The following is a 55,671-nucleotide window of genomic DNA, read 5'->3' as shown; positions in this document are numbered from 1 at the left end:
CTAGAAACAACCATTGGAGGCATTATTGACACTCAATATGGAGGTGTAATTGGCACGTTAGAAATAACGGGTAAATTAACAAATAACATTAAGGTATCTGTAGAGCTTATTTATTTTAACTCATCAGATCCCAACGATGCTTTGTTCTATAGTAACGATTTTGACCAACTGTCATTTAATGCTCATTGGTACTTCTAAGTCTTCATTTAACAAATAAAATATAAGTGTAATATTTTAACAAGGACGTTTTCGTAATGGGTGAATTAAACAATATCTCCAATTTAAAATTGAAAAATACAGTTATCCCTGGAGATAAGTTTAAAGGTGTGATTTTTGACTTATATGGCACTCTAATAGAATTTAATACTAGGCCATTGCTAAGGGAGTTTTCAAAAATTCTTGGTGTGAAAACTTTTTCAGTTAAGCTTAAGGCAACATTAATCGAACACTTTGAAAGTGATGATAAGGCTTTGGAAGGTTTTATCGAAGCGTTAATTGGACGTAAGTCAACGCCAGAGGAGTACTTCAAATGTCGAATTGCTTTAGAGAGCCATTTATCAACAGCAAAGCTCGCTAGAGGAGCTAGATTATTACTCAGCAATCTGAAAGCTCGAAATATTAAAATTGCATTATTATCGAATGTAGCCCAGATCTTTAAAAAACCATTTTTTGAATTAGGGTTAGCTAAGTACTTTGACGTAATTAACTTTTCTAGTGATATTGGTACTAAAAAGCCAACGGCTACTGCTTATATCAAAGTGACTTCTGAACTTGGCCTGCTTCCTTCTGATTGTCTATTTATTGGTGATGACGTTAAGAATGACTACGATGCGCCAAAATCTTTAGGTATGAACGCTATCAACATTGGTGATGGGCGTCGTGATGTATACGTGAATTGTCTCAGTGAGTTAGTTTGGCTTACCGCATCAGGTACTCCGCTTTTGAAGATTGGTGCTGAATACACGATAGATGACCAAAACTTCATGGTTACTGACATAGAACTATTGTCAGAAGAAGAATTAGGACGCTACAACATTGTCGCAAGAGTGCATGGGCTTGACGCTAATAATGTAAAAAAACAGTGGTACGTTAAAAGATATATAGATCCAGCAAGCGCTTACATCGAAGAAACTGCCCATCGAATAATGTGCACAATAGGAGCATCAGCACCGCGAGCTTACCTATTAGAAGGTGAGGAACCGCTACTTTTTAGTTCTCCAGCGAAAGGGGCGCTCTGGAAAGATGGTGACTATGATATTGAGGTCGCTGAACAAGTAGGTACACAAGCAGCCGCGGCATACATTCTTTCCAATGCGGATTGGCGACCAAGAAACACCTACATTCAAAAGTCTACCTCTAAAGTCACATCCATCGACTTGGAACATTGCCTATTTGACAGAGTATTAGGCATTAATCTCGAAGGCTTTGATGGGACAACAAAAGAGAATATAGATAACTTAGGCCTTTCAACATGGGCTCATACTAAAACCAGAGTTCTTTCATACTCGGCTATTCGAAGAGCTATTAAGTGTTTTACACAAACCGACAATCGAAATACATCAGAATTCAAACAGTTTCTTAAAGGTTGGGATAAAACCTTTAAGCAAGCGATAAGTAATCGACGATTAATTACAGAGATCTTACAAACAAAGATGAATTCTCAACAATTAGTGATAGGCACAAAATCACACCGCAGAGCATTCGCAAATGTCGACTTACATGACCTTCTAGAGCGTATTGAGTTGGGCCATCGCGTCATGCGACTTAAGGAAACTTGGGACAAATAATGATGAATTACCTAACAAACAACAAATTTGAAAATATTGAAACTGATAAGGAAATCAACATGAACATTGAAAAGACAGAAGAACTTAATATTGATCTATACAACTTCGAAGAATCTTTCCCAAATAAGGAATTATTGCAAGGTGAAGGCGTTCTTACGAAAGGCCAAATGCGTTACTTCAATCCTCACTCAGAGTATATTTTAGACCGTTATCAAGACCTTGAAGGTTGGTATCGTCGTAGGCTTGAGGCTGGTGTTATGAGCCATTTCTTAAAAGTAGTCGGTGACCCAGATGTAGAAGCAACTGTCCGTGATCTTGCTGGCCGAGAGTTTACAGGTATTAACTTATCAACAGTAGATTACATGGGGTTATCAAACCACCCAAAGCTAAAGCAAGCGGCAATTGAAACGCTAACAAATAAGCGACTTCACAGTATCAATACTGGCCCTTTGTTAGGTAACTCTCTGGAGTCGGGTGCTCTTCAGAAAGAGATAGCTCAACACTTAGGTCACGAATATAGCATTTTATTCCCAACGGGTTGGGCAGCATCATTTAGCGGAGTCGCAGGTATTGCAAGAAAAGACGACGTAGTGTTGATCGATGAATACGCGCATCAAAGTTTAAAGCAGGGGGCTTATGCATCATGTGATAATGTCGTTAAATTCAAACACCTTTCTAATATGGAAGTAAGGTCAAAACTTGAAGCGATTCGTTCAAGCAACCCTACGCAAGGTGTATTGGTTGTTACCGAAGGCCTTTATTCAATGGATGGTGATGCGCCAGATATTAAAGAACTTCTCGATATCTGTAAAAAATATAATGCTGCACTGCTAGTGGATATTTGTCATGACTTAGGTTGTACTGGCAAAGACGGTAAAGGCACACTTGGTGATCAAGGAGTACTAGGCGACCCTGATCTGATAGTGGTTGGTGCATTCTCGAAAACACTGTCTACTAACGGTGGGTATTTAACGACGTCAAACCTTGGAGTGATCTTCTCTACATGTTCATTCGCGGGTCCATACACTTATTCTACTTCGTTATCACCTACACAAATTGCGATTGCTCGCGAAGGCCTTAAACTAGTAGCAGGTGAAGAGGGGGAAGAACGTCGTGCTAAATTAATGTCGAATATCAATGTTGCACGTCAAAGAGCGAAGATGCATAACATCGATGTGTATGGCACTCCTTCTCCAATCGTTTCGCTTCATGTGGGTTCAGAGAATATTGCACGTCTAGCGTGTGCGAAAGCGTTCCGTATGGGGGTAGTTACTACTATCTTAGAATACCCTGTTGTAGCGCGAGGGAAAGCTCGCTTTCGTATGTCAATGAGCCCAGAGCATGAACACGAAACATTAATTAAAGCAGTAGACATCATCGCAGAAAGTATTGTCTGGGCAAAGAAATACCATGCAACACTAGGGGGGGGGCAAATGGAGAAATGTGACTCTCACAAAAAAGAAGAGTTAACGTCGATCATTGGTCAACAGTAAAATAACTTTTAAACTGAGTTCCGGGGGGGGCAAATAATCTGAGTTGATAATAAGCCCTACTATTGACTCATTATTATTGAAAACGACCTCAACCTTCGTAAGGATTCAAATCTTTGAATGGTTGACCAAGCTCGATTTCTCAGTTTGAAACTACCAATGGCCACAACCAATTTCTTAATGGGGGCGTGATCGGACTCAATGCCATTATTGGGTTCTGTCGTAAAGTCTTGGTTAATTACAGTGTGCCGAACTCCAGATACGATTATGCAGCGAGCCATATCCAATAATCTGCCCTCGTTTAATCATCGTCCATGTTTCTTGCCCTGCCATCGTAACTAAAGCACCAGCTTCGGATTTCCAACCAAATGTCTGAACCATCTTCTGTTTTATTGGACGGCGACTTTGCTCAACAATATTATTGAGATACTTAATATCAACAACATCGCCGTTCTTATCAACAGCACGATAGTAATACCACCATTCCCCTTTAATTTTGACGTAGGTTTCATCCATTCACCATGAACCAGATACTGCTCGTTTTTTCTGCCTAGCCTTCATTTCAATTTGCGGAGCAAATCGAATAACCCAACGATTGTATGTCGAATGGTCAGCTTTTATTCCTCGTTCAGTAAATATTTCTTCAATATCACGGTAGCTTAATTTGTAAGAAACGTAATAACGAACCGTTTGCAGGATCACATCTTTTGGGTATTGAAAACCAGAAAAATTCATAGATAAGAATACAAAATGATAAACATTGAGTTTTGAGAGCTAATTTTTAGAAAAGTTGCAATCTAGATGCGATAGACCTCCCCCCCTGCCTGTTCATCTAATTCTTAGAAATATTAGTGTAATATGAATTTTTTTCAATAACCCTAAATCTAGAGAAATAACCAGACATACTGAGCTCATACGTTTTATATGTATGAGCTTTTTACTATTACACCCTCTCACCAAACGGCAAGAAATCATTACTATCGTAAGACATCAGATCTAACAAGCGAGTATTAATAAATAGAGTTTCTCGACCTATCACTTTAGATTCCAAAATCCCCAATGACTCTAATAATTTGAGGTTTGTGCTCGCTGCTTGTCGGGAGCGGTATATCTCTCTTTCAAGTAAATCCTTAGCTCTGAGATAAGGCTTTTCAAAAAGAAGCTCAACCAATTCATGTGAGTAAGCTTTCGAGGCACTATCTTTAATATAGAGTGAAGTTTGCTTTTGCAGTTCAACAATGGCATTTACCTTATCAATTGTCCATTCAGCTGTCACTTTAACGGCATCAAGCATAAAACAAATCCAAGACTCCCAATCCCCCTCTTCTGTGACTTTTAACAGCAATCGATAGTAATCCTCTTTGTTCTGCACGATGTAGCGACTTAAATAAAGAATAGGCTGTGAAAGTAGGTCATTTTCAATCAGAAATAAGATATTGAGTATTCGTCCAGTTCTTCCATTACCATCTAAAAATGGATGAATAGCTTCAAATTGATAATGAGCAACCGCCAAGGCAATAAGCGGATCAACATCGTGTTCATGAATATAAGATTCCCAATTAGAAAGCTTATTTCTTAGATTAACCTCTCCAACAGGAGGCGTATAAATTACCTGTCCAGTACGTCGGTTTTTAAGGTTTGTCCCAGTAACTTTACGAACATCCACTTGTTTATCAATAAGTTCACTACATATAGCGATTGCTGTATTGGTATTTAAAGGCCTAGCCTTTTTGCCAGAAATGGCTTCAAAACCAAGAAATAATGCCTTTTTGTATCGTAATGCTTCTTTGGTTGCTGAGTCGGCGTTTGATGTGTCCGAATCATGTTGAAATAAAGCATCTGTTGTCGTGACAATATTTTCAATTTCAGAACTCGATTTTGATTCCAATATTGGGATCAAATTAACCAATAAATTTTGATTAGTAAGAAGCCTAGCCACCTGATTTAAAGCGGCTAATGATCTTGCTGCAGGAGTCACCTTTTTTAGCACTTCAATGGTTTCTATATCATCTATAGGGAGTGCCGGAATATCGTAGGGTACTTCTGGATTAAACATTAAATCACCTTAAATTTGAAGTTTGGCGAACTACTGGTTATATTTCTGCTAAAATTTTAACCTATAGTGTGTATAGGTTACGTTAAGTAACCCGTTCTGAATGATAGGTTAAAAAATCACTGATATTTTAACATATCAGTATTTATAGGTTAATTCAATGAATCAACATTAGAGTATAGGTTAAAATTATCACTTATTTACAACCTATCTTATTATTGTATCTTAACGTTAATAAGAACATAAAACAATCGCAATTCCATCATTTATGTGTGTACACTTTAAATATTAATGGATATACTTATTTTTATTCCAGTAGGGAGAAAAGTAATGGATACCAACCAAACCACTAAAATATTTCAAGAGCTTAAAGATGGGGCTGACAACTATATTAAGCGTCGTAACCTTCGCCTGTTAGCCAATCACAAAAAAGAATTGCGTAACTTCACCCGAGCTGAGTCGATCGCTTATTTGGGTGTCGATGGTAAAACGATTGATAAATACGTAGTCCAAATGGACGTCGACCCACGTAGACACGAAGATACTCAATGGTCACTTAACATTGAAGAGATCTACCAAATGCGTGATCACTTCCCTGAAAATCTCAGAAAAGAGCTAAAATTCACTCGAACTGAAAACCAAACAACGCAAGTGGTTGTTATCCAAAATCAAAAAGGCGGCGTAGGTAAAACGGTATCATCGGCAACCGTCGCTTCTGGTCTTGCGACTGAATTTCACCAAGAATTACGAATTGGTTTGATTGACATGGATGGCCAAGCAACTCTCTCTATGTATTACGCCCCTGAAGCTGAGCAAGAAGGTTACTTGTCTGTTGGTGATTTAATGATGCGTAATTTTGATTTAGATGAGGGTGAGACGTTTGAAGAAGCAGCATCTGATGCCTTTCTTCCTACGACGATCCCAAACCTTCGTATTTTACCCGCATCACAATCTGATCGCGCTATTGAAGGTTGGTTTCATGAGAAAGTATTCAACAACCAATTGGCCAAGCCCTATTCTGTTTTAGATGAAGTGATTGAAGCGGTGAAAGATGAGTTTGATATCATCATTATCGATACCCCGCCATCATTGAGCTACGGCACATACAATTCGTATTTTGCAGCAACAAGCGTCGTTTTCCCCTTATCCATTACTGAAAATGACATCGATGCGACGTGTTCTTATTTTAGTTATATTCCACAAGTATGGGCATTGTTGGCAAACGCTGATCACCCTGGTTACGATTTCATGAAGATCTTAATTACCAACCATCGTGAAAGCTCAACCACAACCGAGTTAATGAATAACTTATACGAGCAATTTGCTCCTTACTTATATTCGAAAGAATTCAAGCACAGTGAAGCGATCCGTCAAGCTTCTTCCCTACTCTCTACCGTATTTGATATGTCAAAAAGCGAATACCCAAAAAGCAAATCTACCTTCCAAAGTGCACAGCAAAATGCCTTTGAGGTGACAAGTCAAATAATGCGCGATGTGATGTCAGTATGGAATAAGCAGGAGAAACAAAATGGCTAAGAAAAGAGGCAATCAAAGCCCACTAGGTAATACGGTTGGCGCACAACAAGCACAACAGAACGCGGCAAAATCAAATCTAGAATCACTAACCAAACAACTTTCTTCTGAGTTAGAAAAAGCCGGTGAAAACACCACTGCATTTCTAGCTTCGCATTTTGGACTAGAGTCGGTAAGCCAATCAATTGAATGGACATTGGCATCAGGTGCTAAAGCATTATTTAATGAAGTGACCTTGTCACACGCTCAAGTGAAAGAAGATACCGTTGTTAGCTTTCATGTGAATGGTCGAGATCAATCTCTTTTAACCAAAGAATCGTTAGAGGATTTAAACTCACTTGAATTTCAACAGTTCTACCCTGCCGTTGGTCGCCAAGTTGATGGGAAGATAGATGTGCTTGATGGCTCTCGTCGTCGTGCATGGTTTTTACTTCAAGAGGGGCACATTAAAGAGTTTCGAATTCTTGTCACCAATGACGAACTTTCGATGGCAGATGCAAAAGCGTTAGCCAAGCAACTGCAGACGGCAAAAGAGCATAATCAACGTGAAATTGGTCTTCAATGTAAAGCGTTAATGGACAGCGGGGAATATACCCAAGAAGACATTGCTAAAATGGTTGGTATTAGTCGCCCTGCAGTAAGTAAGGCCTTAAAGGCCGCATCTATCGATGCGCGTATTATTGCCCTGTTTCCAGTAGTCAATGAGCTTTCTCATGCTGACTATTCTGTTCTTGGTAAAATCATGAGCGCTTTCTCTGAAGACGGTAAATTATTATCTATTTTTATAGAAAAAATAGAGGAGAAAGTTGTCAATGTTCAGCCTGAACATTGCCATGATGAAGCGAAAGATGTATTAATTTCAGCCATCAAATCAGAGCTAAAAGTAGCTGAAGCAAAGAAAGAAAAAGCAGAGGTTGCAGTAACAAAATTGGCAGAATTTGATGCTAAAGGGATGTTCGCACGTAAGAAGGTGAAGGGGCGGAATTTCTCATATGAGTTTGGACGATTGTCGAAAGAGGTCCAGGCTGAATTAGATCGTGTGATTGGGGAAGTGTTGGATAAAAGCTAACTCTCATTAAGCCGTTCTATTGTTGTCAATGTTCAGCCTGAACATTGACATGATGAAATGAAAAGTTTTTTAATTTTAGACATCAAATTAGAACTAAAAGTAGCTGAAGAGAAGAAAGAAAAAGCAGAGATTAAAGTAACAAAATGAGCAGAGTTTGATGATGAAAGGGCTCGATTTTTTATATGATTTTGGAAGATTGTCGAAAGCGGCCAGACTGAATTAGATCGTATTATTTGGGAAGTATTGGATGAAAACTAACTCTATAAGCCGTTCTTTTGTTGTCAATGTTCAGCTTGAACATTGACAAAATAGAAAGGTTACATCGAGTAAATGTATTCCCCTTTTTCGGTTACAGTGACTTATTTGCTGAACATCCAATGTGACAACATAAAAATGCCTCATGATATTTAGGTATCATGGGGCATTTTTACGATTAATTACAGCGTTCTTTGATGATTGTATTTACATTGCCTTGTGATTTTTCAATACGTTCAGCTCGTTTACATTCCCATGATGAAACAGGGTATTGTTTGTCCCATGCATTCATAAGTTGTCTTTGTGATTTACTCATCTTATAGCGAGGGTATGCGCTTTCCATATACATATAGGTACGAGCGATACGGCCACGTGCATTTTTGGGTGGTTCAGCTTTCTTATTATCAATTTTCATTTCGCATGAACCAAAATCTGAATGTTCGTTTGGCAGCATTGCGAAATTATAATTACTTCTCATTGCATTAACAGAACCAATTGCAGGGTAAAGGTTGTACATATCAGATTGCATTAATCGGTATTCGTCGTTTGTTTTTTCTGCACAACGACGACCCTTAAACTCCTTTCCTTTGCTTGTTACACATGCTTTGTTACCTTCTCGCCACTCTGAAAAAGTTCGTCCAAAGTTTTCAGCTGGGACAATGTGTTCCCATTCAACGCGTTTTGATCGTTTTACATGCTTATCTGATTCAAACCCTGACGGTAGAGTAATGTTTTTCTTTGCATCGAATTTAGCATCACAATAGATAGTGGTTCTATGATCGAAATAAACACTTTTTTCTAATGTTTTTTTGGTTTTATTGAAAGAGCTAATTGTTGTGTTTCCATCGGCTAATGCATGGAAAGAGATAAGTAGTGTTGATGATAAAAGAAGGGTTTTATTCATAGTGTCTTCTCGTCTGTGAATTTTAAAGTGTCTAATGTGGCTAACCTAAGAGTTAAAATAAACATAACAGCAAGAGCAGTAAACACAGCCATTCTGATTTATGGGGCGATTTAACAGTCTTTCCGTCGCAAGCTCCTCCTATCGATAACGTGAGGTCGTATTTAAGCAAGCTTAAACGACCGCTACGTTCCTGTCAGACAATACCTATCGCAAAATCAACAGAAAGAGCGAAATCAAAATCAGGGGCTTTCACTTCTTTTTCTAAAGTGCTTGTAATCGCAGCTAGTCGTCTCATTAGTCATTCTTTTCCTATGTGTGTCTTTTCATATTCGTATCACTACTTCCTGTAAATCGTTTCTCACCACAACCTATTGGTCAAGGGTATATAAACGCTACGCGCCCTTGCCCAATAGAACGATGGTAAGAAATCGAACCGTCAGGCGATTCGAAGATGAAATTCACTAAAACATAGGAAAATAGCCATGACTCATTCAACTACTAGCCACTCAACAATCACTAAAGAAACAGAAGCAACAAACGTATCCTCGTTTGAACTGTCAGGCTCAAACAAAAATGAATCTCCTCAGAGCGAAGGTCAACGTATTTGTCCTGTTTTATTAACAAACGAATATTAATTTATTATTTCATATTGCCGATGGTTGGCGGTATGAAGGGATCCATTATCAGGAATGAAAATTATGTTTACTGAAAATGAAAAAATAGTTATTGCGCAAGCGGCTGAGATTATTGAAACGAAGATCCGTACTACTTCGGCGTTAACCTCTCCTGATTTAGCGATTGAGCTGTGTACTAATCGATTGGTGCATAAAGAGCATGAAGTGTTCGCTATTTTGTTATTAGATAATCAGCACCGGTTAATTGAATTTGTAGAGCATAGCTTTGGTACGATTTCTAGCGCGTCAGTGTATCCGCGTGAAGTCGTTAAGTTAGCATTGCATTATAATGCGGCGGCCGTGATGTTTGCACACAATCACCCTTCTGGCATTGCAGAGCCAAGCCAAGCCGATCGAAAAATAACCGCCCGATTAATGGATGCATTAGCATTAATCGACGTTAATGTTCTCGACCATTTTGTTATTGGGTGCGGTGAAAGTGTCGCTTTCTCTAAAAGAGGATGGATTTAATTTTATTTCAGTCGTCAGGAGTGACGACTGAATATCATTGAGCTGCAAAGCAACCTATTTATGTGATTATAGAGAGTGAATGATGAGTGAAAGAAAAGTGCGTTATATCAGTGCCATCCCTGTTACCGTAGAAGCGTTTCGCAACCGTCCGTGTTCGTTACCAATAACTAATCCTAATTATGTTCCACCTACACCGGAAGAAGTGAGGGCATTGCGGGAAATTCTTGGTTTTTCACAGAGTCGAGTTGGGGCGTTAATAGGACGAACTTATAATAAGAAAGGGTGTGCTTCTGTTAGTCATTGGGAAGCGAATATTGAAAGTAAAGATTACCAACCAATGAGTTACAGTGCGTGGAAGCTTATGTTATTAGCGGCAGAAGTCATTTTTCTAGATGAAATAATTGAGGCTTCAGAGCAATATAGATTAATATGACAATTAAGGGAGAGAGGCATATGAAAATTGATGATCACGCTGAGTATGAAGAGCTGAATAAAATATCAGATTATTTACCCGAGTATTATCCAGAAAATCAAACCTGCGAAAGAGTACAGGGCTATTTTATTGGACCTAAGTTAAGAGATGATTTTGATAGCACACCCAATGAAGACCGCCATTCATTGGAGTTAGAGCACTGGTTTGGGCGCCCATACATTGATATTGAAGAGTTTACCTTTGAAACCTATCAAGATCACGTGACGCGAATGGGTAAGTTTGGGATCGAACTCGAAATTGAGTCGGAAACTGAGTTCTATGAGAGTCAGCAGCAGAGTAAAGAAAGTTGGTTTACAGCATGGCCAACAGGTAAACGTTTTGAGTCCCGTTGTCTTACTGGAGGCGCATGGGATCGCTCTAGTACTCTAGGAATGTTTGCGACTCTTGATGAAGCGATTGCTCGATGCAAACAAGACATTATTTTATTTGGCTAGGTTAAATTAAGAGGTGATCGAGATGTCACGCGCATTACTGGACGAAACGGTGCTTAAATTTATAGATGCGAAGTTATCCATCGAGGGTCGTATCACCTCAACAGAGGTGATACGCGCATTTGGTTTAGGTCGTCAAAAAATTAGCTCTCTATTTACTCAGTATCGAGGGTTGTGTCCTAACAATATGCACCATGATGTGAGTTTGAGATGCTACGTACGTGGTGATAAATTCAAAGCAAAGTTACTTACTAACAAAACGCCGGAAGATTACCTACAGGCTGTTGAAGTCATATTCGGCGAGCAGGAAGGCTAAAAATGAGTGAGACTGTCGAAAAAATCAAATGGTTTCGTGCCACAATAAAAGACGTCCGCGAGAATTTTAAGCAGCCTTTGAGCCATCCATGTTTAATTGCACAATTGGACGTTTGTGAGAAATTCATGGCTGAAAATAATGATAAGTCGATTTGGGGATCATATGGACGGGGCTCAGTTCGGCATTTCACGAATGATTTACGTAGGACGTTGATTGAGGGGGAATGGAGGGATGGTAGTGATTTTTCTGACTCACCTCTTTTCTTTGGTTGGTCAATAAAACAAATAGAAAAAACAATGATTGATGATGCGAGCTCTATTCCTGAGTTGGTGATGGGAGCATATGATCATTATCAATGCCACAAGCAGCTTTTCGAATTCTATTAAAGGGAGAATATGAGTGATTGCAAAGGTAAGTAGTTGTACCGATTGATATAAATTACTCTCTTTTAATAAGCTTATTTTTACCAATATTTTTCTGTAGATGGCAGTCATTCTTTTTATTGCCTAATTTATATACTCTAATATAATAAAAGGGCAACACATCGCGCGTTGCAGTCTTTGGACGAGGTGTCACTCATAATTTGAGTGGCATACAAGCCCTCAGACTATGATTGATAACTCAGTTTATCAATCCACCAATCATAAAGGTGACATTATGCTCACTACTTCAATTGTTCCTGTAAAGGAGCGCTTTGCATTTTTACCATCAATCACAAAAGATTTTTTAAGTTTTGAGGCAACGTTGTTTAGTTTCGCTGAGATGTTTTCTGAAAATTATCAAGGCGCTTATTGGCAATTTATATCTTTGAGTAATGGCGGGAAGTTTTTATATCCTGAACTTGAGGGCTCTGTAAGAGCGATAAATACTTATAGTCATGCTGATGTAACGTTTTCCTCTGAAGCTTATGGTCTTTGTCTTACGCTTATGGCATTAAGCCAGCGTAATGCGATTGCTCATCGTAATGGCGATGAAGAAGAAAATGAACGCTTGTACACGCTTTATCACCAAGTACGAGATTATGCGTTAGAGCATAAAGACGCCGAGTTTATTTTGACGTTTATTGACTAACGCAAAACACCACTATTTTTCCATTTCAACAACGACATTAGCGTTTTAAAGCGCGTTCCACATTTGCCAATTTAATTGGCAGATGCCCGTTAAATTGGTTCTTTCCATTGTGATTAATTTAACGAAAGGTACGTCTTATGACTACGCACACCAAAAATAAACCGGATTTTTACCAACAAATTACTAATCAAATCATTGAAGCGCTTGAGTCTGGAGTTAAACCTTGGGTTTGCCCTTGGGATAAAACAGAGCAATCGGGTATGCCCTCTAATGCAAGTACGGGAGCACTTTATAATGGCATGAATATTATGCTGCTATGGATGAGTGCAACCATGCAAAGCTTTTCTTCTTCGTCTTGGATGACCTTCAAGCAAGCAAAAGAAAAAGGCGGGCAAGTTCGCAAAGGGGAAAAAGGAACTCATATCTTTTTTTACAATATGATTGAAAAAACAGATAAGGGAACTGATGAAGTTGAACGTTATGCAATGTTAAAAACATACAGTGTATTTAATATTGACCAAATAGACGGGCTACCTGAGTCAATGTATTGTCCTGTTGTGGCAATTGATGATGAGGTGCCAGTTCGCTCATTGGAGTACGTTGAATACTTCCTCAATGCAACTGGCGCAAGTATCGTTTATAACGGACAACGCGCATTCTATCGCCCATCCACGGATGAGATAGTGATACCTGATTTACATCGGTTCTCGACCACAGAAGATGCTTATGCGACGACATTGCATGAATTGACTCACTGGACGGGGCATAAAAGCCGATTAGAGCGTAAAAATTGCAATGCATTTGGCTCGAAAGACTATGCGTTTGAAGAGTTAGTCGCTGAATTGGGAAGTGTTTTTCTCATGGCGGATTTAGGAATTGTGGGTGAGGTTCAACACGAATCTTATATCGCTAATTGGTTGACGGCATTGAAAGATGACAAACGTTATATTTTCAAAGCAGCAAGTCAAGCCAGTAAAGCACATCAATTTTTACGAAATTTAGTTGACCATCATAATGCGGATAAAGCCGCATGATATGGTTACTATCACCAAGTTTACTATCCCAAGGAATATCCTTTGGGGTGTTTCTTTTCATTGTTTTAGGAGAAACACAAAATGACAATACTTTCTATTTCAGAAGATATTCAAGAAGAGGTTCATTGCTCTCATTGTGGTACAGATGATGGTGTTATTTATAAAAATCATGATGCTGGTACTGAAAGCTTTGATTGTAATTACTGTGGCTTATCTGTTGAATATCCAATGTGATAACATAAAAATGCCCCATGATACTTAGGTATCATGGGGCGTATTTACGATTAATTACAGCCCCTTTAATTATTGTATTTATATGCCTTGTAATTTTCGGTGAGCTCTGCTTGTTTACATAGCTTAGAGGCTTTACCTTTTTTATGAAAGTACACCTACACCTTTTTGAACAATAATTACTCCTGACTATAGGTTTTTTTTTAAAGACCACTATAGAAGAAATTACCATTCAATAGATAAGGAGAACTTTTTTATGATGAAAGATATGTATTACTTGAGCTATGTGCTTTTTAATATCACTCAAACGATTGAAATCATGTTTAGTCTAGTGAGCTAGACATAATTCGTGTTTAGTTGATGTTGAAGAATATTTTTGCAACAAACCCGATATAGAATGAATACAGTAAATCAGACAATAAAAAAGCTAAGTATGTTGGTACACTTAGCTTCCAATTTAAAATCGTCAACCTATCTTAGGTACAAAAACCTAATTACTATAAAACTCTCTTCTTTTATCTAAATCAACAAATTCGGTATTAGGGAAGGGCGTCTTGGATGACTCACCAATACCATCAAAGAGAACAACTACATCCGTTGTATTCTTTGGTGACTTAATTATCCAACCATTCGGATCTATTCCTTTCTTGGGAGTACAATCATCAAATTTACTAAAACATTCTTTAGTATAAAAAATTCTGATACGTGGCCCATCGACAATCACTTGCATCGAGCCGTAATTTCTATCAAAATTTTGATAATAGTTATCCATCAGTTTCATTTTAGCTTCCGCCTCTTTAGGGATATCCGCTGAAATTCGATGATAGGAAATGTATCCGCTGTTAGAACCTGGATTTCCTTTTGCCCAATCGCCCTCGATATGAGCTGGCGCATCCATTCTACCCCCCGTTGACATCGCTCCCGGATAAGAGCCAATTGACCCCATAGCAAAGTTCACCATTCCACCAGAAAGCGTTGTAACGATTATCTCTCCTGTACCATGTCGACCAGAAGTCGTACCGTTGGTATACCCAACTTTAACTGTATATGGCTCGGGGGTACAACCTAAGATAGAGAGCATCAATGGCACTAAAAAAATTAATTTACTCTTATTCATTACTAAATACCTTACGCTGTAATTGTTCATTGTCATTATAGGTGACTGAGTTGACTATTTTTTCATAGAAAGAATCATACCCTGCATTAACCAAAGCATCATGAGGAAGGTGAATATAACCACCTAATAACTCGTTTTCACTCTTTTGCCAATCAGAGACTGATATACCACCAAGTGGTTTGCCTTTTAACTCATCCCATAACGATTTTGCCATATTGTCACTATTCTCATAATCAGGATAAAGAGGGAATTGATCGTGCTCCCATAAAATACCGTGTACTTCACCTTGTTGTTTCATTCGCTCAAGTGCCAACCCTGACAAGGCATTACTGATAGGTACAAAGTGATAATACAATAACTGCCCATCAACCAGTTTAACTTCACCATGAAGTTTATAGGTATTCTGAGTGTGTTTGGCCCATTCTTGATTTTCTTTCTCTAGCATTCGATTTGTAAAATCGGTGGCTTCATGCGCACTGGATATTTTCTGTAAGTCCGTCTTATATTTATCATAAAATGACGTGGTGTTAATTTGATGTCTATTATACGTTGAATCCACAGGACGATTTAATCGCTCAGGCAAATCAGTACGCCCGTATTGCTCTTTTGATGGATAACCGCCCCCAATATCGGTATGACAACCAGGGAACACCTCTTGATAGAAAGTACCATCAGCAAACGCGTTCATTCCCTCGCCGCCATCTAATGCCGTTAATGGGAAGTTCTTACGGTACTCATGTTTTGCACAAATCTGGAAAACTGTTTTCGCCGATTTTTGGTTGAGTCCCAAGATAAAGTTACCTTCATCCTCATTCCCTGCCCAATAAAATGAACCGACCGTATCAAATAATCCCGCAAAACGAACGGATATACGGCGCGTCATATCAATAAAATAAAAGTCGTTGTTATCTTTATTAAACGCTTCATGAGATTCGTTGCCAAATAAATTAGGATAGATATCGACAGGGTTATGGCCTTTTTCTTTATTTAAATAATCAGGTACTCCCTCAAGTGCCGCATTAATAAAGTGACGAGCTAGGGCCGCACCACGGCTGAACCCAAATACGTCAAATTCAATGTGATTGATTTTAGAATATAATCCGTCTTGTTCTAACCCTTTTAGAATTGAAGCTAATCGTCCAAGCAGCGACTGCCACTTCCTAAACGCCCCTGTATCATCAAACACCCCAGCAACTTGCCCCATCATCGTTTCGTCTTCACCCGCATCGATAATAGGGTTTCTCCCACCAGACATATCAATGCCATCCACGGTACCGACCCCTGAAACATAGATTTTATACGACTCGGCTTCTTTTTCAGGGTAGGCATCAAATAACCTCGCCACATTGGTGCGTGATTTATTACCCCATTTTTCTTTATAGGCATCGTTTGGATTGTTTTGACCTGTACCATCAAAGAATACCCCAATACGTAACGTGCGCTCAGGCTCGACCTTGCATACATTCACTATGGGTGTTCGTTGAGGAACAGCACGGTCGTCTAAAGCAGCAATCACCCCATACCTTAACTCTCTCGGTACTTGAGTGGTGTACGCATTGGCAAAACTAATGGCTTGACCGACGGGTTGAATTTGTTTTGGTGGTAAGGTCTCTCGCGGTTGAGTTGTGGTTTGTTGACGTTCAACTTGATTGACTAACAGTGTATCACCGATTTTCAATGAGGTAGGGTCTTGCTCATACATCGGATTTAAGTTCAATAATGCTTTGGCCGCCAGTCCATACTGAGCCGTTATCTCCCCCCAAGTTTCACGTTGACCTGTTTCAGGGTTAACCTTAACGGTATGCTCAGAGGTAGACGAGGCTTCAGCCTCTGTCGCTTCAATAACAAGCGAGTCGCCAACTTGAATATCGTCTTCTTTTCCTTTGTATTGAGGATTCAATTCAACCAATTGACCCAGTGTTAATCCTTGTTGGTTCGCTATACCAGATAAAGTATCACCCGCTTGAATGACATAAGTCGTTTGATTATCGCTTTGCTTCTCACGAACAAGTTTGTCCTCGCTTTTTGCTTGAACAATCGTATCCACATCAAGCAAACAGGCGTGCTCATCAAGCCATTCTGCGGTTAGCTCTTCGAATTGTTGCGTGGTCATTTTTTGCGGCAGGTAAAGAAGATGTTGACGAGCAACAACAGAGTTATCTATTTTCCAAGGTAAGAGAATAAAGCCATATTGATGCGCTGAGAGTAACTCATCCGTTAAATGATGCTCGGTAGATTGAGTCACCTGAAATGCCCACTTGCCATCGCCCATTAACTTGTATTCATGAATTAATGTATCGTCAATAAAGTGGTATAAATACCCTTCAGTAGGCCAACCAAGGCGCTCTCCGACCTGAACTGCAGGCTTTACTGGAATAAATGACTCAGTAGCATGAGCAGCATCTTGCTTAACAGGTTTTACGTTATCGAAAACCATAGCACTGCCACTTGAAATAAAGAACTCTCGGCTAAGTGTTTTTGACTCATTAACATCTACACTAGCCGTTAGCAGGGTAAAGCCTTTCTCAGTTTGAGCTTTACTCCACGTAGAGATAGTGGCTTCTTCTTTAGTTTTGCCTAAAGAGAATACACCCACTTGATACGTGTTCAGTTCATCTTGAGCGCAAGCTATTTCAATGGAATATTCAAACGCTGCGGCTTTAGCTTGTTTCTCTTTTACTGGCTCATAATGCGGAACGTCTACTTTAGTGGCTTTAGCTAATTCTTCATTCCATGGAAAATACGCATTTACAAACTTTGGTGTTGCTTCATCTACAGGCTCAACAAACTTCTCTAATTTCTCATCCCACACTTTCATTGCCTACCTAAATTCAGCTACTTAAATCATTTTTATCATGATAAATGAAAACCAAAATGTGTTTTTACTGATCCTATAGGCAAAATAACCAAACTTAATACCTTGAGCTGAATATCACGCTTTATATTTAACTTTCTTCGAATTTTACTTTATTAAAAAACACCTATTTTCTTGAACAACTTTAATTTGGAAACATCTCTGAAAAATTAAAAGCATTGATAGAATAAATCGTTTTTCATTTTACTCTGTAGGTAATGGTAGGAGCATAAAATGGAAAAAATAATGAAGTGCCCAAACTGCGGGCAAAGTAAGGAATGGTTCTATAACGAACGACTTTCAATTTGGTTTTGTATTTGTGGTTCTGTAATTTTTTCTGCTTGAGATTTGAGTTTATGCCGACGAATATAGCCACTCAACGTACTTGCAGATACTTCTAGTGACTTGGCTATTGATGCTTGGCTTAATCCCATCGATAGATATTCAGTAATTTTCTCTTTTTGTTTATCGAGTTTTAAATTCTTTGCTGGGCCTTTTGGTCTGCCACCAATAATCCCTAACTTACGTTTTAGAAAGATAAAAGCTTGTTCATCGGCTCTTTTTTGTATTATATAAAGCAAAAAAAAACAGTTTATAACCACTAAGCGAAGGCTATAAACTGCAAAAGATGATGGTCGTAGGTATTACGACATTTGAAAATATAAAGTAAGTAATATTTATTATCTTGATTTTTTAAAAGGTTTTAGGAATAAATCACAATTACGTTGCTAATTTTAAAAGTTATAGAGATAAAACCATGTGATAAGTTATTATTCTTAAATTGACCTACAAGATTATTATTTTGGTTTTTTCTTATTGTATTTATGGCTAGATAATCAATGAATTTCACAGTACCTATAGCGATTGTTGCATTAATATTAGTCGGCTTACTTTTTGGTTTTACCATTCAAATATCAAGTTCTATTCTTAATGTCATTAGTTCCGTTGGGTCTGCGATTGGCGGGATGGGAGCAGCGATTGCAGCTTGGTTTTCATATCGAGCAATTGCTGAGTGGAAGCATGAGTTTAAGTATAAAATTAAATATGAATATATTAATGAAATGGAATCAATTTTTTATAAAGTTTGGGGTGATTTTAGTCAAATTATTTTAACAGAATCAGTGAGTTCTACTGATTCTGAAAATCCGCTAATTAGTAATTTTGACCAGTATAGAGAAAGGTATGAGTACTGTTATTCACAACTTTCTCCATTAATGAAAGATAAAGAGATATTAGAGAATGTGAGTTATATTCGCATTACTTTTAATCTAATAAGTCACTATCATATTATTAGAAACTCTAATTGGGTTATGAAAAGTAAAGCTGTCTGGAACAATATGGACAGCGCTATGGAACATGTGAAACTGGTTGAATCAACTCTTGGTTTACGTAAAACCTACTATGATAATTTTCAAAGGCTAAAGAGAAGTTTGTAATAAAAAAGCCATGCTTCAATGAAAAGCATGGCTTGGTGTTACCGAGTTTTATTGCGTGTTCACAATAGCAATATTGTCAGTATAAAATATCCTCTTATCGGTGTTTTTTGAGTTTGATTCAAAAATTACAATTCCCCCTTGTCTCGGTCAGGTTTTCCGTCTTTATCAAAAAAACGAACGTTACAGCTAGGAAAACCGGTACATCCCCACCAAAACGTATCTTTCTTTTTAGCGGGCTTTCTTGCCAGTGGCTTTGAGCACTGCTTACAAAATTCAGTATCACTGACCGCTCCAAATTTTTCCGCATTCGTTGGACCTGCTTTCTTTTTTAGGGTTGGATTAAGATCTGGTTTGCCTTTGTTATCTTGAAAAGCGGTTTTACAATCAGGGTAACGATTACAGGCATGAAATACCCCGTTCTTTCCTTTGCGTTTAGTAATGCTTCCTTTTTGGCATGTTGGACAAATAATTCGCTCAGCTGCCGTGATGGCCACACCGTTATCTTTTACAAATTGAATTTGAGTCTCCAGGTAAGCATCGATGTAACCAACAAAGGTTTTTGTATCGAGCTCGCCTTTTTTAATGCTGGCTTGATAATTCGCCCACAGTGCTGACGTATCGGGGGTGATGATCTCATCGGGCAGTAAAGCACAGAACTCTTGCCCTGCAGTTGTGGTTTTATATACTTTTTCTTTATACCCTTTTTCGGCGACGACACTCACAAGGTGCGTGTTGCTCTGTATTTTAGTTAAGTGAGACGCTCTAGTGGCTTCAGTACCAATCGAGCCATGCTCTGATTTGTTGCCTTTGTCTTTTTCTTCCAGGGCTTTTTTAAGTTGTGGATCACTCACGTACTTGGCTGCACTGCTCATGGCGGCCAATAGTGTCGATTCGGTAAAGTATTTCAATGGTTTGGTCTTTTTCTTATCGATAGTGACCAAATCACAAGTGCCTTCACTGCCTTCTTGCAAGCTCGCTAAATCAAGACTGTTCTCGTTAGCTTTATCGTTATACTCTCCTTTATAAAGCACCTCCCATCCTTGTTTATCAAGGGTGGTTTGTGTCGCCACAAATATCTGTTGGCCACAATGAATGGTGGCTTTGACTTTATCTCGACTCGATGGCGGATAAAAAAGCGCAATGAACGACGTGGCTACAAGACGGTACACATTGCTTTCTTTTTCAGAAAGCGTACACGTATTGCCGTTTTTCTCTGTAGGGATGATGGCGTGATGCGCCGTAATATTTCCATTATTAAACGCACTGTGCGTTGTGTTTAGGTCGGCGTCTGAAAGTAACGATAACAAACTGGGTTCGGTTTGGGTTATTGCCTCAATAATGTCCTCCGATTTTTGTAAATGGGTATCAGAGAGGTAGCGACAATCCGAGCGCGGGTAAGTCAGTAGCTTATGGGTTTCATACAGTTTTTGTACGATATCTAGGGTTTCTGTTGCGGTATATCCCCATTTTTTTGCACAGGTTTGTTGCAAGGTCGATAGGTTAAAAGGCAGTGGAGCCGCCTTTGATTCTTTTTTACTTTCTATTGTATGAAGGTGTGAGGGCTTCCCATCACAGAGCTCTTTAATTAAGGCTGCATCGAGCTCTGAAATAAGGCGTTTTTTTTCATCCAATTCACTGGTGTCTGAATTGGGCATTAACCTGGCATGAAGTGTGTGGCCAGCAATCGAAAATTGACCATTGAGTAAGTAGTAAAAAGACTCACTGTGATTCAAGTTAGCAAGGGTACGTTGATTGATTAAGCCATAGAGCGCACTTTGAACTCGACCTACGTTTAAAACGTTCTCAAACCCTTTCTCACGTGCTTTTAGAGTGTAAGCTCGTGTTAGGTTGTAACCAAACAGTTGATCGCCAATTGAGCGGGCAAGGGCGCTTTGAGTGAGGTATTTAAACTCACTGTTAGGGCGAAGGGCGTTCAAGGCGTCTTTAACGGGTTGCTCATTTAGATCTGAAATAAGTACCCGTGATACGGACTTGGTGTTATTGACGTGCGTTAATATTTCATCAATTAATAAATTGCCTTCTTCATCGGGATCCCCCGCATGAACAATTGAATCGGCGTCTTTTATCAGTTTTTTGATCACGTTGAATTGAGTTTGTGTTTTTTTAATGACTTTCATTTTCGGTGGGTAAGTGGCTTTAATTGGTAAATCGTCCAATGTCCACTTCTTGTATTTTGGATCGTAGTCTTCTGGATCAAACAGTTTGAGCATGTGACCATAGCACCAAGTGACGATGTCACTTCCTGTTTGATAGTAACCGGCTTTCTTGTCGGTTTTTGGGTTACCGTTTAAGCCAATACAAATGGCCTCAGCCAAACTTGGTTTTTCAGCGATAAATACGCGCATAAAGAGTCCTTATTTATAATTAGAAAAAGGCACTTAACTCGATGAGTGAAGTGCCTTAATTAAGCAGGGGGCTTGTTAGGTAATGACGAGAGTTTTCATTTCATCAAGAGTGAATATATGAAAGGTTTTTCTGTGCTCATCGGTTAGGGTAATTCGAGAGCCATTCATGTTGACATAAGCAATGTTGTTAAAGCGGTTAGTTAAGGCTATTTTGGTTTTTATGTCAGGCACAACATAGATGACTTTTGACCAGTACTTATTTTTTTTAGCTAACAAATGACTTTTTAGTATTTCTTGATATCGAGGTTTTGTTTTTAGCGTTCGTTCGGTTTCTATCGCAATTGTGTGTCCGTTGGGTGCGATAATTAATGCGTCGGGGCGGTGGGGCACAGGGTATTTTTTTCTAAAAAGGTAGCGGTCGGCATTTTGCCAATGGTTCCATCCATTACGCTCTAAATAAATACGTACTTCTTGATTCATTAAGTGATGAACCATGGTCCATGTTTTTATTTTTGAGGGTTCAAAATGTTGAAAGTCTTCTGTATCGTTTAAATTAACGGTTTCGGTCATCCCTTCGATGGTTATTCCCCACACTTTGATTTTGATGTCTCTGAATCCGTATTCAAACTTTTCGATAAAACCATACCTTTTAATTTTTTGTAATAAGCGATCTAATGGCTGACGTTTTTTATAATTCAATAGCAGCATTAAGTTAGTGATGTCGCTGTAGGTTTCTTGTTTTAAGAACGCTAAGACTAGTGCTTGTTTTTCTGCGCTTCTTTCTCCTCTTTTTTTAGGATCTGTAATTATCATACCTTCTCCTTTTCTAACTGACTTTTTCTGAGCTTATGAAAATCAATGCAGGTTTTATTGAGGGTTATGAGGTGCTTGGTTAGGTTATCCAATAATCCCGTTTGATAAGCCCGTTTTTGTTGGTTATTCAATTCTCCTGTAAATAACGCTTTATTGAGTTCAATAATGAAGTCATCAATGGCTAAGAATATTTTTACAAGCATGGTGTTCTGAGGGCACACTTTTTCTTGATTGATCGTTAATGGGTATTGGTTGTTGGGTTCAAACACTCGAAGCTCAATGGGATCAATGTCTTTTTTAAATTGTGAAATATCGTTTTTTATTGTTAGGCGAGAGGCTCGAAGATCATCTCCAATTTTCTCTATGACTTTTTTCGCAAAAGCCGTCTGCAAGCTGTTGTCGTTTTTGGTGGAGAACGCGTACACAGAAAACAAACTACTGAAAATAAATTGCCCATCTACCGGTTTTCTTTTTGATGCTGGTACTAATAAGTCGTGTTGCCACAGTAAGGCGAGTTTTTTATTATGAAATTTCATTGGGTTATTCCTTCATTGTCATTTGTTCAAATAATTCGTTGGCTTGCCTTTCTAATTCTTCTTCGGATAATTGAGGTAGCTCCTCTTTGTCTGTAGGAGATCCAAAATCAAAATCAGCTTCATTCTCTTCTGAAAATAGATCGTCTTTGGGCGCTGAGTTCAAAGGGGGGTTGTCAATGAATGAGGTATTCGGTGTGGTGTTAATTTCAAAGTCTTCATCTTCATTGGTATCTAATGGAGTTTTGATATCAACGCTCTGTTGCTCGTTGACTGAGTGGTATTTCAATGTTTCTTTTTTGACTTTGATGGGCGAAATTAAAGAGGGTCTCGGTGGCTCACTTGGGGTGAAAATATAACTGACGCCATTAGGCAAGCTCTGCAACATATTGGTGTCTACAAAGTAGCGCTCAGCAAGACGAACGCTGCGATCGGTTGATACATTTTCTGTGAGTACTCGACTGCTTTCTATTTGCCTGGTTTCATCATCCACTAAAATGGTGCCTGACATTTTAGATACCCACTCGGCGGTTTCGGGATCTTGCAGTTTATACACCAGTTTAAATTTAGTGTTCTCTACCACTGCACCGACAACGGCTTCACCGTTTAAGTCGGCGGGGCAGTCTTTTAAGTCGGCCACCGATTGATGGGCCATGATAATGTGAACGCCTTTATCACGGGCGGCGCCTAATCCTTCAAGTGCGGCCTTTGATAAATGGTATTTCAATTCATCTAAGAAAATGGCGATGGGTCTGGGTTTGCTTTTAACTCGATCTCTTTCTTCGGCCAATTGAAACAACCGAATTAAGATCATGCGCTGTGCGATGATGATTTTACTGTTACGCAGCGAGCCAATGATGTAACAACACCCTCCGTGATCAAAAATGTCTTTTAGGTTTAATCCTCCAATGGCATTGATGGATTGAACTAAAGCAAGCTCTTCCATTTTTCCATAAAAGGCTTTGATGTTGTCTGAAATAGATTGAACGTACTCACTGTTAAATAACCCTTCAATGGATCTCATTTCTTCATCATTGGCAAGGCGTGGCGTTTCACGAGCCGCTTTTCTATCATCGATACGATAGAAGTCCGCGATGTCGCCTTTTTCAGCCAAACTTAATCCAGCCACGAGCAGCTCTTCAATTTGATCTTCGTTGATGTCCGCAAATAAATCGAGTTGATATTCTTTGCGATTGAGATCGATTAAGTAAAAGGGTTTTCCTGCTTGCTCGCAGGCATAGCGAAATAAATGTGGCGCCCATTCATCGTTTTTTGGATCCAAAACAAAGACGCCTTCATCCGCCATGATGCTCTGATAAAGTAACATTCCAGAGGCAACCCCTTTACCCGCGCCCGTCGTTCCTAAAATATCGGCGTGTTGTTTTTGCCAATCCGCCATAGGGATGTATTGAGGTTGTTGATGTCTGTCTAATCCGACAAACATTCCCTTGCTTAAGTCAATGTGGTCCAGTGGATCGTATTCCATCGTTTCGGGTAAAAACTGGCGAATGTTTCTCACGTCCGTTCGCTCTTCTCGAACAAGGGCTGATTTTTTTGTTAAGTCCGTTTTGATTTTATTTTTTAATGGTGAAAGTTGACGGCGAACGACGATGTGCAGTGTTATTCCGATGAATAAACTTGGCCACAATAAATAGGCTCGCCATGAATAGTTCACAGTAATTACGTGATCGAGTTGAGCACTTTGGATCCAAATGAGAACCCAGGGGATCGTGATATTTGATAGCGTACCAAAGAGAACGAACAAAATGGACAATGCGATGATAGCGCGACGGGTGATCGTCTCTTCTCGCTCCGTTTTTGGTTTGTCAAAGTAGATCGTAGGCAAACCAATTCCCGCTAAAAGCGAGAGCAACCATCCCCACGAATCGGTGAATGAGTAGAGAGCCGATCCTGTGAGAATTGCGATTTTAAAGAGTGCGAATTCGATGGACTCGAACATGGTGAGTAAACCTCTAAATATTGTGATCCTCGGTGTTAGCGCTCGGTGTCAAGGCTCGATGTCTTGGTAACACCGAGCGCGGACACCGAAAGCAGACACCGAGTGGAAGAAAAATAAAAAGCGAGAAGGGATACTCGCTCGCGAGTAAGAGATACAGAAAAAACGTGTTTTTTCAGTCTTTTAAGGTCAAGGTCAACAGAAATCTCCCCTCTGTCCTGAACGTCCGACAGGGAGCAAGTCAAGAGCGCGCAAACCGTATCGCTACGCGAGACCAAGCCCCTTTTGAAGGTGATTTCTGCTCCTTTTGGCCGTGTCGTTCCTAACTTGCTCAAAATTAGCCTAATCATCTACCAAAACGGGCTTGGTCTCGTGTTACTCAACGGTTGTGCGGGGCAAGCCCCCAAAATAAAACGCCTCTGGGGAGGCTCGTGCTTTACGCTTGGGCTACACGTTTATTTCGGCTCCCCCGTCTAACTTGGTTTCGCGGGGCTCAACGCGGCGTTAGATGCTTCGCACTGAAAAAAAGAGTACCAATTTCGCTACGCTCTTCCCCCCACGATGGGGGACGCTTTCAGCGATTGACTCTTTTTTTAAGCAGGACAAACTAAAACTTCTCTCGTGCGTGGCACGTCGTCGTTAAGTTTGAAAAACAGTTCACTTTCTCGCTTGGGCTCGTTGTGTTTCACTTGAGCATTCGAGCCATTTAGCAATCCTTAAGGATTGAAATGTCGCTCTTATTTTTTAGAGAAAGACGAGAGGGTGACGAGAAAAAAACAGAGAAGAAAAAGCGAGGAAAGGACGTGATTGAAAAGACAGAAAGAGCGATTTAAAAAAGCAAAGGCCTTGCTATGTCGAATAGAGGGTTTCCAGTGAAATGCGTTTTTTCATGGCTTCCATTTTCGTTTTATTGGCCGCCGTTTCTGGATACTCAAGCAAGCTTGAATAGAGTTGAAGGATTAACATCTCGATGTCTCTGTTGTTATCATTGACGATTGAATCGAGTAAAGCCTCATTGGATAAACGAGAAATGAATTCGTCTTTATCACAAAACAAAGAAAGATTATCATAACCAATCCCTTCGATAATTTTACTTATTTCGCAGCCGCTTAATTTATCAATCTGACTCATCGTTATGACTCCTTTCTCAGAAAGTCGGATAATTCTAATCCATTTTCAATGGCTTTTTTTATGACGTTTGGTGTGTCACCTTTGCCATTCCATTGTTTCATTTCACCGTCTTTTTCGTAGTGATAAGTGAGAGGTAGTCGTGGTTTTTCGGTGGCTCCTTTTTCGGGTTTCTTGTTGGCTTTGGATTTGCCTGTCATGAGTTTTGAGAGAGCCGTAAAGTCGATGCCTTTCTCAATGATGTGTTGTTTGAATAGCTCAAGCTCTTGCTGTTTTAGTGCGTCCTCTTCGGCTTTTTTTTGGAGTGTGGCTTTAATTTCATCGTTCAATAGAGTGATGTTATTAAGTACGCTTTCACGTTGCTTTAGTGTGGCTTGGTTAAGTGCTTTACGAAGCGTTCGTGTGTTTAAGAGTGTTTTTAATACTGGAGTCATAGGAGATCCTTTGATGTTAAGAGTTAGTTTTTAAGGGTTGGTTGTTGAGCTGGATGAGATTCTTTTCTAAATGCTTTGTGATTTTCGAGTCACTTCACGTTCGGTACATGTTCAATTTGTTGTTTCAACGTACAGTGGAGGCAGTTGATTTGATGAGGGTTTGAAATGAGAAATGAACGAGCTTACGTTCCGTTTTCTTGTGTTTTCAACGACAATAAAATGTCACATACCGTGTATGAATTAACGAGCAATGATCTCCCGTATCGTTATGTTTATTTGGTGTGTGTCGTTAAAGATAATGGGGAGCGACTACACGTTCTTAATGGGTTTTTTATTAACACGAATATTAATAGAAATGATGAAAGGTATTTATCAATATTGGTCCAAGGTTATTCACATCTTGAGGGGGTTGATAGTGCATTGTTGGATCGTGTTTCATTTTTATCTTTGAAGATAAAAATTGAAGGGGCTCAATATATCAACGAAGAAGAGGGACGTTGTTTGATGAAGTACCAATATCAGGCGTTAGTTAATAAGGGGATGACTTCATTTAAAGGCTCAGTACACAGGTTTGTGTAGAAAAAATTATATTTTCCTTTTTAAGCTAGAGTATTTCTCTTTTTATAACTATATGTTAATCATCGGTTATTATAAAAAGGATAGAGAAGTGAGCGTAGATATCCATATTATTTATGACATCTTGGTGTCATGGAAGAACCCGAAACGTATTCTGATTTAACGAATGATTATAAACTTAAAACGAGAGAGTGGTATTCCCCTCAGTCTTGGGAAGTCTCCTTGAGTCAGCTAAATCAACGACTCGCAGAGGTTGGTGCGCCAGCGTTAAGTGCGCTTGTTGTGTCTCAAACAACAAATGAACCGGGGCCTCGTTTTTGGGCGAGTGCACCTAATGTACCGGCAAAACATAACAATCCACTTAAAAGTCACTTTTTGTGGCAAGAGATCCTTAAACAAGTACTTATTTATCCATGGCCAACTGAACTTCCCACGAATGATAAGTGATCGGGCTTTAGTTTATTTCGTGCTCCATGGTTTGAGGATTAAACGTAAAAACGGGAATGAATTTTCCGTTTTTAATTTCCGTGATTTCGGTTATTCGTCTGCCGTAGTCGGCATGACGACTGGCGTGGATCAGGACATTTACAGAGCCCATGATTTGTTTTTCTGCCAACTCAAAACTAATCAGGCCTTGGCTTGCAATGAGATACTGTAAGCGCGATACCGCATCAATTGTGTTGTTGGCGTGAATGGTGGTCACACAACCTGAGTGGCCCGTATTGATGGCTTGCAGAAAGGCATCGGCGGCCGCCGCTTTTCTTATTTCACCGACCCATATTCTGTCGGGCCTCATACGAAGGGCGGTTTCAATCAGATTCTTCATTTCGACTTCACTGCCTTTTCGATTCGGGGCTTCGAGTGATACGCGATAGAGCAACCAATCTAAATACAACTCTTGAGTATCTTCACAAGTAATGATGCGCTCGTTCAGAGGAATGAATCGCGCTAAGGCGCGAAGCAATGTTGTTTTTCCTGAGCCGGTATTTCCAGAAACGATGAGGTTGCTGCCTTGTTGAATGTGTCGCTGTAAGGTGTTGGCCATGTCAGCGCTCAGGGCTTTAAACTCAACCAATTGTTCAAGACTGATTAAGTCTTTGGGTGCCACACGTAACGTGATGGTTGCGCCTTGAGGCGTGACGCTTGGCATGGTGCAACACAATCGAGAGCAATCTGGCAATCTGGCGTCCATGATGGGGGATTCATCGGTTAAGGTTTGGTTGAGGCACAGTGCAATTTGAGTAATGAGGTTTTGAAGCGTTTGCTCGTTGCCAAAGGTGCTGTCAGTTTTTTCTATTTTTCCATTTCTCTCGATGGAAATCGAATCAAACCTATCCACAAAGATTTCGGTCACGCCTTCACATTGAAACCACTTTTTAAGGGGTTTGAAATTGTCTTCAACCCATTGCCATTCATACTGCTTAGCAATGGGCACCTCACCAAATATAGTACTTATTGTGTTATTCATAAATAATGTCCATTCACAGGTTATGCGCATTTTTTGTGGATAAGGTTAGTAATAAGCCGTTTTCCCAAAGAGAAAACCGTTCTTATAAATCTCGGTGTAATTGAGGGTATGCGAGCAGCCCGTCGGTGTGCGCGTGCCATTTTTTGAGTTATAGCGACATTGACGGTTTTTGATTATTTTCTCTTCAATGTATTGAGACGAAAGACAGCCATTTTTATCATGACGTGCACACACCGTATGCGTGGGGATGACGGCAGCAACGCCCGTTTTATTGGTGTAAACGTCTCGAACCGGAGGGCCAACCTCCGTTTCTTTTTGGCAAGAAGACCACCTCGGCATCGCCGGTTGATGTTTTAACGTTCGTTTTCTAAATTCTCGGTGTGGTCCATCGCACCCTTCACCAAACCCTGTCGGTAAACACATCCAAATGGCACAGGCGTCATCAGAGGCGGCCATTAATGGTGGTGAGTAAGTGAGTGAAATAAAGAGAGGTAGGCACAAAAGAAAAGAGAGCGGTAGGTGTCGTTTCATCATTGGTATCCTTGATAGTAATGCATGACTTTTTTTATGTAGTTCCGTGTTTCTTTAAATGGCGGGATACCGCCATATTTTCTGACGTTTCCCTCCCCCGCGTTGTACGCGGCCAGGGCTAACTCAATACTGTCGTATTGACCAAGCAAGCGAGACAGCAAAGCCGTGCCTCTTTCTATGTTTTCTTTGGGATTAAAGGGGTCGATGCCCGTCGAGTTCATGTCCATTAACTGCATTAACCCTTTGGCTCCTTTGTGACTTTGGGCGTTTGCATTGAAATTACTCTCCTGTTTGATGATGGCCAAAATTAATGAGCTAGGAACGCCATAGACTTGGCTACTTGTTGTGATTAATTCGCAATGTTTTGGGCACGCCCGTAACGGATTTGAGCGAGAATAGGTTGACGTCCAGCCGTCATAAGAGCGGGCGCTGGCATAAACAGAAGACGAAAGGGTGCTCAGCATGAGCGCGATGGCCAATGCCGTAAATGAATGTGTCATAAAAGAGCCTTTGTAGAAGCCTAACGCACTGCGCTTGTTGCACACTTAGCTCAAGTAAATCATGAATGATTTATCTCATTAAGCGTGTAAATTAAAGATGCAGTGTGTAGGTATGCCAGTGGGTAAGAGGGGTGTTGGTTAAGCTGGGTGATTTTTTTAGGTGTTTATAATACATCAGCATCAAGGTGCCCAGTGGAAAGGTAACCCAGTGAGAGGCTTTGGATTGTACCGTAATGTGGTGTTTTTCTAATTGAGTAATAAAGTGATGCATTGCTCTCTGTTTTTTTCCTTTAAAAAACAAAGGAGAGGAAAGGGTGATGGTGGTTATTCCTTTTTTCTTCAGTAAGTCAGTCAATTGCAACAACTCAATAAACGTTTGTCGATTAAATGCCTGGTTTATTGTCGATAAGTGTATTCGCACGTGGTGAGGGTGAATGATTGAGGTTTCTACTGCCAATAAACTGTGCCGGTGTTTTCTTGCGATGAGTGGGATGGTCAGTAATAACGTGGGTAAGAGTAAGTACAGAGGAAGAAAAAACCAAGGTACGTGATTAATAATGGCATTGAGCAGAAGAAAAAAGGTTAAAGGTGTCACTTTTGCGGCTTGCTTTAAGGCGGTGTATTGATAGTTCGCATCAAGAGCAATACGTTGATTGAGCAAGCCGAACTTTGGAAACAGCAAGAACGACGCTGAGCCAAAAATAAGTAAATAAAGAATGAGTTCAAACACCATAGGCCGCTCCTTGGTCGGTTAACTATTGATATATAAAGCGTAGTGGGTCACTCGCCCTTTCACAAATAAAAGCAAGAAAGTCCTGTGTATTAGGAATGTTTCCGTCGAAAAGTTAGCGGATTTACTCGCCTTTTTTCTCTTTTGAAAGGGGGGCTTGGGTTGATAAACTGTGGGTCTTTTTGGCTTGGAGGCGCCCTTTTTGTGGAGGGAATTTATTATTCCAAGTGGCTAAAGTTAGTAAAGAAACATAACCATAAGTGTCTAAATCTTGTTTGAAAGCGTATAGGCTGGTTTTTCGTTGATCCCATTCATAAGCCATTCGGTTGTTCTCTCCAGTAATGATCGGCAAGCGCTCTGAGCTCTTGCTCATCCCTAATGATGTGTTCATTAGTGTAGAGATCTGGGTGTAAATTTTGGGGTTCATAATTACTCGGTTTTCCAGTCTTACTGTTTACTACCCAGGAAAGATAAGGGTGTTGCTCTCCAAGCAATTGTGTTGAGACGCTGCGTTGAAAAATGCCGAGAACCTCACCGAACGCTTTATACGTGCATCGTCTTTTTTCATTATTTAAAAATAGGAGTAGCTTATGGGCTTGCTTCTTTTGATCTATTGTTGCCATTTTATCTCCTTGGATCTTCTTATTGGGCTTTAATGTTCGCTCCCAATGTTGAACCACTCTTTTTTCTTCTATAAAAACCAAACCCACTGAATAGAAGTAAACTCAACAGGCCAAATGAACCGCCGTCACTGGAGCTTGAGCCATTATCTATAACCGGTACGGGTTTGTTTATTTGAATGACTTCATCGCTGCGACCTAAGATGAGATTGCCTTCTCCCCCTTGACTCTCAATCACATACGTACATTTATCATAGGAATTAATTTCTCCGTTTTCAATACAGGTTCCTCCAATAATTTGAACGTCCCCTGATGTGTAAGCACTGTCAGTGACTGTGTTTTGATGCAGAGATTGAACCGTTATCGTGGCTGATCCATTAGAGGTGTTGGCAAGAGTTGGGTAGTGCCAGCCATCGATAGTTTGACGAATGAACTCGTCGGCATAATGTAAGTTGGTGCCAAAGGTCGTCGTTCCATAAATACTTTTATTGATGGCCACAATCTCATTATTATTGTTTAGCCATGCGCCGCCGCTGTCACCGCCTACGCCTTGGCCTTGGTTGGTAAAGAGTCCATTAATTACTTGCTGGTAGGTTGGGTCAAATTCAGCATTGACTGTTGCATAATGAAGGGGGATATCAGCGTTACTGGTTGAGCCAAAACCGAACAGTGTTAACGTATCGGCATCTTGTACAGTGTTTTTGGTTAAATCTGAAAAATAATGAATTTGAGTTGTTTTTCGTGAGTTTTGAAGTGACCACAAAGAGACATCAACTTTAGCCCCTGATAAATCCCAATCAGGATGGTCGCTACGTTGGGTACTAGCGACAATGGTATGATCTGAAAATCGGATCATATCGGGCTCATCACAATGAGCTGCGGTTAAAATAAATTTTCCCGCGATGAGGGTTCCTGTGCAGTTCATGGTGACCATGTCTTGATAATTATTCCAATCAACGGCCGTGCCATCGGTGATTGCATAAACATTGTTTGATATCGCCATTATCAGGAGTGTTTTTTTTATGTGCTTCATGTTGCTAGCCCTCTTATTTTATAAATTATAGTGTATCATTTTTTGATTGAAAAATAGTCAGTTGCCGTTATTTTGGTTATGATCTTTTGGTCTAAAAAACGCGTTGGTTATGATCAAGAAGAGGGCGGCGTTAACCGCCTCTCTGGATGATGTTCTTATTTTAAAATAAGAACTTTTTGGATGGTAATTTTGGCTTGAACACTGCCCCAACGTTGGTCGGATTGTTTATGACCTCCGCAGTTTTTGCTGCTTGATTGCTCGCCTCCTCTGACTTGAGACCCCGTAAAAATGGCATTGGCAGTGGCGCTGAGTCCACAAGTGGATTCAGTGTTGGTAACGGTGGCAAGGGTTAAACTGCCACTGTTTATGGGGAAAGTTGCAGAGCCTTCACTGGTTTGCACCATCACCATCTTGGCATTGCCTGGAATGGTGATACTGCTTGTGGTGTTTCCTGAGTAAAGCTCTTTCCATTCTTCGGTTCCAATATCTGCTAAATCAGTGGCGGTATAGCCTTTTGCTGGCGGTGGGGCCAAGGCCTTCATTTTGGCGTTGTAAGCAGATTGGTCTTTTACCGCATCCGCATAAGTGACTTTGGCGCTTGCTAGTGGACTAAGGGTTAAAGCCAGAAGACTGGCCATGAGGGTGATTTTTAACATAGGGATTTCCTTATGGGTTTATGGGGTTTTGCATTGGGTTAAGGCGATGACATAACCAGAATGATTAATTTGGCTTGTGCCACTGCCCGTTTTTACAATGTTATCGAGACCCACACGCCACTGCGTGGCGGTGGTTGATTTTAAGTACGCACGAATGCGTCCCGTGCTTTCTGTGTCGGTTGGGGTTGTGATTTCTCCTATCATTAAGTGAATGATGCTCTCTTTTCCATCGGGGCAGTTGGGCCTATCAATGATCCCATCGTGCTTGGCTGAGAACGTATTAACCAACCCGTCAGAGACGACGGTTTGGGTACCATTACTGTTTTTAATGGTGACGTCTTTTACGTTCGTTATGGCAAAGTTACCGCCCACATCCCAATCATCAAGTAAGGTCGAGTCATCGCCACTTCGCTTCACCAACCCGTCATACGCAAAGGCCATGTCAGGGCGAGTTACGTATAACGTAATGAGATTATTCGGCTCGCTATAAGTCAGGTTCGGTAATTGAGTGAGCATGGCTAAAGACATGCTGTGCTCAGCACTGAACGCGAGTGACGTTGGATCGGGCAGGGTGAACGTTAATACCGCACGATAGGTATCAACACCGGTTGGGGTAATGAACGCTTGGCGCTCATACGTGATGACGCCCCATGGGCTTTGATCTATGTTCATGCAATACCCTTGCACGTTGTCGGCGGGTAAGCAGGTGGGGACATAAGCGCCTTCTAAGTCAGTGAGGGTGGTTGGAAACAGGCGAGAGGCATTGATGGGGGTGCCAGCTTGATATTGGTCTGCGTTGTAGGCGTGGATTTGATGGGTTAAAAAAAGTAATCGATTGTAGAACGAATCAGCGTCTTCTTTGATGCGTTGTTTCTGAGTTTGCTCGCCATACAAGATAAACGCATAAGAGAGAAAGCTCAGTGCAATCAATAACCCCACCATGGCCACAAACCCCCCTTGTTTTTTTGGGCTTTGCATTAGTGATCCTTATTGGAGGCACCCCGTGGCGTTATCAATGTGTTGAAAGTCAGCACGTTGGTAACCTAAAGGGCGTTGGTAGTAAAAAGTGGTGTCATCGCGTGAGTCAGGGGTAAGGTAACGGGCGACAGCGCTTGTGTTGAGTTCGGTGAATGAAAAACTCACGTTTAATGAGTGAGGCGTTGCGGGTGCTAGATGGTCATATTGAATATCATAAGTGCCCAATTTATCCATTAACTCGATGTCTAACTCAGTAGGGTCAAGGCTTGGCTGAGCCAAGCATTTTGAGTCTAACACTTGCTTTGCGTAGTGATGCTGAGCCTCTAGCGTCAGCGCATCAATGTGATTTTCTATTGATAACGCATCGATTTTATTGCTGAGTGTTGAGCTCAAACTCAGGGACAGGACGACAAACAAGGAGAGAAAGACAAGGGTGCGAAGCATATCAACACTGAGTAACCCTTTCTGATGCACCATAACTAAAAGGACATTGTGACACGGTCAGAGCCCGTGCTGATGGTTGAGCACCCAGCCGCTTCAATACAGCCTTCGCGGGTACTCGGCGCCATGGTATCGGCAATGTCCGCCAGGCGGTCTGTGTCATTGGGCAACGTCGCCACGATATCAAACAGTCCTTTGGAGGCGTTCACACTGACCGTCCAGTCTCCCCCAAACGAGTTGGTCGATTTTCCATCCCCTGATAAGCCACAAATCGAATCACTTAAATCGGTGACGACGCAGATTTTCTCTAGGCTAACGCCTTCGTAGTTCGGTCGGCGTTTTTTCCAATCGCGGGTGGCGCTGATGATGTTGGATACGTCGGTGCTAAATTGAATTTTATTCCATTTATAGGCCAGTGTTGGGCCCTGTGAAATGATGAAGATAAGCGCAATGATGATAAAGCCAGATATCAGCATGGCATCCACGCTCATCGCGCCGCGTTGAGCGAAGGTATTCGGTGTTTTTTTCATAGTCTGTCTCTCTAAAAATAAGGGGAAATTAATTACAGTCGTTGCTGTGTTGCGATGGTAAAAATAAGGGAGATAAGCCCACCGGCACTGAGGGCGAAAACCATCGCCGCCAGTATTTTTAAGGTGTTCTTTGCAAGGGTTTCGATAAGCGCGACTTCATGCAGCAACAGCTCGCTGTGCATGTCGGCGCTCTTTTTTAAGGTTTCAGGGGTTTTTCCTATTTCTCCGAGTTGGGCCAAGGTGTCTTGCTCTTCTTTGTTGAGCAAACCCACATCAAAAATGGCACCAATGTTGGTGATGCCTGCGCGTATTTGATTGAGCATTCTTGCGGTGTGCCACACCACATAAGGGGGCGCGCTGTCTTGGTAGTGAATGAGAGCGTCTTTTAATCCAATGCCAGCCAGAGTTTGGTGGCTAATGGAGGTTAAAAAGTGCGCCGTATGAATGAGGCGGTATTGACGAAAAAGAAGGACGTTATCCAGTTTTTTTCGGTTGGGGTTGACCCATTTGGGCAGCGCCACAACGATCGCTATTAATGATAATATCAATATAATAAGAAGCACACCGCCATAGTCGATAAAAAACCGCCCGAATGAATCGGCAAAAGATGCGAGGCTTCCCCATCGTCGTTTTGGCAGTTGCTCCTCAAGCATGGGAAACACAAACAGAGCAATCAGGGCGCTAGCACCGAGTAGGGCGATAATGCCTACCATGGGCCCCGCGAGGGCCTTGGCCAATACCGTGGTTGACGTGCTTTGGGTTTCAATGGCGTTGAGCGCATCCTTAAGTCCTTGTTGAAAATCCCCAATGTGCTCACCCGCCAGCAAACTCTGATACGCGATGGGGGAAAGCCAGTCTTTTATGCCTTGTGAAAAGCCGGCACCTGAGCCCAATGAGCGTTTGATGTCGGTGGCCACTTGTCGTTCAGTGTTATCCCCATAGGTGATGATTTGGTTAATGATGGCTTTTTGATGCAATCCAGCACTGGAAAGTCGCTCTATCTTATGCAGAAATTTGGCTTGTTTTTTTGCGTTGAATTGACGACTTTTTTTCCATGAAGCAATGTCCATTTATTCCTCCTTAAAAAAGCCGTCATACACATTGGTCTTAGTGTCCACCAAGAGGTCATTGACTCGGCCCGCGCACGTTAATACATCCATCTCACCGCGTTTTATTTTCAGCAGTGCATGATCCTTTACAGACTTAAACCCTTTTTGTTGTAAGGCGGTTTCCCAGCCTAAGTAGTCTTGATTGAAAATGAATTGGCGGTCTTGATTGTCCAAGACAATCATTTCCACTAAAGAGGTTCGGCCTTTTTCCCCTTGGGTGCAGTGCTCACAACCTGTTGGGTTTCGGTAACGAATGCCTTCAAGATGGCCATCCAATTCGCTGTGCCACTGGTTTATCTTGGCAAGCGTTGCCTCTTCATAATGAAGAGACAACGCTTCATGGGGTAATTTGCAATGAGGGCAAAGGGTACGAACCAAGGTCTGATAGACCCAAAGTTTCATTAGGTTGGGCGCGGCAATAACCGCTTTGGGTACGTGCATTTGTTCATTTAAAGTATGAGCAATCCCCATGGCGCTGGAGGTGTGCATGGTGGTAAACATAATTTGGCCTGTTTCCCCTTTGCGACACACGCTCATGGCGCCTTTTTTGTCTCGCATTTCCCCATGCGATTCAATGTCCACATCATGACGCAGTAACGCTTTGGCATGAGTGAAAAAACCATCGGCGTCATCCCCAAGATTGATGACCGAGGTTTGAATCACCCCTAAATCAAATTCCACTGGATCCTCTAAGGTGTTAATCGAGCGGCCTTGGTCTTTTAACTCACTAAGGGTGGCGGCGATGGCCGTGGTTTTTCCTGAGCCCACTTGGCCCGTGAGAATGCACACGCCAGAAGGGCTATTGGCAAAGTCTCGCATGGCGAGAACGTGGCCAGCTTCCCAACCAAGCTCATCAAGGTGTGGAATGGTTTCGTCTTTATTAAGCCAACGAAGGGTCACTTGCCCGCCTTTGTCTTTGGCGGGAATGTACGCGGCACGCCAAATGGTGTCACGTTTCACCCCATCACACTCAAGGGTTAAAATAACGCGACCGTTGTTGATTTTTGACACATAGAAATCGTCGTCCTTATCGACTGCAAGCTCGTTAAACAAATAACCAAACAAAGCCAAACCATAGCGGTACTCAGGAATGTTCTTGTCCATGTAAACCAGTTGGCCATCGACACGAGCCAATAAGCGAGTTTCGTTTTTATACAGCTCAATATGAACATCAGAGGAGCCTTTATTAACGGCGTTTTGCAATAGACGTCGAACACGGCGCGCCACTTCCGATTGTTTGTCGTCATCGAGCACCACGCTCGACTGGGTTTCTTGGCTCTCTTCCAGCACCCTTGTGATGACGCTTTGCTCACACAGAATGACGTGAAGGCGTTTGCCCAGGGCATCCTCCAGAAGGGAGGGCGTTTTGGTGACAAGCGCCTTAATTTCATTGATGGCAGGGCTGGTAAAATCAGACGTATAAATATCCCCGTCTTGATGAAGCAGGGCATTTTGGTGAGTAAAGTAAATGGATTTAAGGCCATCGTTGCTCACAAGGTTAGTTAATTCCATTCACCTCTTCCTCTTCATTGTCCGAGCGCTTGATGGTTGGTTTGGCCATGTAACGGGTAATGCGTTGGCCGTTATCGTTAAATATCACGGCGTTTTTAGTGATGTCATCAACCACAAGGTGATTGAGGCGGGCGCCTTTTTTAATCGGAATGAGTTGGCCTTCAAGCTCAACCCACGCGACAACGCGGTCGTCTCTTTTAAAGATGCTTTTGACGGTGATGCCTTGGGTCATTGAGAGCGTTTTAAACTGTGGGACTACGTTAATTACTGGTTTTTTTTCAACGGGCGCCTTGGGTGGGTTGGCGATGAGATCATAAGTTTGTGAGGCCTTTTTCTCTTCAATTTTCGCTTTGAGCTCACGGGTCTTAATGTCACTGGCATAGGCTTGCTGCAGTGAATCAAGAATGTCGTTGGTTTCTTTAGTGATAGGTAGAACAATAACGGTTTCTTTGGGTGTTTTTTGATGCGCCTTTGGCGTTTGATTTTGGGTTTGTTGTTGCTCCCAGACTTGTCGTTGAAGGGCTAACGTGTCGTGGGTTTTGCTTTTACTTTGGTTATCAATGCTCGATAGCAGAAGGTGTCCACTCATCGCAATGGCGGCGAGAATCATCAGTGAATACCCTATTTTTTTCTTGGTGTTCATGGGGTGACTCCTTGTAGAGTGAGGTGTAATTGCCCAGATAAAAGAGCGCCCTTGTCCAGACTAAGATCCAGTTGATTGAGCGTGAGCATTGGGCTTTGTAGTGACTCACTCAATGTTGATAGTGCGCCCAGTGGCAATCCGGTAAGGGTGAGTTGGTAGTCATGAAGGCGTCGCTGTGTGGTTGAGCTGGCCTCTGGCATGAGTGCAACCACAATCCCCAGCAGTTGCCATTGTTGAATCAGCTGTTGCTCATTCTCTTTGTTGTAGATAGGCAATTCACGATACGCGTGGTACGTCGCTAAAGGCAGGTGAAACCCGCCTTCTTTTTTTGAGTAGTAGCTCATTTGTGTGGGATGGCGTTGTTGCCACTGCGCCCATTCCTTACGATTACTGGTATTAAGTAACGTAAGGCTCATGTCGAGCCGTTTGTCGTTAAGCACAATCTTGTTGGCCTCAACGCCATCGGGCATAAGCGCGCCCATCACAAGAGCACGCTCGGCATTGTTGAGGGCCGTCGATGGAATGACCGCATCTTGATAGGTACTTAGCCATTGGGCTTCTGGACTGAGCGTTATCACCACTGGTTTGGGTGGTGCATCCTCTGGCATAAGAAAAAAAACACCGGCACCCATCACCATCATCAAAAACACAATCGTATTGATGCGATTGCCTTTGGCTTTGAATTTGGTTAATCGATAAGGACTGAGGGTGCCTTCATCAAAGAGGGGCTGAGAAACAGGCTCGATCTGTTTTTCATCCATCCCCTCCAATGAAGGCAATGTGCTTGAGGTATACACGTGCTTTGCTTGATGAATGTCATAAGAAAAGACGTCCATCAATAACGAGAAGGAGCCGCCCTTTTCTTGTAGGACGCCATCGGCGTCCATCACGCAGCCATACCATGAATGACTCTCCCGTTGCTCAAGATAAACCGACAAATGATGCGGTTTATTCAAGCACTCCCGAACGTATTCGCCATAGCAAAGCAATGGCGAGTGGCCATAGTAGCGATGGATGTGCGTCGAGGTAGTGATGAGTTTTTCATATGGGGCGGGGAATTGCGCTCGGTGCAATGGTAACTCATGAGAAGAAAGGGTGGCAAGTGAGGCCAGTTCCATAGTTGTTACTCCACTTTTCTTGGGGTTAATAACACCAAGGTTTCAACGGTGTCGGTACTTGAGCCCGTACCACCAAGCCATGAGCTCCAAAAACTCTCGGTTTTTTCAGCCAAACGACTGGTTTGTTTGATGGAGGCGATGACGTAGGTTTGGCCATAGCGCAATTTGTTGGTAAAAGTGATCTCTGATTTTTGTACCGTTAATAATTGAAGGTCAATGTCGGCGACGTTTTGATCTTCTCGGTTGGTGATTTTTTGCAGTTGACCTGAAATCCTGAGCCACACATGATTGCGTTTAACGTTGGCGGTTATCATCATATCAACGCCTTCCACTTCGGTGTCACGAGTCACACTGGCAGAGACGACGCCTTCACTTGAATCACTGGAGACTTCGGAGAAGTAAGGGACGACTTGTTGTTGGGTTATTTTTGCTGGTTGATTATTGAGAGCCATGGCGGTGATTGGGGTCTCGGTTGAGACACTGCCTTGTTTTTTCAGCACCGTGATCAAGCTTTCGGTGCCTGACCATTTTCCTGTGCCGGTAAAGGCCAGACCGTATCCGGCCCCTTTTGATACCGTTGTTGTTCCTGGCACAAAAAACTGGAGTAATCCGTTGCTGGTCTCACGAACAATGTTCCAATCAATGCCGCGCTCGGTGCCGAGGTTGGATTTGAACTCTAAGACGCGAATGTCGAGCATGACTTGTTTTGATAAGGCGGTTTGCGCGTTATCAATTAGGCGATTGACCTCTCTCATCTTATCGGGGGTTGCACGAACGGTGATGCTTGAGAGTGAGGGCGCGGTGGAGACGGCGTTCTCGGCGGCGTCATCGCCCCCAAGCAACTTGACTATTCCATCGGCTATCTCATCGACAATTTGCACTTCATTGTATTCCACGTTTAAAAACTGACCTTCCACTCGGGCCGAATCGGAGTCGCCTTCTTCACCTTGTGAGCCAAGTTGGGCCGAATATTTCCCCGCCGGAATATTGATGGAGAAAGTGTCGGTCACGTATTGAGTGATTTCGAGTCGGTTGGCGTTGGCTGAAATGCCATAACCGGTTTCACGAGAGAGCAGATTTAACACATCCAAGCGCGTGGATGAGAAATTGAGTGAGACCAACTTGTTGGGCTCCACCTCTTCGGAGAACCAAATGGGTAAATGTATGCCATTCATTATCTCTTCAATGACAATAGAGAGGGGCATGTCAGAAACGTTCACGGTGATGTCATCGTTGAGCCACGCGGTGTCGATGTCTTGGGTAATAATGGATTGAGAGGCGGGTGGCAAAGTAATGTAGCCGACTTTGTTGCGCTTAGCTTGGGTGGTGTAGTCGCTAATTTCTTGGTGTATTTCGTTGTTCTTTTTTAGGTTGTCTTTGTACTCTTGGGAGCTGCAACCGAGCAACAACAGAGGGACAATCAATAGAATAAAGGGCTTCATTAGTTTTCCTCAAGGATAAAGACTTGATTGGTGGACTCTAAAATCTCAGAGCGCACAGGGTAGGTTGAAAGCACCGTACTTAGGGCGCTATTGATGTCATTTCTTTTGGTCAGAAGATAATATTCAGCCCCAAAGGTGTAGTCATTCAGGGCCAACCAGCTTCGGGCGGCGGTTTTCTCATCACTCCAATGAAAGCCATAATTGATGACGACATTGTGAACCACCGATTGTAATGAGCTGCCTTTGATGTGGGTTAAGCGGGGCTCTTCATCAAAATCATAAATGCCAAGCACATTGTCTTTTTCAGAGGCGGTGAGTCGCAAAGGGGTACGTAAGGTATTGGACAACTGGCTCATGACTTTTTTTAGGGTCCCGTGATAGTCCATGGTCTCAGTGGCCTTGGCGCTCATGGTTTTCATGTGGGTGTCCGTCATTGACCAGACCAGATTGTGATAACCGGCTTTTTTGCTCCATCGTCGTATCGCGACGCGGTATGACTCGCCAGCGCTGAGGGTGAATTGATGCATCTTATTGTTTAATGGTGACGCATTTTTCTCACTGACCTGACTTTGGGCAAGGGCTTGTTTTCTGGCTAAATCCTCGGCGCTTAAGCGCGTTTGTGACGTCACGGTAGGTTTTAAAATGGACAAGTCCATTTCAAGAACGTGGCGAGTGGCAAGCGCAAAATATTCGCCTTGTCCCTGGTATTGATTGCTGCTGCATGCAGATAACAATAAAAAGGAGGTGAGTAAAAGAATAAGGCGGCGTGCTCTGTGGATTTTTATTGATAGTTTCATTAATGACCTCGTGCAACGCTAAGTAAACGGTGTTTTTTATCCAGTAAGATGGTGTTGTCACTGCCAATCAATATTTGTATCGCATCGAGCACTGGCATGGTGCGATGCAGCTTTGCGGACGCAGGGATTGGCACGTTCAGAATCGTATTGGCGTTTTTGGGCGCGGGGTATTCCGTCACCACCTGATAACCAAGTGGCGTAATGAGCCAATCAATGGCGTGTCTAACGGTAGTCAACTCGGGGGGCCACACGGTTCTGACGGAGACTTGAAGTGGATCCACATTATTGAGTAGTGGGGCGGCGTTAAGTGTCGTGCAGAAAAAAAGCAGGCCAATGCCTACTTTTATTTTTGTTTTAAGTTGGGTGCGTCTGTTCATAGATAGTCCTCGTAAATATTGCGCCACGGAGAAAGAAAGACTTCCTCCTCAATCATGATGTTCATGCTTTGTCCCGCACGTAGGGTGATCGTGGGTTTGAGAGATAAGTATTTTTGAGCAAGAGGGGCAACTTGCTCTCGACTGCTTTCACCTACGTCGCCCAAGTAACTGGAATCACTGTCACCGCCAGAGCCGTCTCGACTGGTTTGTGTTCCCACCAAGGCGTAAGCGGCGACCCCAAAGAACTGCGCCATTAAGTGTCTATCGACTTCACCGCCAAGGGCGCTAATGCCTTCTCTATCGAGTCCAGATGACTTACTCATGTCGATTTTGTTGCCGTTTGGCAACACAATCCACGGGACGGTAATGCCCATGCGACTGCTGATGGGCTCATTGACGTTGCCAATGGAGACGGATTTCAAAATGACCTGAGCCCCTTTTGGGATGAGAACGTACTCACCACTGATATCAAACACGTCCTGTGACACCGTGGCTTTAAACGAGCCGGAGTAATCACTGTTGGTTTTGAATATCGTAATGGCGGGGATGAGCGTGCCGATAGGCAGCTTAAGTCGTCCCTCGGTAGAGGCGTTGTAGGTATTTTCTTTGGTAAACCCAACAATGTTGGACGGTGGCTCTGAAAATGACGCTTCTATGTCGCTGAGCTGGCTTCTGTCTAATGTGCTGGTGTCCCCTTTTAAAATGCGCTGTTTGAGCGCGTCAGCTTGTTGCAATCGGCGCGCTATCATTGCGCGCTGCTCATCGCTTGAGAGAAATTCGTCAGGTAACGTCGCGGGTTGGTGTGGTTTTATGTCTTCTTTCGTATCGCTGGTTGATTGAGCCGGTAAGCTCACCGGAGGAGTTAATCCCCAAGTCGAGCGAGTGGACAGTTGCGCGCGTTTGGTTTCCAGTGCCTGGTGCTTTTTCTTTTCTTGCTCAACGGGATCGGGTTGTAAATAATTGCCTACCTCATCGGTTGTCGGTGTGTTGCTCCTGTAGTTGGAGTTGGAAAAAGAGGTCGGAGCAAGCGCGGTGGATTCGGTTGCTGGCGGGCGCTTTGTCACGATGTTATCAAAGACCTTGTTCTCAAAGTTCGCGCTGGTATTGACGCTCGATGAGGACGGTTGATATTGAGGGGCAATGTCTTCGGTGCTATCGGCTTTCTCTTTATTGAGCGTATTAAGCAGAAATAACAAGCAAATCCCCCCAAAAACGAACCCAAAATAGATCATTCCTTTTTTCTTGTTATCGACGGTTTCTTCTTTGTGCTCGGTGGTGTCATTGGAGGGGACAACAATGGGTGGCTCGCTCTCTTTTTTATCCTCATTCATCATCCGTCTCCTTTTTCAATATCACGTTGAAGGCGTTTTATGATGGCGCAGCCTTCCTCAACGGACCAATTGGCGGTCGTGCCATGAGTGTAATGAATGGCTTGCTCTATGTTTTTTTCGTGATGACGCCAATAAGTGTGCTGTTTTTCAAGGGCGTTACTTAAGCGTAAGCGATCGTTACTTTGCATGGCCGAGCCAATAAAATGCAAATTATGGAGCATGTCAGAAAGCCACATGACGGACACGCGTGATGTATTTTCATCTAGCGTTTCTTTTCCACAGTAATTGCTGTTGAGGCGAATGGTCATGGCGATTTTTGAGGTGTAATTTAAGAGGCTCCCCATGTGAGGCAGAAGAGAAAGCGTGGTCATTATAAATTCCCTTTGGTTGAATTGTCTGAGCGAGTAATGGTTAAACTGACCTCATCCACCCGCAGGGTGAATTGTGGGTAGATACCGGTGATTTTGTACATCGCGTATTCATCAATGTAGTCGGTTGGGGCGATGGCGTTCTTACCACCAATAAAGGTTTCGACGCTTAATATTCCTCGGTTGGGATTGGCTAAGCGAATGTAGGTAAATTGGCCATCGTCATACACATCACTGATGGTGTTACGCCCGACAAATTCGGTGCCTTCTTCCCATGAATAACGGGTGTAAATACGAAAGCGGTATTTTTTTAAGGCGGTGATGACGGATTGTTTTCGTTCAAGCTCGGCAGTCTGTTTGACGACATCTACGTTCTTTTCCAGTTGAGCAATTCTGGCAATGTCGCTGCTTGAACGGGTTGGGATCACTGGTTGTGGGGCTTTATGAGCAAAGCCTTTGATGGCGCCTCTGGCGGTCTCATCAAAAAAGCTCGGTGTGGGATCTAAAACGATACAAGCTTGATTCGTCTTTAGGGGGGAGCGCATGGCGCTGATATCAATGACGTTGCCATCATCCATAAACGCATAAATTAACGTGCCTTCGCCTTCCTTTAAGGCGGAGTTGGGCTTTAACACCAGTTGATTGGTGCCGACTATCCCTTCAACATCCCACAAGTGATTGTTCGAGGTGGCGGGTTTGGCAATAAGGTTAGCGGGGAGTTGAATACGGGTGCCCATGTTAAGGGCGGACTTTACGGTGACGATGTCCCCGTGATTGAATTTGATTTGCTCACAACGCGCGGCGTGCGCGCTAAAGCTCGACGCCCAAAAAAGAGCCACGATAAAGAGTGTCTTCATGATGGTTACTCACGTTCAATGTTCAGTTGTTGGGACAATACGACAATGCCGATGGGGTTGAGTCGTAAAAAGGCCATGGATTGGGTGGCCAGCTCGTATTTATCCATTAATTGCCATTGCAGGCTTAACACCAGTTTTTCTTTGGTGGTTTTTCCCATGCGTTTCGTCGTCCGAGTTAAATAAATATTGCTTCGTACCACCTCACTTTCACTGCCATCGACTTGAATGGCGGTGATTTGGTCGTAATGCTCAATGCCATCACGCATCTCTATCGTGACAGTGTCACGACTTGTGGCGATGTTGGCCGCTTTTTCAATGGCGTTAAACCCACGGTTTGAGAGAAACTCACTTTTTAATGTGTCCCCCATGAATGTCGCAGCGTCAGACCAATCAATGGCGATGGTGCTTGGATTGACTTGATAACGAAGGGTGGTGTATCGACTCAATAGACTGTCAATGGTGGTTTTAAAGTAGAGCTGACTGTCTTGAGGTTGGTAATCAACAATGGACCACGATCCATTCGGGGCGAGTTTGACGTACACAATTTCTTTGTTGTTGTTTGCCTTTAAAAAGGCAAACCACGAAAAGGCCAGTGCCAAAAAGAGAACAAAGACCAAAGAAAGGGTAATGGCGAACCATCGGTTGCGCTCAGCACGGAGTGCGGCTTTTTGTCGATGCTCACGCTCAATGGCCTCTTGGCCACTGGGCGTATCGACGATAACGCTGGATTGCATAGACATTCCTTATAAATAAATTGAGTGGATGGCTACATGAATTTCCCTATGGCCATTTTAGTGAGTTTGGATGCGCCAGAGGACGCACCTCGACTTGGGGAGGCAACGGCGCCGACTAAAGCCGTCGTTATGGTTAATGAAGACACCACAAGAATGATGCTTAAAATACCGGTGACCAGTACATCAATATTATCGGCACCATTCATTGCCATATTGACGACTCTGTCTGTAGAGCCGCAGGATGAAAAATCGGTTGAATCGCCACAAACAATGGCCCCGATGGAAGAGAACTGAGCTTTAATAGCTAAGGCCACCAAAGAGCCAGTGGCTCTAAGCACAATCAATAAAAAGAGGCTGCCAAGGGTGAATCGAAACCAACCATCAAATAAATTTCGAGTGGCTGGGTGTATTAATAGGGGAATAAATAAAACCCCCAGTATCTTGGCCAGAGCTAAGGTCCATACTGCCCACGAGCTGATGGCGAACATCACCAGTTGTAAAATAATGGCCACGAGATACCACAGCGCCGCGTATATCACATCCCCTACAGGCATCATAAAAATGGAGACGTCTTCGTTGTACATGGAGTTAAACGCGTGAGTGACCCACTTAAATAAGAAAAAGGGATCGCGATGACCGGTGGCCACTTCTTGAATAGTGAGCCCAAGCTCATCAAATAGGGCGACGGCATTATCAAAAGCGACTTGATAACTGGCAAACAAAAGTAAGGAGACAAACACCATGATGGTGGCGTTCACCGTGCTCTCTAAGTCAAACCCATCGAGCATGAACTTGGCGACTTCCGTGAAATAGACAATCACGACTAAGACAATGAACAAACTCCATGTGAAGGCGCTTATCTGACTGTTGTTGAGTAAGGTATCGACAAAAACCGTAATGTCTTGGGCGAACGTTTGTCTAAAGCTGCTACTGGCACTCATCGTATTGGCCTCTCATCAATGACAATGCCTTCGGCTTTGGTTCTTTTGATGCGCTCTAATTGACGTAGCTTTGCCTCAAGCTCTAATCGCGCCGCTTGATGACTGAAACTGTTGTCGGCGCCCATTGAAGAGAGACTCATTTCGTTATTGGTGGCGATTTGGTCAATCAGTATCTGGTTTTGCTCTACCATGAGTTGCAAGGTGGCAAGCTCACTTTGTGAGCCTAGCCCCACGCGTTGTTTATCGACGTGGGCAATGTCTTCGCGACTTTGTGCGTTGAGGTTTCGATAAAACGCGCGCTCTACCGACTGATTGTTGGCTTCACTGGCGCGGTTGTAAGAAAAGGCAATGTCGCTGGGAACGTAAGTGAGCGCATCTTGGGCAAGAGAGTCCAGATTATCGCGCGTGCCAATGTCAGTAAAGCGACGACTAAGCTCAACGGTTTGGGGGACATCTGTGTCTTTAGTGTGGTTCTCGTACAATCGGTTCATGTCACTGCTGATGGCGCGATAATCTTTTCGCTCTAACTGGTTTTGTAACCCTTCGACCTGATTGAGAAGCACCTGGTACTCTCTTAAGGTTTGGGTGTATTGGTCGATGGCGGTTAAGAGTTGGTCGGTATTTAATCCGGTTTGTTTTAGTATTTGCTCATACTCTTTGATGAGTTGGGTGTATTGAGTTACGGACTGAACCAGTCCTGCGATATCAACCACGGGAAAACCAGAAGCAAGGGGTTTCAAGGATAAGCAACTGCTTATCATGACGATGAGCAGTTTTTTCTTGGTTGCATAAAGGGGCATGAGGTTATTTCCTTAATCCGAGCTCATTCACTATTTTATCGATGGCGACATCAATGTTGCTTTCTTGGGCGTAGATACGCATCGCAAGCGCCGCTTCATGCGGCCTAGAGGTCGCAATCACGTATTGCTCTGGCTCAACGTGTAAGTTGACGACTTTGGCGACGCCAATGTCCATTTGTTTAATGAACGCTTGTTGCTTTGGAATGAGGTTTAAAATGACGTGGCATTCGTGAGGGGAAAGAAAAGGAAAGGCCTCGATGTACTCGTGCTCACTCATTTCTTTGTCACTCATGAAAATAAAGGTGGTTGCGGCGCTTCGCAGCGTGGACCATTCATCAAGAGAGGAATAGTGCTTAGGGGATTGAGTCCAAAACCCCATGCCGCCGCCATGCTTAAACCACGTTCGGGCTTTTTTAATGAGAAATTCCGCGGCGCCTTTTTGGGAAAGGACGTATTGGCACTCATCGACTTCTAAAAATTTAGCGCGCTCTCGATAGTCTGGGTTTTCAAACAAACGAACCGCTCGAAAGAAGAGCTCGGTGTTCACTAGCGCGGCTAAGCGTGGGAGGTCCTTGACGCCTTCGGTGTTGTAGACCGAAAACGGTTTGTCTAAGACCCCAATGGCGTCCACGTCATTATCAAACAAACGGCCATAAAGCCCGCCTCGTTTAAAGTAGGCCAATTTCTTATTCACACTCGGGGCGCATTGCCCAAGCATGGCGGAGAAGTTTTTCAGCGCGTCATTGTCTTGGGAGATGGTCGTCAAAATCGCGTGGTCTAATTGTTGTTGCTCCTCTGAGGTGAGCGTTTGCAGTTCAATGGCTTCATTCTCTTGAAGCATGAGGCGTATCAGTCCCATCATGTGGCGGCGAAAGCCGTCATCATTACTTCCAGTGGCCATCATAAACGGGTTAAAGCCTTCACAAGTTTGGGTGTCACTTAAGCGAAAAATCGCGCCCTCTTCTTGAAAAAAGCGTGCAATGGGCTCAGAGCCATTATCAATGTCCATGGCGCAATACATGCCGCCTAACTTTGAAAAATGGGTGGCCACGCAGTTTTTAAAAAAGGTTTTTCCGCTTCGTGTGGGGCCCACACCAATGACCAAGCATTTATCGCCAACAAACGGGGTGTAGTGAAACGGCACGCCATCATCACTTTCTAGGATGTATAAGGCTTCTTCTTTTGAGGCGCCAAACTCCCATTGAGGCAATCCCACGTTTGAGCGATAAAAAAGAGACAGGGCGGCGGCTTGGGTGGTGTTGATGGTGCTGGTACGAAGCGAAGTGGGCATGGCACCAAGCAAGATACTTTCATACGCATCAAGCAGTCCAATGCTTTCCCATAGCAGATGAAAATGCGCGTTCTCCAGAACTGAATTAAGGCGCTTAACCCTTTCATTGACTAAATTCGGCGTAGTATCAAAGACAACAATTGTGGATTTAAAGGTGCCGTACTTATCTGAGTCGTGATTGATGCCATCTAATTCAGATAACGTTGCCTTGAGTCTTGGATTAGCATTGATTTTTTGCCTCATTGAATCGGATGAAGAGGTGCCCATGACTAAATCGGTGATGGTCACTTGTGAGCGATAAATCTCATCTTCACGAGACTTTACCATTCGATGTTTCTCTGGATTTGAGAAGGGAGTGAAACGGGTAAAGAAGAGGTAATTGCCTTTTTCAAGTGAAGGGGCTAGCTCTGAGCCCCATGCGCTCTCAGGGGTACTTTCCATTCCGACGCCTTGCACGCTGGCAATGCGGGCATAAATGGTTTGCTCTGCGGTGACTTTTAAATAATGGATGCCATTGATGACAACCGGTTGAACTTCCACGGTGGCCAAATATTTATCCCAATCAGAAGAAGGGGCCATTTCGTCCGAGCGCGATAAATAAGACGGGGATAAATGTACTAACGCTTTTTGTAGAAAAAAGAGTTGGCCATCATTGAGCTTATTGTTTGAGAGTGAGCGAAAGCTTAATCCTAAAAGTAACTTATCCAAGGCGTCATTGAGTGCGTCCATTTGAGCCAGCAACGCTCTACCTTCGAGTAAATGACATTCTCGATGAGATAACGCTAAAAAGAACTCATGTCTCTTGTCTTTATTAAAGAGTGCATTAAAAAAGGCAGTAACCAGTCCCTTGCCTTCGGTCAGTGACGATGAAGGGGCAATATCAATCGCCCAATAAAGAAAAGACTGGTTGATGTCTCGCTTGTTCGTTAAGAACTCAGCACGACGCGTGGACACAAGGTTACTTCTTGGGTTATCGCGCTCAGATAATGTCACAGGGATATTATTTTGGTGAAAGTAATACTGCGTCAAACTTGCATCAACAGGTAAGCGTTGAATAAGGGAGCGTAATAGGTGTGTAATTAGGGATTTGTCGGTGTCACTGAGCAGTGCTGGCTCGGCGCCTGAGAGTTCAAGAACGCCAATAACATGGCCAGTATCAGTGATGGCCATGGAATCCATGGCCGCAAAGGTGTGAATGGCGTGATTTAATGCGGCCATAATGTCTCCTGTTTAGAATCCTTGTAACCAAGTGATGAGCGTACCGATACCAAATAATCCAATGGCACCAATACAGCCTCGAAAAACCCAACCCATGGCGGCACCTGCTTGTTTGGGGATGAATACCCATAAGCCAATGCCTGCCACCAGAGCGACAAAAATGACAAACAGAGTGCCAGTGCCTCCAAGAAAATCGACGATCTCTTGGAAGAAGTCGGCAATGGGACCAAAGATACCACCGCCACTTGAGCCTAAATCGACAGAGCGCGCGTAAGCTAGAGCGGGAAAGAGAGGAAGAAGCAAAAGATTAATGTGAGTGTGTTTCATTTTTTTCTCCATTGATAAAAAGGAATGACTCGATGAGTCAATAAGACGCGAACGTCTTTTTTTTCGATACTCATTGAACTAAAGGTGGTGCGAACTAAGGAGTGCATCCAAAGTCGCCATGCATAAGGATCGTCTTTATGAATGTGGCGCATTGGGGTAAACAGCAGTAAGGACCACCCTAGCCCAAGTAATAAACCAATAAAAAGCCCACTCAATGAAATCAATAAGCCTGCTCCAAACCCACTAAAGAGTAAGGTAATGGCGAAGACTTCCACAGGAAGGCCTAGAATGAGGGTGATATTTTTTAGGGCTGAGGTGTGTTTGAGTTTTGGATTAATTGTTTTTGAAATCATTCGTTCCCCGCTCGATTGTTAAACCAGTTGGGTTTGTGATGTGTTTTTTGGGTTTCCAGCTCAACGGCATCAATGGATTGTCGATGATCTCTTGAGTTTGTACCGGCTTCATTACGTTATCCTTACTGTTCATTGAAGGGGTTACCCAAAACAGTCGATGAGGTGAGCTTTTTCCTATACGGGTAGGTGAGATGATAATCATTAATGGCCTACTTTTTAGAGGGGAAGTTACCTAATATCACTCAGTAAAATGAGATTAGGTAACTTAGGATATTAGTGTTGCAGGGTTTGATATGGCTTGAGAGGCATAAAAGTTTTAATGACATTGCCATTGTTGTCTCGGTGCCAGTGTAAAACGCGATAAGAAAGAGGTTGAGTAAATTGGATCGCTTTATCTACGTTGCTTTTTTTAAGTTTTGACATAATGAGTCCTTCCAAAAGTAAAATCCAACTCACATTACAATCAATCGGATGCATTGATTACCCTGCCAAATAGGGGGTGATATGTCCTTGGGACACTGACAAATTATTACGGGCATTTGTCGTTAATCATCAAAGAGGGCGTCTTGACGTTCACACGTGAATAATCCGGGAGATGATAAGCCTTGGCGCTGGTTATTAAAGAGCAAAAATTTTATTAATTAGGTTTGGCTTTTTTTTCAATTAGTTGGGTCAGGTCAAAATTAGATTTAGGATGATTATGTTTCAAGATAATCGATTCTAAAATATCGGAGATTAATTTTGTTGTCCCACCATTGCCATGTACTTTATATCCAAATTCAGTTGCTAGATCGGTAATATCACTAGGTAATCCATCTCTAACAGGAATAGATAGTTGTGCCATATAAGTACCTATTAATTTGATTAATGTAATGTAGATATAATAAGTTAATGTATTATTTATTTCGTGGTGATTAAGAACAAAAATAATCAATTTTAATATCATGCACTTAAATTATATGTACGAGTTTTTTTATTGTTTTATGGTCATTATTGTTACGTTCAATTTAATTGATGTAAATATTGATGATGTAAGTGGGTAAGAAGTAGGTGGTTGTTAGAGGAAGTGAGTAGAAGTGGGTAGCCCACTTCTACTATAGTTAACGTGTTTTTATATTTTTTGATAAAAATACATTATCGCCATCTAATATGATGAAATCACTAGGTAATCGTAATGATGCGATTGATTTTTTAATGTTTTTATCTACGTGTGGAAAGATGTTCACTTTAATATCGTGAAAAGTAACACTTTTATTATTTAGAATGAATTCAAATAGTTGATGATTAGATGAGCGCTCTCTAAATGAACACAACATTAAGGCGTCTATATATAACTCTCGTGTATCTTTTATGTATACCACCTCTCCAGTGTGAATGTTTTCTTTTTTTAGTAACAGTAAAAAGAGAATGAAATTTATAGTAATAGATAAAAAGAAAATCATAGCATCTGTTTAAATTCACTAACTAACTTTGATATTCCTTTTCTCGCCTCTAGAATAGAACCACATAACATATAGGCCGGTGTGGTAATGATTTTATTTTTTTGATCGATACAAACTTGATCTGATTGTACTTCTATATGCTGGCCTCCAAGGTTCTCGATAATAGAGGCTGTGTCTGCGTCATTTCCGATGGTGCATGTAGGCTTATCATAAATCTTAGGAAGTAGAACTGGCGATATACACATGTATGCAGACGCTTTTTGTTGCTCTTTAAATTGAGATAACACTTTTTCAATATCATCATCGATAGAATACTTTTCGCCTAGGATCGCAAAGTTAGATAGATTTTTAGCAACGCCAAAACCACCAATGACAATGATGCCATCAAATTCTTTGACTTCCAGCTCTTTGATATCTTGTATGTTACCTCTCGCTATTCTTGCACTTTCGACGAGTATGTTTCTGACACCTTGTTCTTCATCTCCGGTTTGATGGTTTACTACATGGTGTTGGTTTTTATTTAAAGAAAAAATGTTATAGCTTATATTTGCCTCTTCTAATGCAAGCATTGTTAATACGGATTCATTAATTTCCGCACCATCTAAATAGCCACATCCAGATAATATTATAGCGATATTCTTTTTCATGTTAGCCTCTGATATTTTTTAATTTATAGGATAGTTTTTCAGTTGTTTTATTTTGATAGAGTTCCATAACATCCGTTATTTCATCTATTTTTACAGGAATGGATTTGTTTTCATCACAAGCAATGATATTTACATCATTCAGAAAGTTTTTAAAGTCGAAGTTTTCCTTATACCAATTTCCTAGCCTAGGAATTGATGATTTTAAACTGTTAAACTCGTTTATATAAACCGATGTTCTATGCTTTAACATGTTTTCTATTTTAATTTTTAGAGTTCGATTATTTAAGTTTTGGCCAAGTATTGATTTGAGTTCAACCAACTTTCCTCTTGAGTGATACCAAACTTGGCTTCTGACGTAAGAAACGGTCATTGATGGAGACAACAAATCATATTGAAGAGGATGGGGTTCATTGACTTGAGGATTGAATATATACAGAAACCAGCCAAGTAATCCAAATAAAGAAAAAGAAGCTAACAGTATATTTGAACGTTGTAATTTCAAAATAAGCCACCTTAATTTAATTAATTATATTAAGGTAGCTTATTTATTAAAAATTTTCTGAGATGTTTTATCCAGAAATATCATGTGAAATATGGTGGTATTTATTGATTATTACTGAACTATTACCCTCATCAATATTAATGAGCGTAATTGCTTTTCTTTTACGTTTAACTTTTCTTCACACCGAACTAAGGTTCTACGCAGGTTAGATAAATCTAGACCTGTAAACTTAGCGTATGCTGATAGATTTCCGCCTAGAGCCCAAAACATGAGAACTTGGGATTGTTTCTCCGTAAGTTCAGGAAATAGTTTTGTTGTGACGTCTTTATTGATAAGCTTTAGTGTAGACATGCTAAATACCTTTTTATTTAGTGTGTTTAGCTAACTAAGTAGGTTGCCGCCTATCTTAGTTAGCGCCAAAAATTATTTTTTTGGGAGGCCTCTTACTGCATCCATATCTCTTGTTTTTCCCTTCGAAGCTATGCGAGATAGAGTTCTTTCTGATAGCTCCCAGCGCTTTGCTATTTCAATAAATGTCCAGCCTTTTTCATTAGCTGTTTTTTGAAATTCAGTGATCTTTTTACCTGTCATATTTGTCTAGTATGCCCGTTGTTCTATAACCTGTCAATTATGACTAGTTTAAAACAAGAAGTGACTTAAGGCTAACCAATTACATTAATGTAATTAAAATTCTTCTTTTTAAACTGGACTTTTTTTAACGTTAAATTTATAATGATTCTAAGTTCTGGAGTCAAAAGTGCATTACATAGCACGCTACTACATAGTTTTCTATGTAGTGTATTTTTCAGAATTAAAATGTGTCAGACCGCGAATTTGACTATATAGCATTTGCAAAAAAGCCGACTTTCTCGAAAGGGTCGGCTTTTTTGTGTCTAAAATCTGTCAAAAAACAATCAGTTGATCTTTTAGATCTTTTACTATAGATTGATCATATTGTTTGGTTTCGCACCCAAGCAACCCTATAAACTTTCGAGAATCTAATTATGCCAAATGAAATCCATGGCTGCCCCTTGCAGCAGAGAAAATCCAGACACCACTCCTATCATCGTAATACCTTAGCTTATGCTTTGTGTGATTATGTTGAGGATGTGTCTCATGAATCCTTCTGATCTTCACTTTACACTCCAATCCAAAAAAGAGTATGACGCTGAGTATCGTGCTAAACGTAAAGTGCGTAAGCAAGAGCTGATCTCGCTTCATCATTCTGTGGTTGAAGAAGAAAACAATAAGAAGCCTAAGAATCCCTTTAAATTTGATTTTCGCTCTCGACGTTTGCTGCGCAGCGGTAAATGGGAAACTTTGCCGCCTGAATACGCGCGTATTTTAAAATCGTGTGAAGAGTTCATTGATAACCCTAATCGTTTTCCAGCGCTGAATGCCTGGGGCGGTGAAGGCGTGAATAACATTCAATGCCGACGTTTAGTGGCGAGCGTGCTTGCTTGCATCATTGTGAATACCGACTTAATCGGTGGCCGTATTGGATTACCCACGGAAGCTGGCCTTAAAACGATTAGCTATGATCATTTACAAGAAGATTATGCACTGCGTTTTGGTCGTTATATTTCGCCGAAGTCGTTTGCTAAAGCGATCTCGTATCTAAAACGCGCCGGTTATCTGCACAGTGAACGTGTCAACGTGTGTGTTGATATGAAAGAAGGCACTATTCGCAGTGCGCCTGCGTATAAACAATTCAGTGAACGTTTCTTCTCTGATTTAAAAGTGGTTCGCTACAGTAATATTTGTGCGTTGATCATTGCCTCTCGAAAACGCCAAGAAGAAAAAGGCTTACGCTTTTCTTGGATGTCGTTTAGAAACCTTGCCTCTGGTGTGCAAGAAGTGTTTAATGCAGAGAAGCTCAATGGCGTAGCTCAGAGCGTTAAAACCGTCTTTGAAGCGTATCTACCTCAGTTATCCCCTCATTAATGTGATTAACGTATCCGCGCAAGCGGAGGCATTCGCACGTCTGAACCAACCTAATTGACAAATTACGCTCCTTTTATGCTTACCATTTTCTTGTTGAACCAATAAAACGATCAATTATTCCATTTTTTATTACTAATCCTTACCCTATTTCTTTATCCACAACAAAAGTAGTGCAAGAAAGTCACCTTAAAAAAAAGCCCTAGAAATGGAAACAATAAGCGGCTGCGGTTATGAGTACTAACGTATTAGTACTTTGTATTTATATAAATAATTAAATAAATATTTAAGAGAAAAAGAATAAGAGCTATTGATACCTCCCATTAATTTTCAATCTACTCTCCATACACAAATAAACCTTTATAAGAAAATTAACGGGCCCCCAGCCAGTTCTATTCCTCAAAAACAACCACTTTATCTGTCTACTGGCTGCGCTGAACATTTCTTTCGTCATCCGACAGGAAGATACAATACACTCTGACAACTCAACGCACTTAAGAGCATCTTGGCAGGAAAGGGGCTGAGGTTACTTTTAATTAGGCGTTATTTCTTTCTCTATGGGCTTACAAACAATAACGTGGTCGTGAATGACTCTGGTCTACTAACTTAACGCATCATCGAGTCATTACCCTTTCAGGCCTCTTTAGTGGCATCACTTTGTATTTAAAAACGGTTTTAACGCGTTAAAACGCATTTTTAAATGAAAAATCACATCAATAACATAGACTTTTTTCATTTCCTGATAAAATAACCGTCTATTATCGGCTCCCACTGAGCCGTTTTACTGACATGAACAAGAATTATGAGCAAACTAAAGTATCACCAAGCATTTACTGAGCTTACCACCCTTGCTTTACTTCATTTGTACAGTTACATCGACAGAGTCTCTCAATTTGTGCCAATGAAAAAACGCAATGAGCGGCTGAATAAATTTTTAAAAAATCAAATGGCGTTACCGTGTAACGCTATCATTAAGAAAGACCTCAAAGTTATTATTGCCCAAGGACGCAAGGGAAAAAGCCTAGAGCAAAAATTAGGGGAGTTACATAAAGTAAATTGTGAGTATGGCGAAAAATTTACCGATGCAGATCATCTTTTTATTCTATTAACCTATCTTTATGAAGCGCATGGCTTTGAATCGACGTTAGATGATCCTAGTATTGAACGAAAAGCAGGCGTGATTTATTCCAATGAAGAGACCATTAGCCGATGCTTTAATGATGAAAACGTATTGATTGAGCCGTTACCCAATTTCATCATCATGGATGAGCCTGGTCGATTGGTGGATATTATTAATGGTCATGGGGGGATGTTTATCGCGGAGCATGTGTCTACTGCACCAGATGACAACTGTGCCACCCTATTACTGCATAAAATATCAGAAACTAAAAAAAGATAGGGAATTAAA

Annotated in this window: 65 protein-coding genes and 1 pseudogene (1 of these 66 only partly in view); 19 read left to right on the top strand and 47 right to left on the bottom strand. The window is 41.8% G+C overall.

Annotation, left to right across the window (positions count from 1 at the left end; translation table 11 throughout):
* The 3 genes in view from BTO23_RS21005 to BTO23_RS20995 are tightly spaced (at most 59 nt apart) and all read left to right on the top strand, a layout consistent with a single transcriptional unit that may run on beyond the window.
* Window positions 1-198 carry the 3' portion of a hypothetical protein gene (locus BTO23_RS21005; protein WP_105064502.1) on the top strand. Its footprint begins 978 nt before the window's first position, so only the last 198 of its 1,176 coding nucleotides appear in the window; its start codon lies beyond the left edge, outside the window; the stop codon is at window positions 196-198.
* A gap of 56 nt (window positions 199-254) precedes the next feature.
* The gene (locus BTO23_RS21000; RefSeq protein ID WP_105064501.1) at window positions 255-1,787 is read left to right on the top strand and encodes an HAD family hydrolase; all 1,533 of its coding nucleotides are present in this window, start codon (window positions 255-257) and stop codon (window positions 1,785-1,787) included.
* A gap of 59 nt (window positions 1,788-1,846) precedes the next feature.
* On the top strand, window positions 1,847-3,280 hold the full coding sequence (locus tag BTO23_RS20995) for an aminotransferase class I/II-fold pyridoxal phosphate-dependent enzyme (protein WP_170066799.1): 1,434 nt from the start codon (window positions 1,847-1,849) through the stop codon (window positions 3,278-3,280).
* Window positions 3,281-3,339: 59 nt separating this feature from the next.
* On the opposite strand, the gene BTO23_RS21660 is transcribed toward BTO23_RS20995, so the two are convergent.
* From BTO23_RS21660 to BTO23_RS20980, 3 genes and pseudogenes are all read right to left on the bottom strand, one after another.
* Window positions 3,340-3,558 (bottom strand): DDE-type integrase/transposase/recombinase, encoded by a 219-nt coding sequence (locus BTO23_RS21660; RefSeq protein WP_425427836.1) that lies wholly within the window; start codon window positions 3,556-3,558, stop codon window positions 3,340-3,342.
* Window positions 3,512-4,012 (bottom strand): annotated as a pseudogene (locus tag BTO23_RS20985) (IS6 family transposase). Before BTO23_RS20985 ends, BTO23_RS21660 begins: the two are co-directional and overlap by 47 nt.
* Before the next feature lie 208 nt (window positions 4,013-4,220).
* Window positions 4,221-5,333: a Fic family protein gene (locus BTO23_RS20980; RefSeq protein WP_105064499.1), complete on the bottom strand. Its 1,113-nt coding sequence runs from the start codon at window positions 5,331-5,333 to the stop codon at window positions 4,221-4,223.
* Between the two features lie 327 nt (window positions 5,334-5,660).
* Here BTO23_RS20980 and BTO23_RS20975 point away from each other — a divergent pair, with 327 nt between their 5' ends.
* Both BTO23_RS20975 and BTO23_RS20970 read left to right on the top strand, forming a co-directional pair.
* The gene (locus BTO23_RS20975) at window positions 5,661-6,866 is read left to right on the top strand and encodes a ParA family protein (protein WP_105064498.1); all 1,206 of its coding nucleotides are present in this window, start codon (window positions 5,661-5,663) and stop codon (window positions 6,864-6,866) included.
* Window positions 6,859-7,932: a ParB family protein gene (locus BTO23_RS20970; RefSeq protein ID WP_105064497.1), complete on the top strand. Its 1,074-nt coding sequence runs from the start codon at window positions 6,859-6,861 to the stop codon at window positions 7,930-7,932. Before BTO23_RS20975 ends, BTO23_RS20970 begins: the two co-directional genes overlap by 8 nt.
* 433 nt (window positions 7,933-8,365) lie before the next feature.
* On the opposite strand, the gene BTO23_RS20965 is transcribed toward BTO23_RS20970, so the two are convergent.
* Entirely contained in the window at window positions 8,366-9,091 is a 726-nt protein-coding gene (locus BTO23_RS20965; RefSeq protein ID WP_105064496.1) for an endonuclease, read from the bottom strand.
* Between the two features lie 482 nt (window positions 9,092-9,573).
* Here BTO23_RS20965 and BTO23_RS21440 point away from each other — a divergent pair, with 482 nt between their 5' ends.
* The 9 genes from BTO23_RS21440 (at window position 9,574) to BTO23_RS21435 (ending at window position 13,815) form a co-directional block, all read left to right on the top strand.
* On the top strand, window positions 9,574-9,726 hold the full coding sequence (locus BTO23_RS21440; protein ID WP_170066794.1) for a hypothetical protein: 153 nt from the start codon (window positions 9,574-9,576) through the stop codon (window positions 9,724-9,726).
* Between the two features lie 54 nt (window positions 9,727-9,780).
* Window positions 9,781-10,236, top strand: coding sequence for a RadC family protein (radC, locus tag BTO23_RS20960; protein WP_105064495.1), 456 nt, complete (start codon window positions 9,781-9,783; stop codon window positions 10,234-10,236).
* A gap of 79 nt (window positions 10,237-10,315) precedes the next feature.
* A complete protein-coding gene (locus BTO23_RS20955) occupies window positions 10,316-10,669 on the top strand; it encodes a helix-turn-helix domain-containing protein (protein WP_105064494.1) in 354 nt (117 codons plus the stop codon).
* A 20-nt stretch (window positions 10,670-10,689) separates the two neighbouring features.
* Window positions 10,690-11,163, top strand: a complete 474-nt coding sequence (locus tag BTO23_RS20950) for a hypothetical protein (protein WP_105064493.1) — start codon at window positions 10,690-10,692, stop codon at window positions 11,161-11,163.
* Window positions 11,164-11,185: 22 nt separating this feature from the next.
* Entirely contained in the window at window positions 11,186-11,476 is a 291-nt protein-coding gene (locus BTO23_RS20945) for a BrxR family helix-turn-helix transcriptional regulator (RefSeq protein WP_012548868.1), read from the top strand.
* A 2-nt stretch (window positions 11,477-11,478) separates the two neighbouring features.
* Window positions 11,479-11,862 (top strand): hypothetical protein, encoded by a 384-nt coding sequence (locus tag BTO23_RS20940; RefSeq protein WP_245922164.1) that lies wholly within the window; start codon window positions 11,479-11,481, stop codon window positions 11,860-11,862.
* A 271-nt stretch (window positions 11,863-12,133) separates the two neighbouring features.
* Entirely contained in the window at window positions 12,134-12,547 is a 414-nt protein-coding gene (locus BTO23_RS20935; RefSeq protein ID WP_170066798.1) for an antirestriction protein, read from the top strand.
* A gap of 137 nt (window positions 12,548-12,684) precedes the next feature.
* Window positions 12,685-13,581: an ArdC family protein gene (locus tag BTO23_RS20930; RefSeq protein WP_105064491.1), complete on the top strand. Its 897-nt coding sequence runs from the start codon at window positions 12,685-12,687 to the stop codon at window positions 13,579-13,581.
* Window positions 13,582-13,662: 81 nt separating this feature from the next.
* Window positions 13,663-13,815 carry a hypothetical protein gene (locus BTO23_RS21435; RefSeq protein ID WP_170066797.1) on the top strand — a complete coding sequence of 51 codons (153 nt, stop codon included), beginning with the start codon at window positions 13,663-13,665 and terminating at the stop codon, window positions 13,813-13,815.
* A 487-nt stretch (window positions 13,816-14,302) separates the two neighbouring features.
* Here the strand turns inward: BTO23_RS21435 and BTO23_RS20925 are convergent, their stop codons facing one another.
* The 3 genes from BTO23_RS20925 to BTO23_RS20915 form a co-directional block, all read right to left on the bottom strand.
* Window positions 14,303-14,929 (bottom strand): hypothetical protein, encoded by a 627-nt coding sequence (locus tag BTO23_RS20925; protein ID WP_105064490.1) that lies wholly within the window; start codon window positions 14,927-14,929, stop codon window positions 14,303-14,305.
* Entirely contained in the window at window positions 14,922-17,747 is a 2,826-nt protein-coding gene (locus BTO23_RS20920) for a phospholipase effector Tle1 domain-containing protein (protein ID WP_105064489.1), read from the bottom strand. Before BTO23_RS20920 ends, BTO23_RS20925 begins: the two co-directional genes overlap by 8 nt.
* Window positions 17,748-18,067: 320 nt before the next feature.
* Window positions 18,068-18,364, bottom strand: coding sequence for a hypothetical protein (locus BTO23_RS20915; protein ID WP_105064488.1), 297 nt, complete (start codon window positions 18,362-18,364; stop codon window positions 18,068-18,070).
* Window positions 18,365-18,622: 258 nt separating this feature from the next.
* Between BTO23_RS20915 and BTO23_RS20910 the strand changes: the two genes are divergently transcribed.
* Window positions 18,623-19,219, top strand: coding sequence for a hypothetical protein (locus BTO23_RS20910; RefSeq protein WP_105064487.1), 597 nt, complete (start codon window positions 18,623-18,625; stop codon window positions 19,217-19,219).
* 125 nt (window positions 19,220-19,344) lie between these two features.
* On the opposite strand, the gene BTO23_RS20905 is transcribed toward BTO23_RS20910, so the two are convergent.
* The 6 genes from BTO23_RS20905 to BTO23_RS20880 all read right to left on the bottom strand — a co-directional run bounded on the left by BTO23_RS20905 (window position 19,345) and on the right by BTO23_RS20880 (window position 26,450).
* The gene (locus BTO23_RS20905; RefSeq protein WP_105064486.1) at window positions 19,345-21,585 is read right to left on the bottom strand and encodes a DNA topoisomerase 3; all 2,241 of its coding nucleotides are present in this window, start codon (window positions 21,583-21,585) and stop codon (window positions 19,345-19,347) included.
* A gap of 75 nt (window positions 21,586-21,660) precedes the next feature.
* Window positions 21,661-22,398: a MobC family replication-relaxation protein gene (gene mobC, locus BTO23_RS20900; RefSeq protein WP_105064485.1), complete on the bottom strand. Its 738-nt coding sequence runs from the start codon at window positions 22,396-22,398 to the stop codon at window positions 21,661-21,663.
* Window positions 22,395-22,934: a hypothetical protein gene (locus BTO23_RS20895; protein ID WP_105064484.1), complete on the bottom strand. Its 540-nt coding sequence runs from the start codon at window positions 22,932-22,934 to the stop codon at window positions 22,395-22,397. The genes mobC and BTO23_RS20895 overlap by 4 nt, the downstream gene beginning before the upstream one ends.
* A gap of 4 nt (window positions 22,935-22,938) precedes the next feature.
* Window positions 22,939-24,891 carry a type IV secretory system conjugative DNA transfer family protein gene (locus tag BTO23_RS20890; protein ID WP_105064483.1) on the bottom strand — a complete coding sequence of 651 codons (1,953 nt, stop codon included), beginning with the start codon at window positions 24,889-24,891 and terminating at the stop codon, window positions 22,939-22,941.
* A gap of 846 nt (window positions 24,892-25,737) precedes the next feature.
* Entirely contained in the window at window positions 25,738-26,019 is a 282-nt protein-coding gene (locus tag BTO23_RS20885) for a hypothetical protein (protein ID WP_105064482.1), read from the bottom strand.
* Window positions 26,020-26,021: 2 nt separating this feature from the next.
* Window positions 26,022-26,450 carry an H-NS family histone-like protein gene (locus BTO23_RS20880; RefSeq protein ID WP_105064481.1) on the bottom strand — a complete coding sequence of 143 codons (429 nt, stop codon included), beginning with the start codon at window positions 26,448-26,450 and terminating at the stop codon, window positions 26,022-26,024.
* Between the two features lie 165 nt (window positions 26,451-26,615).
* Between BTO23_RS20880 and BTO23_RS20875 the strand changes: the two genes are divergently transcribed.
* Entirely contained in the window at window positions 26,616-27,029 is a 414-nt protein-coding gene (locus BTO23_RS20875; RefSeq protein ID WP_105064480.1) for a hypothetical protein, read from the top strand.
* Window positions 27,030-27,158: 129 nt separating this feature from the next.
* Window positions 27,159-27,473: a hypothetical protein gene (locus BTO23_RS20870; RefSeq protein ID WP_245922163.1), complete on the top strand. Its 315-nt coding sequence runs from the start codon at window positions 27,159-27,161 to the stop codon at window positions 27,471-27,473.
* 7 nt (window positions 27,474-27,480) lie between these two features.
* Here BTO23_RS20870 and BTO23_RS20865 read toward each other — a convergent pair whose 3' ends face one another.
* From BTO23_RS20865 to BTO23_RS21425, 34 genes are all read right to left on the bottom strand, one after another.
* Window positions 27,481-28,494: a TadA family conjugal transfer-associated ATPase gene (locus BTO23_RS20865; protein WP_105064479.1), complete on the bottom strand. Its 1,014-nt coding sequence runs from the start codon at window positions 28,492-28,494 to the stop codon at window positions 27,481-27,483.
* A gap of 45 nt (window positions 28,495-28,539) precedes the next feature.
* Complete coding sequence (locus BTO23_RS20860; protein ID WP_146107817.1) at window positions 28,540-29,028, bottom strand: hypothetical protein; 489 nt, start codon at window positions 29,026-29,028, stop codon at window positions 28,540-28,542.
* Entirely contained in the window at window positions 29,025-29,525 is a 501-nt protein-coding gene (locus BTO23_RS20855) for a lytic transglycosylase domain-containing protein (protein ID WP_105064477.1), read from the bottom strand. The genes BTO23_RS20860 and BTO23_RS20855 overlap by 4 nt, the downstream gene beginning before the upstream one ends.
* A gap of 91 nt (window positions 29,526-29,616) precedes the next feature.
* Window positions 29,617-30,258 (bottom strand): hypothetical protein, encoded by a 642-nt coding sequence (locus BTO23_RS20850; protein ID WP_105064476.1) that lies wholly within the window; start codon window positions 30,256-30,258, stop codon window positions 29,617-29,619.
* A 121-nt stretch (window positions 30,259-30,379) separates the two neighbouring features.
* Window positions 30,380-30,577 (bottom strand): hypothetical protein, encoded by a 198-nt coding sequence (locus BTO23_RS20845; RefSeq protein ID WP_105064475.1) that lies wholly within the window; start codon window positions 30,575-30,577, stop codon window positions 30,380-30,382.
* Complete coding sequence (locus tag BTO23_RS20840; protein ID WP_105064474.1) at window positions 30,567-30,878, bottom strand: hypothetical protein; 312 nt, start codon at window positions 30,876-30,878, stop codon at window positions 30,567-30,569. Before BTO23_RS20840 ends, BTO23_RS20845 begins: the two co-directional genes overlap by 11 nt.
* 19 nt (window positions 30,879-30,897) lie before the next feature.
* Window positions 30,898-31,908, bottom strand: coding sequence for a trypsin-like serine protease (locus tag BTO23_RS20835; RefSeq protein WP_105064473.1), 1,011 nt, complete (start codon window positions 31,906-31,908; stop codon window positions 30,898-30,900).
* Window positions 31,909-32,063: 155 nt separating this feature from the next.
* Complete coding sequence (locus BTO23_RS20830; RefSeq protein WP_105064472.1) at window positions 32,064-32,564, bottom strand: hypothetical protein; 501 nt, start codon at window positions 32,562-32,564, stop codon at window positions 32,064-32,066.
* Window positions 32,565-32,582: 18 nt separating this feature from the next.
* Window positions 32,583-33,236, bottom strand: coding sequence for a hypothetical protein (locus tag BTO23_RS20825; RefSeq protein WP_146107816.1), 654 nt, complete (start codon window positions 33,234-33,236; stop codon window positions 32,583-32,585).
* Window positions 33,237-33,551: 315 nt separating this feature from the next.
* A complete protein-coding gene (locus BTO23_RS20820) occupies window positions 33,552-33,986 on the bottom strand; it encodes a hypothetical protein (RefSeq protein WP_146107815.1) in 435 nt (144 codons plus the stop codon).
* Window positions 33,987-34,021: 35 nt separating this feature from the next.
* A complete protein-coding gene (locus BTO23_RS20815; protein ID WP_105064469.1) occupies window positions 34,022-34,513 on the bottom strand; it encodes a hypothetical protein in 492 nt (163 codons plus the stop codon).
* Between the two features lie 32 nt (window positions 34,514-34,545).
* Complete coding sequence (locus tag BTO23_RS20810) at window positions 34,546-35,583, bottom strand: type II secretion system F family protein (protein ID WP_105064468.1); 1,038 nt, start codon at window positions 35,581-35,583, stop codon at window positions 34,546-34,548.
* Window positions 35,584-37,134, bottom strand: a complete 1,551-nt coding sequence (locus BTO23_RS20805) for a GspE/PulE family protein (protein WP_105064467.1) — start codon at window positions 37,132-37,134, stop codon at window positions 35,584-35,586.
* Complete coding sequence (locus tag BTO23_RS20800) at window positions 37,121-37,777, bottom strand: hypothetical protein (protein ID WP_105064466.1); 657 nt, start codon at window positions 37,775-37,777, stop codon at window positions 37,121-37,123. The genes BTO23_RS20805 and BTO23_RS20800 overlap by 14 nt, the downstream gene beginning before the upstream one ends.
* Entirely contained in the window at window positions 37,774-38,895 is a 1,122-nt protein-coding gene (locus BTO23_RS20795) for a hypothetical protein (RefSeq protein ID WP_146107814.1), read from the bottom strand. The genes BTO23_RS20800 and BTO23_RS20795 overlap by 4 nt, the downstream gene beginning before the upstream one ends.
* 5 nt (window positions 38,896-38,900) lie before the next feature.
* On the bottom strand, window positions 38,901-40,337 hold the full coding sequence (locus BTO23_RS20790; protein WP_105064464.1) for a type II secretion system protein GspD: 1,437 nt from the start codon (window positions 40,335-40,337) through the stop codon (window positions 38,901-38,903).
* Complete coding sequence (locus BTO23_RS20785) at window positions 40,337-41,134, bottom strand: TcpQ domain-containing protein (RefSeq protein WP_105064463.1); 798 nt, start codon at window positions 41,132-41,134, stop codon at window positions 40,337-40,339. The genes BTO23_RS20790 and BTO23_RS20785 overlap by 1 nt, the downstream gene beginning before the upstream one ends.
* A complete protein-coding gene (locus BTO23_RS20780; RefSeq protein WP_245922162.1) occupies window positions 41,134-41,511 on the bottom strand; it encodes a hypothetical protein in 378 nt (125 codons plus the stop codon). Before BTO23_RS20780 ends, BTO23_RS20785 begins: the two co-directional genes overlap by 1 nt.
* A complete protein-coding gene (locus BTO23_RS20775; RefSeq protein ID WP_105064462.1) occupies window positions 41,508-42,845 on the bottom strand; it encodes a TraB/TrbI/VirB10 family type IV secretion system protein in 1,338 nt (445 codons plus the stop codon). Before BTO23_RS20775 ends, BTO23_RS20780 begins: the two co-directional genes overlap by 4 nt.
* Complete coding sequence (locus tag BTO23_RS20770) at window positions 42,842-43,213, bottom strand: hypothetical protein (protein WP_105064461.1); 372 nt, start codon at window positions 43,211-43,213, stop codon at window positions 42,842-42,844. The genes BTO23_RS20775 and BTO23_RS20770 overlap by 4 nt, the downstream gene beginning before the upstream one ends.
* A complete protein-coding gene (locus tag BTO23_RS20765) occupies window positions 43,213-44,067 on the bottom strand; it encodes a TrbG/VirB9 family P-type conjugative transfer protein (RefSeq protein WP_105064460.1) in 855 nt (284 codons plus the stop codon). The genes BTO23_RS20770 and BTO23_RS20765 overlap by 1 nt, the downstream gene beginning before the upstream one ends.
* A gap of 5 nt (window positions 44,068-44,072) precedes the next feature.
* Window positions 44,073-44,801: a VirB8/TrbF family protein gene (locus BTO23_RS20760; protein WP_146107813.1), complete on the bottom strand. Its 729-nt coding sequence runs from the start codon at window positions 44,799-44,801 to the stop codon at window positions 44,073-44,075.
* A 32-nt stretch (window positions 44,802-44,833) separates the two neighbouring features.
* Complete coding sequence (locus BTO23_RS20755; RefSeq protein ID WP_105064459.1) at window positions 44,834-45,742, bottom strand: type IV secretion system protein; 909 nt, start codon at window positions 45,740-45,742, stop codon at window positions 44,834-44,836.
* A complete protein-coding gene (locus BTO23_RS20750; protein WP_105064458.1) occupies window positions 45,739-46,542 on the bottom strand; it encodes a TrbJ/VirB5 family protein in 804 nt (267 codons plus the stop codon). Before BTO23_RS20750 ends, BTO23_RS20755 begins: the two co-directional genes overlap by 4 nt.
* 4 nt (window positions 46,543-46,546) lie before the next feature.
* Window positions 46,547-49,051 (bottom strand): VirB4 family type IV secretion system protein, encoded by a 2,505-nt coding sequence (locus tag BTO23_RS20745; RefSeq protein WP_105064457.1) that lies wholly within the window; start codon window positions 49,049-49,051, stop codon window positions 46,547-46,549.
* A 12-nt stretch (window positions 49,052-49,063) separates the two neighbouring features.
* Window positions 49,064-49,378 carry a hypothetical protein gene (locus BTO23_RS20740; RefSeq protein ID WP_105064456.1) on the bottom strand — a complete coding sequence of 105 codons (315 nt, stop codon included), beginning with the start codon at window positions 49,376-49,378 and terminating at the stop codon, window positions 49,064-49,066.
* Window positions 49,375-49,731, bottom strand: coding sequence for a hypothetical protein (locus BTO23_RS20735; protein ID WP_105064455.1), 357 nt, complete (start codon window positions 49,729-49,731; stop codon window positions 49,375-49,377). Before BTO23_RS20735 ends, BTO23_RS20740 begins: the two co-directional genes overlap by 4 nt.
* Complete coding sequence (locus tag BTO23_RS21270) at window positions 49,712-49,933, bottom strand: hypothetical protein (protein ID WP_146107812.1); 222 nt, start codon at window positions 49,931-49,933, stop codon at window positions 49,712-49,714. Before BTO23_RS21270 ends, BTO23_RS20735 begins: the two co-directional genes overlap by 20 nt.
* 71 nt (window positions 49,934-50,004) lie before the next feature.
* Window positions 50,005-50,154, bottom strand: coding sequence for a hypothetical protein (locus BTO23_RS21430; protein ID WP_170066796.1), 150 nt, complete (start codon window positions 50,152-50,154; stop codon window positions 50,005-50,007).
* A gap of 214 nt (window positions 50,155-50,368) precedes the next feature.
* The gene (locus tag BTO23_RS20730) at window positions 50,369-50,575 is read right to left on the bottom strand and encodes a hypothetical protein (protein ID WP_105064454.1); all 207 of its coding nucleotides are present in this window, start codon (window positions 50,573-50,575) and stop codon (window positions 50,369-50,371) included.
* A gap of 594 nt (window positions 50,576-51,169) precedes the next feature.
* Entirely contained in the window at window positions 51,170-51,820 is a 651-nt protein-coding gene (gene elbB / locus BTO23_RS20720) for an isoprenoid biosynthesis glyoxalase ElbB (protein ID WP_105064452.1), read from the bottom strand.
* 1 nt (window position 51,821) lies between these two features.
* On the bottom strand, window positions 51,822-52,322 hold the full coding sequence (locus tag BTO23_RS20715; RefSeq protein ID WP_245922161.1) for a hypothetical protein: 501 nt from the start codon (window positions 52,320-52,322) through the stop codon (window positions 51,822-51,824).
* Between the two features lie 111 nt (window positions 52,323-52,433).
* Window positions 52,434-52,673 carry a hypothetical protein gene (locus tag BTO23_RS20710; RefSeq protein WP_105064450.1) on the bottom strand — a complete coding sequence of 80 codons (240 nt, stop codon included), beginning with the start codon at window positions 52,671-52,673 and terminating at the stop codon, window positions 52,434-52,436.
* Between the two features lie 72 nt (window positions 52,674-52,745).
* Entirely contained in the window at window positions 52,746-52,913 is a 168-nt protein-coding gene (locus BTO23_RS21425) for a hypothetical protein (protein ID WP_170066795.1), read from the bottom strand.
* A gap of 525 nt (window positions 52,914-53,438) precedes the next feature.
* Between BTO23_RS21425 and BTO23_RS20705 the strand changes: the two genes are divergently transcribed.
* On the top strand, window positions 53,439-54,266 hold the full coding sequence (locus BTO23_RS20705; RefSeq protein ID WP_105064449.1) for a hypothetical protein: 828 nt from the start codon (window positions 53,439-53,441) through the stop codon (window positions 54,264-54,266).
* 799 nt (window positions 54,267-55,065) lie between these two features.
* A complete protein-coding gene (locus BTO23_RS20700) occupies window positions 55,066-55,662 on the top strand; it encodes a DUF2913 family protein (RefSeq protein ID WP_105064448.1) in 597 nt (198 codons plus the stop codon).
* The last annotated feature ends 9 nt before the right edge of the window (window positions 55,663-55,671 follow it).

Source organism: Aliivibrio sifiae, assembly GCF_002954715.1.
Classification (GTDB): domain Bacteria; phylum Pseudomonadota; class Gammaproteobacteria; order Enterobacterales; family Vibrionaceae; genus Aliivibrio; species Aliivibrio sifiae.
This window is presented reverse-complemented; position numbering and strand designations above follow the sequence as displayed.

Coding starts and splice junctions, on each gene's coding strand:
- BTO23_RS21000 (WP_105064501.1), top strand. CDS start 255: ATGGGTGAATTAAACAATATCTCCAATTTAAAATTGAAAAATACAGTT.
- BTO23_RS20995 (WP_170066799.1), top strand. CDS start 1,847: ATGAACATTGAAAAGACAGAAGAACTTAATATTGATCTATACAACTTC.
- BTO23_RS21660 (WP_425427836.1), bottom strand. CDS start 3,558: ATGGCTCGCTGCATAATCGTATCTGGAGTTCGGCACACTGTAATTAAC.
- BTO23_RS20980 (WP_105064499.1), bottom strand. CDS start 5,333: ATGTTTAATCCAGAAGTACCCTACGATATTCCGGCACTCCCTATAGAT.
- BTO23_RS20975 (WP_105064498.1), top strand. CDS start 5,661: ATGGATACCAACCAAACCACTAAAATATTTCAAGAGCTTAAAGATGGG.
- BTO23_RS20970 (WP_105064497.1), top strand. CDS start 6,859: ATGGCTAAGAAAAGAGGCAATCAAAGCCCACTAGGTAATACGGTTGGC.
- BTO23_RS20965 (WP_105064496.1), bottom strand. CDS start 9,091: ATGAATAAAACCCTTCTTTTATCATCAACACTACTTATCTCTTTCCAT.
- BTO23_RS21440 (WP_170066794.1), top strand. CDS start 9,574: ATGACTCATTCAACTACTAGCCACTCAACAATCACTAAAGAAACAGAA.
- radC (WP_105064495.1), top strand. CDS start 9,781: ATGAAAATTATGTTTACTGAAAATGAAAAAATAGTTATTGCGCAAGCG.
- BTO23_RS20955 (WP_105064494.1), top strand. CDS start 10,316: ATGATGAGTGAAAGAAAAGTGCGTTATATCAGTGCCATCCCTGTTACC.
- BTO23_RS20950 (WP_105064493.1), top strand. CDS start 10,690: ATGAAAATTGATGATCACGCTGAGTATGAAGAGCTGAATAAAATATCA.
- BTO23_RS20945 (WP_012548868.1), top strand. CDS start 11,186: ATGTCACGCGCATTACTGGACGAAACGGTGCTTAAATTTATAGATGCG.
- BTO23_RS20940 (WP_245922164.1), top strand. CDS start 11,479: ATGAGTGAGACTGTCGAAAAAATCAAATGGTTTCGTGCCACAATAAAA.
- BTO23_RS20935 (WP_170066798.1), top strand. CDS start 12,134: ATGCTCACTACTTCAATTGTTCCTGTAAAGGAGCGCTTTGCATTTTTA.
- BTO23_RS20930 (WP_105064491.1), top strand. CDS start 12,685: ATGACTACGCACACCAAAAATAAACCGGATTTTTACCAACAAATTACT.
- BTO23_RS21435 (WP_170066797.1), top strand. CDS start 13,663: ATGACAATACTTTCTATTTCAGAAGATATTCAAGAAGAGGTTCATTGC.
- BTO23_RS20925 (WP_105064490.1), bottom strand. CDS start 14,929: ATGAATAAGAGTAAATTAATTTTTTTAGTGCCATTGATGCTCTCTATC.
- BTO23_RS20920 (WP_105064489.1), bottom strand. CDS start 17,747: ATGAAAGTGTGGGATGAGAAATTAGAGAAGTTTGTTGAGCCTGTAGAT.
- BTO23_RS20910 (WP_105064487.1), top strand. CDS start 18,623: ATGAATTTCACAGTACCTATAGCGATTGTTGCATTAATATTAGTCGGC.
- BTO23_RS20905 (WP_105064486.1), bottom strand. CDS start 21,585: ATGCGCGTATTTATCGCTGAAAAACCAAGTTTGGCTGAGGCCATTTGT.
- mobC (WP_105064485.1), bottom strand. CDS start 22,398: ATGATAATTACAGATCCTAAAAAAAGAGGAGAAAGAAGCGCAGAAAAA.
- BTO23_RS20895 (WP_105064484.1), bottom strand. CDS start 22,934: ATGAAATTTCATAATAAAAAACTCGCCTTACTGTGGCAACACGACTTA.
- BTO23_RS20890 (WP_105064483.1), bottom strand. CDS start 24,891: ATGTTCGAGTCCATCGAATTCGCACTCTTTAAAATCGCAATTCTCACA.
- BTO23_RS20885 (WP_105064482.1), bottom strand. CDS start 26,019: ATGAGTCAGATTGATAAATTAAGCGGCTGCGAAATAAGTAAAATTATC.
- BTO23_RS20880 (WP_105064481.1), bottom strand. CDS start 26,450: ATGACTCCAGTATTAAAAACACTCTTAAACACACGAACGCTTCGTAAA.
- BTO23_RS20875 (WP_105064480.1), top strand. CDS start 26,616: ATGAGAAATGAACGAGCTTACGTTCCGTTTTCTTGTGTTTTCAACGAC.
- BTO23_RS20870 (WP_245922163.1), top strand. CDS start 27,159: ATGGAAGAACCCGAAACGTATTCTGATTTAACGAATGATTATAAACTT.
- BTO23_RS20865 (WP_105064479.1), bottom strand. CDS start 28,494: ATGAATAACACAATAAGTACTATATTTGGTGAGGTGCCCATTGCTAAG.
- BTO23_RS20860 (WP_146107817.1), bottom strand. CDS start 29,028: ATGATGAAACGACACCTACCGCTCTCTTTTCTTTTGTGCCTACCTCTC.
- BTO23_RS20855 (WP_105064477.1), bottom strand. CDS start 29,525: ATGACACATTCATTTACGGCATTGGCCATCGCGCTCATGCTGAGCACC.
- BTO23_RS20850 (WP_105064476.1), bottom strand. CDS start 30,258: ATGGTGTTTGAACTCATTCTTTATTTACTTATTTTTGGCTCAGCGTCG.
- BTO23_RS20845 (WP_105064475.1), bottom strand. CDS start 30,577: ATGGCTTATGAATGGGATCAACGAAAAACCAGCCTATACGCTTTCAAA.
- BTO23_RS20840 (WP_105064474.1), bottom strand. CDS start 30,878: ATGGCAACAATAGATCAAAAGAAGCAAGCCCATAAGCTACTCCTATTT.
- BTO23_RS20835 (WP_105064473.1), bottom strand. CDS start 31,908: ATGAAGCACATAAAAAAAACACTCCTGATAATGGCGATATCAAACAAT.
- BTO23_RS20830 (WP_105064472.1), bottom strand. CDS start 32,564: ATGTTAAAAATCACCCTCATGGCCAGTCTTCTGGCTTTAACCCTTAGT.
- BTO23_RS20825 (WP_146107816.1), bottom strand. CDS start 33,236: ATGAACATAGATCAAAGCCCATGGGGCGTCATCACGTATGAGCGCCAA.
- BTO23_RS20820 (WP_146107815.1), bottom strand. CDS start 33,986: ATGCTTCGCACCCTTGTCTTTCTCTCCTTGTTTGTCGTCCTGTCCCTG.
- BTO23_RS20815 (WP_105064469.1), bottom strand. CDS start 34,513: ATGAAAAAAACACCGAATACCTTCGCTCAACGCGGCGCGATGAGCGTG.
- BTO23_RS20810 (WP_105064468.1), bottom strand. CDS start 35,583: ATGGACATTGCTTCATGGAAAAAAAGTCGTCAATTCAACGCAAAAAAA.
- BTO23_RS20805 (WP_105064467.1), bottom strand. CDS start 37,134: ATGGAATTAACTAACCTTGTGAGCAACGATGGCCTTAAATCCATTTAC.
- BTO23_RS20800 (WP_105064466.1), bottom strand. CDS start 37,777: ATGAACACCAAGAAAAAAATAGGGTATTCACTGATGATTCTCGCCGCC.
- BTO23_RS20795 (WP_146107814.1), bottom strand. CDS start 38,895: ATGGAACTGGCCTCACTTGCCACCCTTTCTTCTCATGAGTTACCATTG.
- BTO23_RS20790 (WP_105064464.1), bottom strand. CDS start 40,337: ATGAAGCCCTTTATTCTATTGATTGTCCCTCTGTTGTTGCTCGGTTGC.
- BTO23_RS20785 (WP_105064463.1), bottom strand. CDS start 41,134: ATGAAACTATCAATAAAAATCCACAGAGCACGCCGCCTTATTCTTTTA.
- BTO23_RS20780 (WP_245922162.1), bottom strand. CDS start 41,511: ATGAACAGACGCACCCAACTTAAAACAAAAATAAAAGTAGGCATTGGC.
- BTO23_RS20775 (WP_105064462.1), bottom strand. CDS start 42,845: ATGATGAATGAGGATAAAAAAGAGAGCGAGCCACCCATTGTTGTCCCC.
- BTO23_RS20770 (WP_105064461.1), bottom strand. CDS start 43,213: ATGACCACGCTTTCTCTTCTGCCTCACATGGGGAGCCTCTTAAATTAC.
- BTO23_RS20765 (WP_105064460.1), bottom strand. CDS start 44,067: ATGAAGACACTCTTTATCGTGGCTCTTTTTTGGGCGTCGAGCTTTAGC.
- BTO23_RS20760 (WP_146107813.1), bottom strand. CDS start 44,801: ATGCAATCCAGCGTTATCGTCGATACGCCCAGTGGCCAAGAGGCCATT.
- BTO23_RS20755 (WP_105064459.1), bottom strand. CDS start 45,742: ATGAGTGCCAGTAGCAGCTTTAGACAAACGTTCGCCCAAGACATTACG.
- BTO23_RS20750 (WP_105064458.1), bottom strand. CDS start 46,542: ATGCCCCTTTATGCAACCAAGAAAAAACTGCTCATCGTCATGATAAGC.
- BTO23_RS20745 (WP_105064457.1), bottom strand. CDS start 49,051: ATGGCCGCATTAAATCACGCCATTCACACCTTTGCGGCCATGGATTCC.
- BTO23_RS20740 (WP_105064456.1), bottom strand. CDS start 49,378: ATGAAACACACTCACATTAATCTTTTGCTTCTTCCTCTCTTTCCCGCT.
- BTO23_RS20735 (WP_105064455.1), bottom strand. CDS start 49,731: ATGATTTCAAAAACAATTAATCCAAAACTCAAACACACCTCAGCCCTA.
- BTO23_RS21270 (WP_146107812.1), bottom strand. CDS start 49,933: ATGATTATCATCTCACCTACCCGTATAGGAAAAAGCTCACCTCATCGA.
- BTO23_RS21430 (WP_170066796.1), bottom strand. CDS start 50,154: ATGTCAAAACTTAAAAAAAGCAACGTAGATAAAGCGATCCAATTTACT.
- BTO23_RS20730 (WP_105064454.1), bottom strand. CDS start 50,575: ATGGCACAACTATCTATTCCTGTTAGAGATGGATTACCTAGTGATATT.
- elbB (WP_105064452.1), bottom strand. CDS start 51,820: ATGAAAAAGAATATCGCTATAATATTATCTGGATGTGGCTATTTAGAT.
- BTO23_RS20710 (WP_105064450.1), bottom strand. CDS start 52,673: ATGTCTACACTAAAGCTTATCAATAAAGACGTCACAACAAAACTATTT.
- BTO23_RS21425 (WP_170066795.1), bottom strand. CDS start 52,913: ATGACAGGTAAAAAGATCACTGAATTTCAAAAAACAGCTAATGAAAAA.
- BTO23_RS20705 (WP_105064449.1), top strand. CDS start 53,439: ATGAATCCTTCTGATCTTCACTTTACACTCCAATCCAAAAAAGAGTAT.
- BTO23_RS20700 (WP_105064448.1), top strand. CDS start 55,066: ATGAGCAAACTAAAGTATCACCAAGCATTTACTGAGCTTACCACCCTT.